Origin of the sequence: Actinoplanes rectilineatus, assembly GCF_000962825.1 — a bacterium.
GTDB lineage: Bacteria > Actinomycetota > Actinomycetes > Mycobacteriales > Micromonosporaceae > Actinoplanes > Actinoplanes rectilineatus.
Genome location: NZ_JZKF01000069.1, coordinates 1 through 48,148 on the forward strand (window position 1 = coordinate 1; position 48,148 = coordinate 48,148).

At 71.9% G+C, this 48,148-nt stretch carries 35 protein-coding genes; 18 read left to right on the forward strand and 17 right to left on the reverse strand.

Annotated elements, in window-relative coordinates; translation table 11 throughout:
* Nucleotides 1–449: 449 nt before the first annotated feature.
* The 5 genes from mmsB to WH85_RS34750 form a co-directional block, all read right to left on the reverse strand.
* Complete coding sequence (mmsB, locus tag WH85_RS34730) at nt 450–1,697, reverse strand: multiple monosaccharide ABC transporter permease (protein WP_045746342.1); 1,248 nt, start codon at nt 1,695–1,697, stop codon at nt 450–452.
* Nucleotides 1,694–3,229, reverse strand: a complete 1,536-nt coding sequence (gene mmsA, locus WH85_RS34735; protein WP_045746343.1) for a multiple monosaccharide ABC transporter ATP-binding protein — start codon at nt 3,227–3,229, stop codon at nt 1,694–1,696. The genes mmsB and mmsA overlap by 4 nt, the downstream gene beginning before the upstream one ends.
* A 72-nt stretch (nt 3,230–3,301) precedes the next feature.
* Nucleotides 3,302–4,426, reverse strand: coding sequence for a multiple monosaccharide ABC transporter substrate-binding protein (gene chvE, locus WH85_RS34740; protein WP_045746344.1), 1,125 nt, complete (start codon nt 4,424–4,426; stop codon nt 3,302–3,304).
* Nucleotides 4,427–4,452: 26 nt separating this feature from the next.
* Nucleotides 4,453–5,937, reverse strand: coding sequence for an L-arabinose isomerase (gene araA, locus WH85_RS34745; protein WP_045746345.1), 1,485 nt, complete (start codon nt 5,935–5,937; stop codon nt 4,453–4,455).
* Between the two features lie 436 nt (nt 5,938–6,373).
* Nucleotides 6,374–7,357 carry a LacI family DNA-binding transcriptional regulator gene (locus tag WH85_RS34750; protein ID WP_045746346.1) on the reverse strand — a complete coding sequence of 328 codons (984 nt, stop codon included), beginning with the start codon at nt 7,355–7,357 and terminating at the stop codon, nt 6,374–6,376.
* Between the two features lie 169 nt (nt 7,358–7,526).
* On the opposite strand from WH85_RS34750, the gene WH85_RS34755 reads away from it, so the two are divergent.
* The 4 genes from WH85_RS34755 to WH85_RS52480 all read left to right on the forward strand — a co-directional run bounded on the left by WH85_RS34755 (nt 7,527) and on the right by WH85_RS52480 (nt 16,686).
* Nucleotides 7,527–8,948 carry a DUF2252 domain-containing protein gene (locus WH85_RS34755; RefSeq protein WP_045746347.1) on the forward strand — a complete coding sequence of 474 codons (1,422 nt, stop codon included), beginning with the start codon at nt 7,527–7,529 and terminating at the stop codon, nt 8,946–8,948.
* Nucleotides 8,945–9,349: a pyridoxamine 5'-phosphate oxidase family protein gene (locus WH85_RS34760; RefSeq protein WP_045746348.1), complete on the forward strand. Its 405-nt coding sequence runs from the start codon at nt 8,945–8,947 to the stop codon at nt 9,347–9,349. Before WH85_RS34755 ends, WH85_RS34760 begins: the two co-directional genes overlap by 4 nt.
* 42 nt (nt 9,350–9,391) lie before the next feature.
* Nucleotides 9,392–9,919, forward strand: coding sequence for a hypothetical protein (locus WH85_RS34765; RefSeq protein WP_045746349.1), 528 nt, complete (start codon nt 9,392–9,394; stop codon nt 9,917–9,919).
* Nucleotides 9,920–10,647: 728 nt separating this feature from the next.
* Nucleotides 10,648–16,686 (forward strand): hypothetical protein, encoded by a 6,039-nt coding sequence (locus tag WH85_RS52480; RefSeq protein ID WP_157411393.1) that lies wholly within the window; start codon nt 10,648–10,650, stop codon nt 16,684–16,686.
* On the opposite strand, the gene WH85_RS34795 is transcribed toward WH85_RS52480, so the two are convergent.
* The 6 genes from WH85_RS34795 to WH85_RS48270 all read right to left on the reverse strand — a co-directional run bounded on the left by WH85_RS34795 (nt 16,649) and on the right by WH85_RS48270 (nt 22,624).
* Nucleotides 16,649–17,734 (reverse strand): GGDEF domain-containing protein, encoded by a 1,086-nt coding sequence (locus WH85_RS34795; protein WP_045746372.1) that lies wholly within the window; start codon nt 17,732–17,734, stop codon nt 16,649–16,651. The two genes, WH85_RS52480 and WH85_RS34795, sit on opposite strands and share 38 nt — an antisense overlap.
* Before the next feature lie 68 nt (nt 17,735–17,802).
* Nucleotides 17,803–18,987 carry an ABC transporter permease gene (locus WH85_RS34800; protein ID WP_045746355.1) on the reverse strand — a complete coding sequence of 395 codons (1,185 nt, stop codon included), beginning with the start codon at nt 18,985–18,987 and terminating at the stop codon, nt 17,803–17,805.
* Nucleotides 18,984–19,661: an ABC transporter ATP-binding protein gene (locus WH85_RS34805; protein WP_045746356.1), complete on the reverse strand. Its 678-nt coding sequence runs from the start codon at nt 19,659–19,661 to the stop codon at nt 18,984–18,986. Before WH85_RS34805 ends, WH85_RS34800 begins: the two co-directional genes overlap by 4 nt.
* Nucleotides 19,658–20,983 carry an efflux RND transporter periplasmic adaptor subunit gene (locus WH85_RS34810; protein WP_045746357.1) on the reverse strand — a complete coding sequence of 442 codons (1,326 nt, stop codon included), beginning with the start codon at nt 20,981–20,983 and terminating at the stop codon, nt 19,658–19,660. The genes WH85_RS34805 and WH85_RS34810 overlap by 4 nt, the downstream gene beginning before the upstream one ends.
* A 64-nt stretch (nt 20,984–21,047) precedes the next feature.
* Entirely contained in the window at nt 21,048–21,761 is a 714-nt protein-coding gene (locus WH85_RS34815) for a L,D-transpeptidase family protein (RefSeq protein WP_045746373.1), read from the reverse strand.
* Between the two features lie 173 nt (nt 21,762–21,934).
* Nucleotides 21,935–22,624, reverse strand: coding sequence for a CAP domain-containing protein (locus WH85_RS48270; protein WP_063775576.1), 690 nt, complete (start codon nt 22,622–22,624; stop codon nt 21,935–21,937).
* A 300-nt stretch (nt 22,625–22,924) separates the two neighbouring features.
* Here WH85_RS48270 and WH85_RS34825 point away from each other — a divergent pair, with 300 nt between their 5' ends.
* The 8 genes from WH85_RS34825 (at nt 22,925) to WH85_RS34860 (ending at nt 33,498) form a co-directional block, all read left to right on the forward strand.
* Nucleotides 22,925–24,304 (forward strand): acyltransferase family protein, encoded by a 1,380-nt coding sequence (locus tag WH85_RS34825; protein ID WP_083449481.1) that lies wholly within the window; start codon nt 22,925–22,927, stop codon nt 24,302–24,304.
* Between the two features lie 151 nt (nt 24,305–24,455).
* Complete coding sequence (locus WH85_RS34830; RefSeq protein WP_245674220.1) at nt 24,456–24,950, forward strand: chemotaxis protein CheW; 495 nt, start codon at nt 24,456–24,458, stop codon at nt 24,948–24,950.
* On the forward strand, nt 24,947–26,320 hold the full coding sequence (locus WH85_RS34835) for a CheR family methyltransferase (RefSeq protein WP_045746358.1): 1,374 nt from the start codon (nt 24,947–24,949) through the stop codon (nt 26,318–26,320). Before WH85_RS34830 ends, WH85_RS34835 begins: the two co-directional genes overlap by 4 nt.
* Nucleotides 26,317–26,871 (forward strand): chemotaxis protein CheW, encoded by a 555-nt coding sequence (locus tag WH85_RS34840; protein WP_045746359.1) that lies wholly within the window; start codon nt 26,317–26,319, stop codon nt 26,869–26,871. Before WH85_RS34835 ends, WH85_RS34840 begins: the two co-directional genes overlap by 4 nt.
* Nucleotides 26,871–28,340 (forward strand): methyl-accepting chemotaxis protein, encoded by a 1,470-nt coding sequence (locus tag WH85_RS34845; RefSeq protein ID WP_045746360.1) that lies wholly within the window; start codon nt 26,871–26,873, stop codon nt 28,338–28,340. Before WH85_RS34840 ends, WH85_RS34845 begins: the two co-directional genes overlap by 1 nt.
* Nucleotides 28,341–28,352: 12 nt before the next feature.
* On the forward strand, nt 28,353–30,461 hold the full coding sequence (locus WH85_RS34850) for a hybrid sensor histidine kinase/response regulator (protein WP_045746361.1): 2,109 nt from the start codon (nt 28,353–28,355) through the stop codon (nt 30,459–30,461).
* Complete coding sequence (gene cheB / locus WH85_RS34855) at nt 30,458–31,516, forward strand: chemotaxis-specific protein-glutamate methyltransferase CheB (protein ID WP_052721016.1); 1,059 nt, start codon at nt 30,458–30,460, stop codon at nt 31,514–31,516. Before WH85_RS34850 ends, cheB begins: the two co-directional genes overlap by 4 nt.
* Entirely contained in the window at nt 31,513–33,498 is a 1,986-nt protein-coding gene (locus tag WH85_RS34860; RefSeq protein WP_045746362.1) for a response regulator, read from the forward strand. The genes cheB and WH85_RS34860 overlap by 4 nt, the downstream gene beginning before the upstream one ends.
* Before the next feature lie 34 nt (nt 33,499–33,532).
* Here WH85_RS34860 and WH85_RS34865 read toward each other — a convergent pair whose 3' ends face one another.
* From WH85_RS34865 to WH85_RS34875, 3 genes are all read right to left on the reverse strand, one after another.
* Nucleotides 33,533–35,668 (reverse strand): N-acetylmuramoyl-L-alanine amidase, encoded by a 2,136-nt coding sequence (locus tag WH85_RS34865; protein WP_045746363.1) that lies wholly within the window; start codon nt 35,666–35,668, stop codon nt 33,533–33,535.
* A gap of 69 nt (nt 35,669–35,737) precedes the next feature.
* A complete protein-coding gene (locus WH85_RS34870; protein WP_045746364.1) occupies nt 35,738–38,233 on the reverse strand; it encodes an FtsX-like permease family protein in 2,496 nt (831 codons plus the stop codon).
* Nucleotides 38,230–39,003, reverse strand: a complete 774-nt coding sequence (locus WH85_RS34875; protein ID WP_045746378.1) for an ABC transporter ATP-binding protein — start codon at nt 39,001–39,003, stop codon at nt 38,230–38,232. The genes WH85_RS34870 and WH85_RS34875 overlap by 4 nt, the downstream gene beginning before the upstream one ends.
* Before the next feature lie 121 nt (nt 39,004–39,124).
* On the opposite strand from WH85_RS34875, the gene WH85_RS34880 reads away from it, so the two are divergent.
* Nucleotides 39,125–40,273: a sensor histidine kinase gene (locus WH85_RS34880; protein WP_052721017.1), complete on the forward strand. Its 1,149-nt coding sequence runs from the start codon at nt 39,125–39,127 to the stop codon at nt 40,271–40,273.
* A 3-nt stretch (nt 40,274–40,276) separates the two neighbouring features.
* Nucleotides 40,277–40,915 carry a response regulator gene (locus WH85_RS34885; protein ID WP_045746365.1) on the forward strand — a complete coding sequence of 213 codons (639 nt, stop codon included), beginning with the start codon at nt 40,277–40,279 and terminating at the stop codon, nt 40,913–40,915.
* A 36-nt stretch (nt 40,916–40,951) separates the two neighbouring features.
* On the opposite strand, the gene WH85_RS34890 is transcribed toward WH85_RS34885, so the two are convergent.
* Entirely contained in the window at nt 40,952–41,947 is a 996-nt protein-coding gene (locus WH85_RS34890; RefSeq protein ID WP_045746366.1) for a sulfotransferase family protein, read from the reverse strand.
* Between the two features lie 246 nt (nt 41,948–42,193).
* Nucleotides 42,194–43,063 (reverse strand): DMT family transporter, encoded by an 870-nt coding sequence (locus WH85_RS34895; RefSeq protein WP_045746367.1) that lies wholly within the window; start codon nt 43,061–43,063, stop codon nt 42,194–42,196.
* 70 nt (nt 43,064–43,133) lie between these two features.
* Between WH85_RS34895 and WH85_RS34900 the strand changes: the two genes are divergently transcribed.
* From WH85_RS34900 to ahpF, 3 genes are all read left to right on the forward strand, one after another.
* Nucleotides 43,134–44,051 carry a LysR family transcriptional regulator gene (locus tag WH85_RS34900; protein ID WP_045746368.1) on the forward strand — a complete coding sequence of 306 codons (918 nt, stop codon included), beginning with the start codon at nt 43,134–43,136 and terminating at the stop codon, nt 44,049–44,051.
* Between the two features lie 99 nt (nt 44,052–44,150).
* Nucleotides 44,151–44,714: an alkyl hydroperoxide reductase subunit C gene (gene ahpC / locus WH85_RS34905; protein ID WP_045746369.1), complete on the forward strand. Its 564-nt coding sequence runs from the start codon at nt 44,151–44,153 to the stop codon at nt 44,712–44,714.
* Complete coding sequence (gene ahpF / locus WH85_RS34910; protein WP_045746370.1) at nt 44,714–46,273, forward strand: alkyl hydroperoxide reductase subunit F; 1,560 nt, start codon at nt 44,714–44,716, stop codon at nt 46,271–46,273. The genes ahpC and ahpF overlap by 1 nt, the downstream gene beginning before the upstream one ends.
* A 23-nt stretch (nt 46,274–46,296) precedes the next feature.
* Here ahpF and WH85_RS34915 read toward each other — a convergent pair whose 3' ends face one another.
* A complete protein-coding gene (locus WH85_RS34915) occupies nt 46,297–47,499 on the reverse strand; it encodes an MFS transporter (protein ID WP_045746380.1) in 1,203 nt (400 codons plus the stop codon).
* 92 nt (nt 47,500–47,591) lie between these two features.
* Here WH85_RS34915 and WH85_RS34920 point away from each other — a divergent pair.
* Nucleotides 47,592–48,148: lytic polysaccharide monooxygenase auxiliary activity family 9 protein (locus tag WH85_RS34920; RefSeq protein ID WP_045746371.1), on the forward strand; the 557-nt coding region annotated here is incomplete at its 3' end.

Genomic DNA, 48,148 nt, shown 5'->3' on the forward strand with positions numbered 1-48,148 from the left:
CGCACCCGAGACCCGGACCGGGGGCGGCCACCACCAGCCGCCCCTCGGATCGGGTGTCCCCACCAGCCGCCCCTCAGATCGGGTGCCCCCACCAGCCGACTGAAGCGGATTCGGGGCGGGACGAGGGCGGGTGCGAGGGCGAGGGCGGGTGCGGGGCAAGGGCGAGGGCGGGGCAAGGGCGAGGACGAGGGCGAGGGCGGGTGCGGGGGCGCTCACCACCCACAAGCGGCACCAGGCGAGCGGGCACGAAGGCGGACCGGAGTGGACAGGTCCACGAGCGCGGACGGGCGGCGCGAAGACGGGTCGGAGCGGGTAGCCGGGCCGCCTGAAACGGGCGATGCGAGGCGGGCGGGAACGGGCGTGCTTTGCGGCGTACAAGAAAGAGAGCGGAAGAGCACAACGGCCCGGACCCCTGATGGGGCCGGGCCGTTGCTTCGGGTGGTTGGGGGTCAGCGACCGCCGGCCGTGCGGCGCTTCGACCAGACGTCGAAGGCCACGGCTGCCAGCAGGACGGCGCCCTTGACCAGCATGGTGTCCTGGGGCTCGGCGCCGAGCAGGCCCATGCCGTTGTTGATGACGCCCATGATCAGGCCGCCGGTGATGGCGCCGACCACCTTGCCGACGCCGCCCTGGACCGCCGCGCCGCCGATGAAGGCCGCCGCGATGGCGTCGAGTTCGAAGCTGTTGCCGGCGGTGGGGCCGGCCAGGTTCAGGCGGCCGGCGAAGATCAGGCCCGCCAGGGCGGAGAGGACGCCCATGTTGACGAACAGCCAGAAGACGACCGACTTGACCTTGACGCCGGAGAGCGTCGCGGCCTGCAGGTTGCCGCCGACCGCGTAGATCTGGCGGCCGAAGACGGAGCGGCTGGTGACTACGGTGTAGCCGACCACCAGCAGCGCCAGCATGATCAGCACCCAGGGCAGGTTGCGGAAGCGGGCGAGCTGGATGACCACGAACATGACCAGGATCGCCGGGACGGCGACCTTGAGGCCGAACAGCCAGCCCGGGTCGACGGCCTGCTGGTACTTGACGCGGGCCGCGCGGGCCCGGACCTGTACGAACGCCATGGCGACCACGGCGATCAAGCCGATGATGACGCTCAGCAGGTCGGCGCCGCCGAGCGGGCCGAGGGCGATGTTGTTCAGGGTGCCGGGGGTGAAGCCGTTGGCCAGTGTCCGGATCTCGTCCGGGAACGGGCCGATGCCCTTGCTGCCCAGGATGGTCATGGTGACCGCACGGAACAGCAGCATGCCGGCGAGCGTGACGATGAATGCCGGGATGCCGAAGTAGGCCACCCAGAAGCCCTGCCACGCGCCGATGAGGGCGCCGAAGGCCAGCGTCGCGATGACCGCGATCGGCCAGGCGACATCCCAGTTGACCATCATGACGCCGGCGAGGGCGCCGGTGGCCGCCACGACCGAGCCGACCGACAGGTCGATGTGCCCGGCGACGATGACCATCACCATGCCGATGGCCAGTACGAGGATGTACGAGTACTGGACGATGATGTTGCTGATGTTCTGCGGGGAGAGCAGGTCGCCGCCGGTCAGCACCGCGAACAGCACGATGATCAGAGCAAAGGCGATGTAGATGCCGCTCTGCTTCAGATCAAAGTTGATCTTGTACGGGGCCTTGCCGGTGGAAGCGGCCGGCCCCTTGCCGACGCTCAGGTCGGCGTTGGTAGGTGCGACCGTCACGGCGCGACCTCCTGTTCTTCCTTCGTCATGAGAGTCATCAGGCGCTCTTGCGTCGCCTCGGCCCGGGGCACCTCGCCGGTGATCCGGCCCGCGGAGAGGGTGTAGATGCGGTCGCAGATACCGAGGAGTTCCGGCAGCTCGGAGGAGATGACCAGGACGGCCTTCCCCTCGTCGGCGAGCCGGTTGATGATCGTGTAGATCTCGTACTTCGCGCCGACGTCGATGCCACGGGTGGGCTCGTCCAGGATCAGCACGTCCGGATCCGTGAAGATCCACTTCGAGAGCACGACCTTCTGCTGGTTGCCGCCGGAGAGCTTTCCGGTGATCGACTCCACGCCGGGTGCCTTGATGTTCATGCTGGCCCGGAACTCGTCGGCGACGCGGTGCTCCTCGTTGCCGTCGACCCAGCCGCCCTTGGCGAGCTTCTTCAGCGCGGCCGCCGAGACGTTGCGCTGAATGTCCTCGATCAGGTTCAGGCCGTACCGCTTGCGGTCCTCGGTCGCGTACGCGAGACCGTGCTTGATCGCCTCCCGCACGTTGCGGGCCTGAATCTCCTTGCCGTCCTTGATCAGGCGGCCGGAGATGTTCACCCCGTACGAGCGGCCGAAGACGCTCATCGCCAGTTCGGTGCGGCCGGCGCCCATCAGCCCGGCCAGGCCGACGATCTCGCCACGGCGCAGCGTGATGTTCGCCTTGCGGACCAGCGCGCGGTCCGGCTGGGTGGGGCTGTGCACGGTCCAGTTCTCGATCCGCAGCACCTCCGTGCCGACCTTCGACTCGTGCTCCGGGTACCGGTGCTCGAGGTCGCGGCCGACCATGCCCGAGATGATCTTCTCCTCGGTGAGGTTCTCGATCTCGTCGGTCCAGATCGTCCGGCCGTCACGCAGAATGGTGACGCGGTCCGAGATACTCGTGACCTCGTTGAGCTTGTGCGAGATGATGACACAGGTGATGCCCTGGTCCCGCAGCCCGCGGAGCAGGTTGAGCAGGTGCTCGGAGTCCTGGTCGTTGAGCGCCGCGGTCGGCTCGTCGAGGATCAGGAGCTTGACGTCCTTCGAGAGCGCCTTGGCGATCTCGACCAGCTGCTGCTTGCCCACGCCGAGCTCGATGACCGGGGTGACCGCACTCTCGGCGAGGCCGACCCGGCGCAGCAGCTCGTCCGCCGCGTGGTTCGTCTGGTTCCAGTTGATGAAGCCGCGCTTGCTCTTCTCGTTGCCGAGGAAGATGTTCTCCGCGATGGAGAGGTTGGAGGCGAGCGCCAGCTCCTGGTGGATGATGACGATGCCGCGGTGCTCGCTGTCCCGGATGCCCGAGAAGCTGCACGACTCGCCGTCGAATTCGATCTGTCCGTCGTAACTGCCGTGCGGATAGACGCCGGACAGCACCTTCATCAGGGTCGACTTGCCGGCCCCGTTCTCGCCGCAGATGGAGTGGATCTCGCCTCTGCGGACCTCAAGGTTGACATCCTGCAGCGCCTTGACGCCCGGGAACGTCTTGGTGATGCCGCTCATCCGCAGGATCGTGTCGGTCATGCAGACCCTCCTATGGGCCGATCGAAGGGCCGCGCCCCGCCCGCTGGGATCGGGCGGGGCGCGGCGCTCGGATCACTTCAGGTCGGCCTCGGTGTAGTAACCGGTGTCGACGAGCTGGGCCTTGTAGTTGTCCTTGGTGACGATGACCGACTCGAGGAGCTGGGCCGGAACGACCTTCTTGCCGTTGTCGTAGTCGGTGGTGTTGTTCGTCTTCGGGGTCTGGCCCTTCAGCACGGCGTCCGCCATCTCGACGGTGGTGTCGGCGAGCTGACGGGTGTCCTTGTAGATGGTGGAGTACTGCTCACCAGCGATGATCGACTTGACCGACGGCGCCTCGGCGTCCTGGCCGGTGACGATCGGGTACGTGCCGGTGCTGTAGCCACCGCTCTTCAGCGCGGACAGGATGCCGATCGAGATGCCGTCGTACGGGGAGAGAACGCCGTCGACCTTCGCGCCACCCTTGTAGGTCGCGGTGAGGATGTTCTCCATGCGCTTCTGGGCGGTCTCGGCGTCCCAGCGCAGGGTGGCGACCTTCTCGAACTCGGTCTGGCCGCTCTTGACGACCAGGGTGCCGTCCGCGATGTACGGGTCGAGAACGCTCTTGGCGCCGTTGAAGAAGAACGTCGCGTTGTTGTCGTCGGGCGAACCGGCGAACAGCTCGATGTTCAGGCCCTTCTTGGCCTCCGGGTTCTTGCTGCCGTCCGCGTTGAGCACCTTCAGACCGGTGAGCAGCGAGGTCGCCTGCTGCACGCCGACCTTGAAGTTGTCGAAGGTGGCGTAGTAGTCCACGTTCGCGTTGTCACGGATCAGGCGGTCGTACGCGATCACCGGGATGTTCGCGGCCTTGGCGTTGTCCAGCTGGGTGCTGAGCGCGGTGCCGTCGATGGACGCGATGATCAGGAGCTTGGCGCCCTTGGTGATCTGGTTGTCCAGCTGCTGGGTCTGGGTGGGGATGTCGTCCTCGGCGTACTGGAGGTCGACCTGGTAGCCCAGCTTCTCCAGCGCGGCCTTGACGTTGTCGCCGTCCTTGACCCAGCGCTCCGACTTCTTGGTCGGCATGGTCACGCCGACCAGGGCGCCGGCCGTGTCACCGCTACCGGCCTCGTTGCCACCGGTCTTCTCGGCGGAACCACAGGCCGCCATGGTCGCAACCATCGAGGCGGCGGTCAGGACCGCCGCGAGACGGGGGTATTTCACGATGAATCTCCTCTTTGAGAACGGTGTTACAGGGGGCGGGCCAGGCGGAAGTACGCCTGGTTCCAACGCACACGGTCGGCGAATTCAGCCGGCGTGGTGCGCTCATCGATCAGAAGAAGCTCGGTCTGAGCCATTTCGGCGAAGTCGCGCAGCGTCTCCGCACCCACGGCCTGGGTCAGCACGGTGTGGTGCGGTCCGCCGGCGGTGATCCAGCACTCGGCGGACGTGGACAAGGACGGGGCGGGCTTCCACACGGCCCGGGCCACCGGCAGGTTGGGCAGCGGCTCGTCCGGGGAAATCACCTCGATCTCGTTGGCGACAAGGCGGAACCGGTCGCCCATGTCGGCCATGCCCACGACGACCGCCGGACCCTGCGCGGCGTCGAAGACGAGCCGCACCGGATCCTCCCGGCCACCGATGCCGAGCGGGTGGATTTCCGCACGTGGGGTGCCCGAAGCAATCGACGGACATACCTCCAGCATGTGCGCCCCGAGGATCTTAGGCTCGCCCGGGCCGAAGTGGTAGGTGTAGTCCTCCATGAAAGACGTTCCGCGGCCGGTTCCGGAACCCATGGCCTTCACGGTGGCCACGAGCACCGAGGTCTTCCAGTCGCCCTCGCCGCCGAACCCGTACCCGTCGGCCATCAGCCGCTGCACGGCCAGGCCGGGCAGCTGGCGCAGACCGCCGAGGTCCTCGAAGTTGGTGGTGAAGGCGCCGAAGTCGCCCTCGGTCAGGAACTGGCGCAGGCCGGCCTCGATGCGCGCGGCGTAGCGCAGCGACTCGAGACGGTCGGCGAGCAGCTCCGCGGCGATCTCGTAGGTGTCGCGGTACTCGGCGACCAGCTTGTCGATCTCCGCGTCGGCGACCGCGTCGACCACGTCGACCAGGTCGTTCACGCCGTACGTGTTGACCGAGACGCCGAACCGCAGCTCGGCCTCGACCTTGTCGCCCTCGGTGACGGCGACGTTGCGCATGTTGTCACCGAAGCGGGCGAGCCGCAGGCCGCGCACGTGCTGCAGGCCGATCGCGGCGCGGGCCCAGCCCTCGATCCGGGTCACCACCGACGGGTCCGAGGCGTGCCCGGCGATCACCTTGCGGGGCACGCCGAGGCGGGCCTGGATGTAACCGAACTCCCGGTCGCCGTGGGCGGCCTGGTTCAGGTTCATGAAGTCCATGTCGATGGTCGACCAGGGCAGCGACGCGTTGTGCTGGGTGTGCAGGTGCAGCAGCGGCTTGCGGAGCGCGTCCAGGCCGCCGATCCACATCTTGGCCGGCGAGAAGGTGTGCATCCACGCGATGACGCCGACGCAGGCCGGGTCGGCGTTGGCCGCGAGCATGACCTGCTTGATCGCGGCAGCGTCGGTGAGCACCGGGCGGGTGACGATCTCGGCGACGTCCAGGCCCGCGCCCAGCGTCCGCTGGATCTCGGCCGACTGGTCGGCGACCTGCTGGAGCGTCTCCGGGCCATAGAGGTGCTGGCTGCCGGTCAGAAACCAGATCTGCGGTTTCATCGGTCTTCCTTTGGTTGTGCGAAGGGTGCCGGGGTCGGGTCGCGTCAGGTGAGCGGTGTACGCGTCACCCCGCCGCCGGCCCGGCCGGGACTGCGGCTGTCAGCACCATCGTGCAGGCGATCAGGGGCGCATCGACGCGGACGCGGGAAACCGGTACCGTCGACGGACGCGCAACCCCGGAGGGTGTCGTGTCCGACACCGATCACAGAGCTCGCGGACGTGTCAACGGCCATGGGTGTACCTCCGAGGGGTGACCGGAGGTGGTGGTCGCCACACCCCGGCGGGAGCGAGCCTCAGTGTTATCGCTAACAATTCCGCTGTCAACGGCGGACGGCAACAACGAGGTAACGGCCGATTAACCCGGCGCGGGTGTCCCCGAAACACAACCGCCCGCCTGATCGACGATCAGGCGGGCGGCGGTTACACGCAGTAGATGTCAGGCGGGTGGAGCGACGCTGTCCCTTACCACGAGGTGAGGCGGAACCACAATGTGGCGGGCCGTGTCCGGCTCGGTACGCATCTGGCCGAGGAGCAGGCTCAACGCGGCACGGGCCACATCACCGAAGGCCTGCCGGACGGTGGTCAGCGGCGGGATGAAGAAGGCCGCCTCGGGCACGTCGTCGAAACCGACGATGCTCACGTCCTGTGGCACCCGCCGGCCCCGCTCGTGCAGTGCGCGCAGCACCCCGAGCGCGAGGTGGTCGTTGGCCGCGAAGACCGCGGTGACCTCCGGCATCCGGGCCAGCATCTGCCCGGCGCGGTACCCCTCGGCCGCCGACCAGTCCGCGGACAGCAGCGGCGGCACCTCGGCCCCGGCCTCCTGCAACGTCTGCCGCCAGCCCTGGATCCGGCCCGCCGAGTCGAACCAGTCGACCGGGCCGGAGACGTGCCAGACCGTGCTGTGCCCGGCCTCCAGCAGATGCCGGGTGGCCGCGCCCGCACCGGCCTCCTGGTCCACGGTCACCACCGGGCGCCCGCTGCCCGGATCGCCGTCGATGAACACCACCGGCACGTCGCCCGGGATCTCGGCCAGCGCCTCGTTGGCCGTCGCCACCTGGGCGATCACCACCAGGCCGGCCACCCGCTGATCGAGGTGACGGTCCACCACCGACGCTATCGACGACCGGTCCAACTCGCGGACACTGCCGACACTGACCGCGAAACCCGCGTCCGCGGCGGCCTGTTCGAACTCGGTCAGCATCGAGGCCGGACCGTACAACGTGCTGTTACGGGCGACCACGCCGATCAACTGGGAGCGGCCGGTCACCAGGGCGCGGGCCGCGCGGTTCGGCCGGTAGCCCAGTTCGGCGATGGCAGCGCGTACCCGGATCCGGGTCTGTTCCTTGACGTTCGGATGATCGTTGAGAACGCGCGAGACGGTCTGGTGCGAGACTCCGGCCAGTCGGGCGACATCGGTCATCGCCGGGCTACGGGATACCTTGTCCACTTGCGCACCTCGTCCGGTCCGGTTCTGATGGAGCGTAGCGGCAGGCGCGGCAAGCCTGCTCCGCGGGGAATGTTATCGATCACATTCACCGTTTTGCGAGGACCGTACGGGGGATGCCGGTGGGGACGTACCCTCGGCTGCGATGGACCCGTCACCCACGAGCCACAGCCACGTCGTGCACGGCAGCGTAGACGACGAGGGATACACCTCGTTGCGCCGTGCCGCGACCCCGCGCGCCGAACGGTACGAGCTGGGCCGCTCCCTGCGGGACCGCTCGCCCCGCTCCGACATGGCGCACTGGCGCCCCCGCGACGACCGTCCCGACCCGGTGAGCCAGGTGACCGAGTCGCACATGGGACGGCTGGAACGCCTGATCCCGGTGCGGATCGGCCGCATGATCGCGTCGCCGTACGCGTTCCTGCGCGGCACCGCCGGACTGATGGCCGACGACTTCGCCTCCCTGCCGCACACCGGCATCACCCCGGTCATCTGCGGCGACGCGCACCTGGGCAACTTCGGCTTCTACGCCTCGCCGGAACGGGAGCTGGTCTTCGACCTCAACGACTTCGACGAGGCGCACCCCGGCCCGTGGGAGTGGGACCTGCGCCGGCTGGTGGTCAGCGTCTACGTCGCCGGCCGGCAGAACGGTTTCCGGGAGGGCGCGTGCGCCGACGCCGTGCAGCACTGCGTCGAGGAGTACCGGGAGCAACTCGCGTACCTGGCCGAACAGCCGCTGCTGGCCCGCTCGTTCGACCAGCTCGACGTGGAGACGATGCGCCGGCAGGCCAGCAAGGCCGGCTTCCGGGACGAGATCGAACGCGCGGCGCGGCGGGCCCGGCGGCGGACCAGCGACCGGGCGCTGCCCCGTTTCACCGAACGGCACGACGGCACCGCCCGGCTGGTCGAGGAACCGCCGCTGATCACCCGGCTGCCGCACGAGGAACGTGAGCAGCTCGCCGCCGCACTGGACGGATACCTCAACACGCTGAAACCGCACTGGGCGCGGATCCTCGGCGGGTACCGGATCGTCGACATCGCGCACAAGGTGGTCGGTGTCGGCTCGGTGGGGCTGCGGGCGTACGTCGCGCTCTGCGAGGGCAGCGGCACCGACGACGTGCTGTTCCTTCAGCTCAAGCAGGCCCGCCGGTCGGTGATCGGGCGCTACCAGCACGGCGAGCTCGCCTGGCACCGGCACCAGGGACAGCGCGTCGTGGAGTACCAGCAGGCACTGCAGACGGTCAGCGACCCGCTGCTCGGCTGGACCACCGTCGGCGACCTGCAGTACTACGTCCGCCAGTTCCGGGACATGAAAGGTGCGATCCTGGTCGAGGACATCAACGCCTCCGCGCTCGCCGACTACGCCGGGATCTGCGGCTTCCTGCTGGCCAAGTCGCACGCCCGGACCAGCGGCGCCTCGGTGATCGCCGGCTATGTGGGCAGCGGGGACAAGCTGGACGAGTCGTTGTGCCGGTTCGCTCGCGCGTACGCTGATCAAGTGGAACGTGATCACGCAGCCCTGGTCGCCGCCGTCCGCCGTGGTGAACTGCCGGCGGAGACGGCGTGAGCGGGGCCGTCCCGCTGGACGCCCCCGGGCTCGCCGAGTTCTGGGCCGAGCGGCATCTCTGCACGCTGACCACGCTGCGTGCCGACGGGTCGCCGCACGTCGTCGCGGTCGGCGCCACCCTGGACCCGTCCGCCGGCCTGGCCCGGGTGATCACCTCCGGGTCGTCGTGGAAGGCCCGGCACGTCCGGCGGGGCCAGCAGCGGGTCGCGATCTGCCAGGTCGACGGGCGCCGCTGGAGCACCCTCGAGGGCCTCGCCGTGGTGCGCGACGACCCGGAGTCGGTGGCCGAGGCGGAACGCCGCTACGCCGACCGATATCGCACACCGCGCCCCAACCCGGCCCGGGTCGTCATCGAGGTCACGATCACCCGGGTTCTCGCCTCGGCGTCCCTGGCGTATTAGTTCCGGCTTCACATTTCCCCTCGGGGCCGTCATGATCGTCCGGTGAATCCGATGCCCGGCGCCGATCGCCTGCTGACGGTGCTGGGCGGCGTGCCCGGCCTGGATCCCCGCGCCGACCAGCGCGTTCCCCCCTTCGTCACCTGGGACGACGGTCCGTGTGGCCGGACCGCCGCGGCCGCCCTGACCGGGGCCGGCTTCGAGGTCAGCGAACAGTTCTGGGCCGGCGGGCTGGTCGACGTGCACGATCTGGAGCCGTACGTCTTCCAGCGCGTGCTGCGCCCCGAGACCGCCGCGCTGCTCTATCTGCACAGCCGGGAGCCCGACTCGCCGGACGGCGATCTCCGGGTCGCCGAGCAGGTGTTCGCCGCCGACCTCCCCGGCGAGGGGTACCTCCCGCAGAACCAGGAGGACACCGTCGCGGTGCATCTGCTGATCGGCGAGGTGAGCGCGATCTTCACCGACTGCGACTTCGGCGGGGACACACTGTTCGCGATGATGGGCGAGGCGACGCGGAAGACCTTCGGTGGGCGCGGGGGGCTCTTCGAGATCGCCCGCCGGGCCGTGATCTGACCGTCATCGTACGGGACGACGACTCCCGGACGGCTACACCTGTTCCTGGCGGACGGCCCGCGGCCGCCCTTGCCCGGTCCTTCTTCGCGCCGCGACCCACGATCCGTGCTCGGCGGTGCCTTCTCGGGGAGGGCAGCCGTCCACTGCCCTGCGGAACCGGCCCGGCACGCAGCGTTTCGAACCGCTACCACCAGGGGAAACGTGGATATCACGGTGGGTAGCCGCGGCGCGCCCCGCGTCGCGACACGCCCGGGCGTCACACGATCGGGGTCGCCCGGAAGTCTGTAGCCGGCCTGAAGAGAACCTTAAAAAGACCTTAAGTCGACACATGCCGCAGGCCCGGTCCGCAACGACTGTCGTTGATGGAGAGGGCCTGCCGGCGAGCCGTGGGAGCGTTGTCGATTTCCTGACATCTTCACAGCGCACAGCGTTGAACCGCGGGGGCCGCACGGACGTATACCCCCGTGTTCGGCCACTCCCGGTGAACTGCGGCACCGGGACAGCCGACGCCCGTGGGTGCACCACGGGACCGACGACAGGGAGCCGCGGTGCGGTGGCGCCCTACCCGAATCCGTGATTAACCTTCCCCATCCACCACGCGTGGCAGGAAGACGATCCGGGGCGCGAGGGGCGGGCACCGGAGTGCGGAGGTGGGACAGGGTGAGGACGGTGGCGCGGATGCGGCGTCGGGGCAGCGGGTCAACCCCCAGCCGAATCGGAGCCTCGTCATGAGCTTCGAGGACGACGAATACTGGGAGGACGAGTACAGCGAGTACTCGTTCATGCCGAGTTCCGCGGTGATCCAGGAGAAGCACTACACCCGCCGGACCTCGCCGGACCCGGTGATGCCGACCCGGCGCCGTGACGAGGACTCCGCCGAGGGCGTGGCGGAGCAGCGGTCGCCGCGGCCGCTGTTCGACGCGCAGCGCCCCAGCTGGCTCGACGAACCCGACTTCGTGCCGGTCGACACCTCGGTCGACAACCTGGTCGGCGACGAGTTCGACGACATCGACTTCAACCGCCCCGAACTGGGTGTCGACTTCGACAAACCGGACTTTCCGATCGTGGACCCGGCGGCTCGGCCGGATCTGCGCCGAGGCGCTCCCGGAGACAAACGGGAATCCGGCCGGTACGGCGGGGAGTCGCCCCGCGGGGACTTCGGTTCGTCCCGCTCCTCTCGTGGGGGTTCGTCCCGCAACGGCTCCTCTCCTTCCCCTCGCGAATCCCGCGACGATTTCCGGCGGGACGCGGACCCGCGTCGCTCCGACCGGCAGCGGCCCGACGACCGTTACGACAGTCCCCGGTACCGCGACGACATCGCCGGCCGTCCCGACGACCGTCGTGACGCCGACCCGCGCCGTGGCGCTGACGCCGACCCGCGTCGTGGCACCGACCCGCGCCGTGACGCCGACGTCGACGCCCGCCGTGAGGCTGTCGATCCGCGCCGTGACGCCGATCCGCGTCGTGAGGCTGTCGATCCGCGTCGTGAGGCTGTCGATCCGCGCCGTGAGGCTGTCGACCCGCGCCGTGACGCCGATGGCCGCCGTGACGCGGAGCCGCGTCGTGACAACCGCCGCGACCAGGCCGCCCGTGGTGGGCGTCGCGAGGACGAGCGCTGGGACGAGACTCCCGCCGCACGCCGCAACGACGACCGTGGCCGTCGCACCGTCGAGATCCGGCCCGACGAACTCTGGGACGACGAGCCGTTGGTCGCCCGCGGCCGCCGCGACGAGCAGCCGGACCGCCGGCGCCCCGCCGACGCCCGCACCACCGACCCCCGTGGCGTCGACCCCCGTGGCGTCGACCCGCGTGCCGGCGATCCCCGCGTCACCGACCCGCGCGGCACCGGCCCCCGGACTGGTGACCCTCGCGTCACCGACCCTCGTGGCACCGACCCGCGGGGCGCCGACCCCCGGACCGGAGACCCTCGCGTCACCGACCCGCGTGGCGTCGACCCCCGGGCCGGAGACCCTCGTGTGGCCGGGCAGCGTCCGGGTCCCGTCGAGCAGCCTCGTGCGGCCGGGCAGCCCCGTCCGGCGGAGGCTGCACGCTGGGAGGAGCCCGAACCGCCCCGCGACGACGAACGCAACCAGCCGCGCACCATCGAACTGGGCGCCGACGAGTTCTGGGAGGAGAAGCCCAGCCGTTCCGACGACCGGCGGGCTGCTCCCCGTACCCGTGACGGCGACCGTCAGGCCCCGGACCCGCGTGCCGGACGTCCCCGCGAGGCATCCTGGGACGACGAGGACTTCGGCCCGATCCGTCCCCCGGGCGGCCGTCGCCCCCGCCGCGACGAAGCCGTCCCGACGAGCGGCCGCGCCCCGATCCCGGCGTCGGAACGTCCCGCCGGGCCGCCGCAGGACCCGTACCGCACAGACCAGGACGGTTACGCCGCGGACCAGGGCACGTACCGCCCGGATCAGGACGGCTACCGGACGGAAGCCGACCGGGACCGTCGTGCCGCCGCATGGGAGGACGAGCGCCGCGACGACAGCCGCCGACGCCCAGGCTCCGGCTCCGGCTCCGGCTCCGGCTCCGACGAACAGCGCACGTCTCCGGCCGTACCCGGCAAGGGCCGTCCCGTCGAGCCGATCGCGGCTGCCGGGGACGAACGCCGCCCGCAGCCCCGCGACGAGCGCACCCCGGCCGTCCCGGAGGGTCGCGCCCAGGTCCCGTCCGACGGCCGCACTCCGGTAGTCGACGGCCGCACCCCGGTACCGGCGGACGGCCGCGGCCAGGAGGTTGACGGCCGTGCCCAGCAGCCGGCTGACAACCGTGGCCAGGGTGCCGACGGTCGCGCCCCGATTCCGGCAGACAGTCGTGGTCAGGCGGCGGACGGTCGCGCTCAGGTTCCGGCAGACAGTCGTGGTCAGGGTGCCGACGGCCGCGCCTACGTGCCGGTCGACGGACGAGAGCGATCCCCGCAGGACGACCGGGCGAGGTCCACTCAGGGCGACCAGGTTCAGCCCGTGCAGGACCGGCCGGCCCCGAACCCGGCAGCCCAGCCCGGACACCCTCAGGACACACGTTCCCAGGACGGGCGTTCCCAGGACGCACGTTCGCAAGACCCGCGCTCTCAGGACCCGCGTTCGCAAGACCCGCGCTCTCAGGGCGAATGGCCGGAGAGCGGTGGCGCGGATTCGATGGAGCGGACCCGGCCGATCAGTGGCGCGGGCCCCGGCCGGACCAACGGTCCCGGGAGTGCCGTACCGGGTGGTTCCGGCACGGGCGTTCCGCAGGGTCCGGACGCCGCGGGAGGTTCGCAGCACAATTCGGGTGTGGACCCGGCGAACGCGGGCACTTCGGGCCGGGCCGCCGAGGACGGGCCTCGAGTGGTGCGACGGGCCGAGCCGCCCACCGCCCCGAAGGTCGTGAGCCGCTCCACCGCTCCGGCCGCCCCGCGTGTACTCAAGGCAGACCCGCCGGTCGCGCCGCGGATCGTCGCGGCCCCCTCGCCGGTACCGCCGGCCCGGGTGATCGGGCCGAACGGTCCGGAGGCTCCGCAGCCCGCCACAACCGGCGACGGACGGCCTGAGCCGGGTACCCGTGGGACCGGTCCGATCGACACTGCCGCGATCCGGAACGGTGACCGTTCCGGTGGCGACACCACTATCGACGACGAACCCACTGCGCTGCTCGGGGTTCGTGCCCCTCAGCGCCGTGACACTCCCCCGCAGCACGGCACGCCTCAGCACCACGACACGCCTCAGCACCGCGATGCGCATCAGCGCCGCGACGTCGAGGACGCTCGTTCGGCCGCGGGGGCGGATCCGCGGATGTCGGGTTCGTTCACGACGGACCCGCGTCAGCGTGGCGCCGCCGCCGAGAACTGGCAGGCCGGTGCGGTTCCCCAGGCGTCCGCGGCCCAGGATCGGGCCGGGATGCCGGCGGCGCGGCCGACTACGCCGATGCCACGTCCGTCGAGCACGGGCAGCATCCCCATGCCGCATCCGTCCAACACGGGCAACATCCCCATGCCGCATCCTGCGAGCACCGGCGGCATCCCGGTTCCGCCGGGTCAGGGAGCACGCCCGTCAGGTCCGAGTCCGTCCAGCACCGGCAGCATCCCGATGCCGCACCCGGCCAGCACGGGCAGCATCCCCATGCCGCACCCGTCCAACACGGGCAACATCCCGATGCCGGCTCCTTCGAGCACCGGCAGTATTCCGATGCCGCACCCCTCGAGCACGGGCAGCATTCCGGTGCCGGGTTCGTACCAGGCAGGGGCGGACGTGCCGCAGCAGCGGTCGCGGCGGTCGCCGCGGACTGCGCACGTCGTGGCGTCCAGCAGTGACGGGCCGTGGGCGATCGTTCCGGACGACATGCAGCAGCAGGCGGAGGGGTCCCGTCCGACCTCCCCCGGCCGTGGATATCCGGGACAGCCCGGCGGATACCCGGCCGGTGGATATCCGGCCCAGCCTCACCCGGGCGGATATCAGGGTCAGCCCCAGCCGGGTTACCCGGCGCAGCCGCAACCCAGTGGCTACCAGGGACAGCCCCAACCCGGTGGTTACCCGGCACAGCCCCAACCCGGTGGCTACCCGACACAGCCCCAACCCGGTGGCTACCCAGCACAGCCCCAACCCGGTGGCTACCAGGGACAGCCTCAGCCGGGTGGTCATCCGGCTCAGCCTGTGGGGCCCTTCCCCCCGCAGGGTCCTGGCGGACATCCGTCGCCGGCGGCCGCCTGGCCTCCTCCGGTTCGTCCGCAGCCCGATGCGCCAGCCGTGCCCGGTCAGCCGGCCGCGGCGAACGCCTGGCCGCCCGCTGTCCGTCCCACGTCGGATGCCGCGGCGGCCGGGAACGCCTGGGCGCGGACGCCCGGGCCGGAGCAGGCCGCGGGTGCGCAGTCCGCCTGGCCGGCCGCGCAGGCGGGTATCCCGCAGCAGCCCGGTCCGGACCAGCAGAACTCCTCGCCGTGGTCCCGTCCGCCGCAGCACGGCGCCGAGCAGCCGGCCGCCCGGCACGCCGCCGCGCCGGGCGACCAGTGGGCGGACGCCACCGCGGAGCAGCCGCAGGCCGCCGTACGTCCCGGTACCGCCCAGCCCGTTTCCGGCGGCACCCACGCCACCGGTCCGTCGCCGAGCGCCTGGTCCACGCCGCCCACCCCGGCCGGCACCGGCAGCATCCCGGCACCGCACCCGTCGAGCACCGGCAACATCCCGATGCCCAGCCCGTCGAGCACCGGCAACATCCCGATGCCGCACCCGTCGAGCACCGGCAGCATCCAGGTCCCGGCCGGACAGCAGCCCTGGCAGGCCGGTCCGAGTCCGTCCAGCACGGGCAGCATTCAGGTTCCGCCGGGTGCACGGCAGGGTTCGGCTCCTACCGGCGCCCCGGAGGTGCCGTGGCCGCGGGCCGGACGGCCTACCCTGGACCGGCCCGCGGGCGACACCGGACCCGCCCCGGTCTCCGGGCAGCCCGCCGAACAGGCCCACCCCCAGGTCCCCGGACGAACCGGGCCTCAGGCACAGCCGCACATCCCTGCGCAGCCTCAGGGCACGGCACAGCCTCAGGGCTCGACGGCGGCGGCACCCCAGGTACCGGCGCAGGCGGGACCGCGCGACGGCGTACCCCCGCATGGCGAGACCGACAAGCCTGCGCGGCCCCTCACCATGGGCGATCTGCCGGCGAAGCCGGTGTCGCCGAGCATTTCGCAGCGGATCACCGTTCCGGCGGCGCGGCCGCCGTCGCACGACGAGACCCCGGGCGCACCGGCTTCGACGGCGGCTCCGGCGAGTGCACCGCCGGCGAGCCCGAGCACACCGCCCGCACCCGGGCCGGCCACGCCCACGCCGGGCACGCCCACGCCGGCCGCACCCACGTCGGCCGCACCCACGCCGGCCGGCGAGACCGGGCCGATCGGCACAGGACCCACGGGGACGAAAGCCCAGGATCCGGACGCGCCCTACATGGACCCGGACGGCACCCTGCACAACCTGAAGCCGATCGCGCGCCTCGCCGTCTCCGGACCGGACCAGGAGCCGCGCCGGTACACCGACACGGCCATCGGCAAGGGCTGGTTCGCCGCCAAGATCGATCCGGCGACGGGGGACGCGGCGAAGGACGTGAAGCCCAAGGACACCGCCGAGGCGGAGGGGCCCGCCGGCCCCGAGCACACCGGTCCCGAGCTGGCGCCGCATCTGCCGATGACCGCCGAGGAGCTGTCCGCGATCCGGTGGCGGCTGGACGGCGGCACGCTGCGGGAGGTCGTCGACGACCGGGACGCGCTGCGGGAACTCGGTGAGCGCCTGGACGAGCCGCTCGCCGACGAGACCGACGCGATCGTCAAGGCCGGGCTGCTCAGTGTCCGCGCGGAGGTCTACCGGCTGCTCGGTGAGCTGGGCATGGCCGCCGCCGCGAGCCGGCTGGCCCTGGCACACGCCGAGTCGGCGCAGGACCTGCAGGCGCAGGTGATCGCGCAGGCCGAGCTGGCGCACGTGCTGCGGCTGCGGGGCGATTCGATGGAGGCCGACCGGCTGTTCCAGCGGGCGGTCGACGCCGAGGTGTCGCCCGCGGTCCGCAGCGTGGTGCACGAGAACTTCGGCCGCAGCTGCTTCGACCAGGGGCGGCACATGGAGGCGCTGGACCACTTCGCGCGGGCCGTACGGCTCGGTTCGCCGGAGGACACCGATCTGGTGGAGCGGGTCGGGGTGTGTCTGGAGGCGGTCTACATCCACGTGTTGCGCGACGGGTGGGGGCCGTACCCGCGCAAACCCGAAGACGTGCTCAAGCCGCTGGACCCGAAGAAGAACGCGCCGGCGTAGGGCGGGGCATCCGGTCCACGTTCTGCCGGGGCGCCGGGCCGCCGCGGGCCAGCCGGCTGCGGCCCCGCCCGGCGGCTTTCGCCTCGTACAGGGCGGCGTCGGCGGCGCGCTGCAGTTCGTCGGCGGTGGCCGCGTGATCGGGCAGGACGGCGATGCCGATGCTGAGGCGGGGCGGCCCGGACGGCAGCCCGGTGCCGGCGGCCAGGTCGGCGCGGGCCTGTTCGGCGTACCGGAGGGCGGCGGCCGGCCCGGCGCGCAGCAGGACCGCGAACTCGTCGCCGCCGAGCCGGGCCACCAGGTGCTCGTGGCCGGCGGCGGCACTGGTCAGGGTGTCGGCGACCTGTTGCAGGGCCTGGTCGCCGACGGCGTGACCCCAGGTGTCGTTGACCTCCTTGAAGTGGTCGACGTCCACCGTCACGAGCGCGACCGGGTCTCCCCCGGCGGCGGCCTCGGCGACCACCCGGGCGAGTTCGGCGTCGTACGCCCGCCGGTTCGCGGCGCCGGTGAGCGCGTCCGAGGTGGCCTGCTGTTCCAGGACGTCGCGGAGCCGGTCGTTGCGTTCCCGCAGGCTCGCCACCACGATCGCGGTCATCGCCATGGCTACCGTGATCGCGAGCCAGTCGTTCATCGCGCGGGTGCCGTCGAGGTACTGGAAGGCGACCGAGGCGTGCCCGGCGGAGATCATCGCGATGGTGACGGCGATGACGCGGCGGCTGAGGAAGGACGCGGCGTACAGCAGGGGCCAGAGGTAGAACAGCTGGGCGCCGGTGGTGGCGTCGCGGGTGGCCAGGTTGAGGCCGGTCACCACGCAGGACGAGACGAACGGGACGGACAGCCAGAAGGCGTCCGGCATCTTCTCCGGGTGGCGCAGGCAGGCCAGTCCGACGACCAGCATGGCGGTGGAGGTGATGCCGAGCGCGACCAGTTCGGCGACCGGGTCGCCGAACTTCATCAGGACACCGGTGATGATGTTGTACACGCCGGCGGCCAGCATCAGGTAGGCGACGGCGCGGGCGGCCCCGTGCTGGTCGCGCATCTGATAGGGCAAGGCGGTCTCCTCGGGTTCCGCATCAAGTTCGGTCCGCCGGTGGGTGATCTGAGTGGTTGTCCCGTGCGTCACTCGGCGCGGAGCGCGACCACCGGGTCGAGGCGGCCGGCCCGCTGCGCCGGGACCACGCCGAAGATGATGCCGACGGCCGCCGAGACGCCGAACGCCAGCGCCGTCGACCACCAGGTGAGCGCGGCCGGGACCGGGCTGAGCCGGTCGACGAGCAGGGCGGTGCCGGCGCCGAGGAGCAGGCCGATGATCCCGCCGGTGGTGGTCAGCAGCACCGCTTCGAGCAGGAACTGGACGCCGATGTCGCGGGGGCGGGCGCCGACCGCCTTGCGCAGGCCGATCTCCCGGGTCCGTTCACGGACCGAGACGAGCATGATGTTGGAGACGCCGACGCCGCCGACCAGCAGGCTGATGCCGGCGATGGCGGCGAGGACCCCGGTCAGCACGCCCAGGATGTCGCCGAGCACGCCGAGGATCTGCTCCTGGGTGACCGCGCTGAAGTCGGTGTCCGGGTGGCGTTCGGCGAGGGTGGCGACGACCGCGGCGCTGAGCTCGGCGATCCGTTCCCGGTCCGGGGCCCGGATGGCCAGGCCGTCGATGCGGGCGGTGCCGAGCAGGCGCTGCGCGGCGGTGACCGGTACGTGCACCTCGCTGTCGCGGTCCACGCCGAGGCTCTGGCCCAGCGCCTCGAAGGTGCCGATCACCCGGAACCGGACGCCGCCGATGGTGATCTGCCGGCCGATCGGGTCGCGGTCGCCGAACAGGTCGTGGGACACGCCGGCGCCGAGCACGGCGACCCGGCGGCCGGTGCTGACGTCGGTGCGGGTCAGGTAGGCGCCGCGGTCCAGACGGCGGACGAAGACGGTGGGGGTGGTCTCGACGACGCCCTGCATGCTGGCGAACCCGGTGCGGGAGCCGGCCCGGACGGTCTCCCCGGAGCTGATCGTGACGGCCACCCGGGTGGGGTCGCCGACGATCCGGTTCACGGCGTCGACGTCGTCCAGGGTGAGGGGCGAGGAGGTGGGTGCGGCGCCGGCTTCCAGCCTTCCGGGTACGACGATGAGCAGGTTGGAGCCGAGTCCCTCGACCTGGCGCTCGATCTGTTGCCGGGTTCCGGTGCCGATGGCGACGAGGGCGACGACCGCGGCGACGCCGATCACCACGCCGAGCATGGTCAGCAGGCTGCGCAGCCGGTTGGCGCGCAGCGCGTCGAGGGCGACCCGCCAGGCTTCGGCGATCCTCATGCCGCGTCGACGATCAGTCCGTCGCGCATCACGATCTGCCGCCGGGCGCGCGCGGCCACCTCGCGGTCGTGGGTGACCAGGACGACCGCGACCCCCTCGGCGTTCAGCGATTCGAGCAGTTCCAGGACCTGGCCGCCGGTGGTGGAGTCGAGGTTGCCGGTGGGTTCGTCGGCGAGCAGCACCGACGGCCCGGTGACCAGGGCCCGGGCGATGGCCACCCGCTGCTGTTCGCCGCCGGAGAGTTGGTTGGGCCGGTGTCCGGTGCGGTGGGCGAGGCCGACCCGTTCGAGCATCGCGGCGGCGCGGGCGCGGCGTTCGCGACGGCCGATGCCGCGGTAGACCAGGGGCAGGCCGACGTTGTCCTGGGCGGTGGTGCGGGCCAGCAGGTGGAACGACTGGAAGACGAAGCCGATCGTGGTGTTGCGCAGGGCGGCGAGTTCGTCGGGGCTGAGCGTGGCGACGTCCCGGCCGCCGATCAGCAGGGTGCCGCCGGTGGGCCGGTCCAAGCCGCCGAGCAGGTGCATCAGCGTGGATTTGCCGGAGCCGGAGGTGCCGACGACGGCCACGTAGTCGCCGGCCGCCACGGTGAGCGAGACGCCGCGCAGGGCGGGCACGTCGAGGCCGTCCAGGTGGTAGGTCCGGCTGACTCCGGTCGCCACGATGGCCGGGGTCACCGGGCCTCCGCGCCCGCCTCGACGCGGTCGGCGCCGGCGATCACCACCCGTTGGCCGGCTTCCACCCCGGAGACGATCTGCACGGTGTCCTCGCCCTGGACGCCGAGGCGTACCGGCGCCGCCTGGTAGCGCCCGTCGCGGACCGTCCAGACCGTCTCGCGGCCGCTCTCGGTGACCACCGCCGAGGCCGGGACGGTCACCGCCTCGTCGGCCTGGCGCACCGTCAGCCGGATGATCGCGCTCATCCCGGGGCGCGGGGCGGGGGCCGCCTCGCCGCTGTCCGGGTAGGTTCCCTCGTCGAGGGTCAGGCGTACCTGGTAGGACACTCCGCCCCGGGCCGAGGTGGTGGGCAGCAGGTCGGCGGTGCGGACCCGGGCCGGGTAGGTCGCGCCCGGTGCCGCGTCCAGTTCGACCTCGGCGGGTACGCCCGGCGTGACGAGCAGCACGTCGGTCTCGTCCACGTCGGCGGTCAGTCCCAGTTGCCCGGTGTCGATCACGGTCACGACGGGGGTGCCCGCGGCGACGTACGACCCTTCGGAGACGGCGGAGTCCACCCCGGCGGCGCCCGCGGTGCCGCCGGCGCCCAGTAGTCCGGCGACGCCGGTGGGGCTGGGCTGCGCCGGGCCGCCCCACTGGACCGTCCCGGCGACGGGGGCGCGCAGGGTCAGTGCCTCGACGGCCGCGTCGGCCAGGTCGTACGCCTGCTGGGCCTGAAGGTGTTGTGCCGCGGTGAGGGCACCCATCGCCCGGCTCAGCGACGCCACTCCCCGCTCGACCGATCGCAGGGCGGCCGCCGCGGCGGCGGACGCGGTCTCGTACTGTTCGCCGGCCGCGTCGATCTGGTGCTGGAGTGCCGCGCGAACCACCGGGTCGGCGATCTTGTCAGCGGCCTCGCGCGCGTGGTCGAAGGCCTGCGCGGCCTGGGTGTCGGTGCGGTGCCGGACGGCGGCGAACTCGGCGGTCCCGCCGTCGCCGGAGGAACCGCCGCCGGAGGAGCCGTCGGACAGTGCGGAGAGCGCCTCCTCGGCGGAGTCCCGCCGCCGGACGAGTTCCGGGGCGTCGACGACGGCCAGCACGTCACCGCGCTCGACCCGGTCGCCGGCCTCGACGAGCAGGTCGGACACCGTGCCGGCGGCCGGGGCGGTGAGGGTCGCCGCGGTCCGGGCGATGACCGTGCCGGGCGCTTCGACGATCTCGTCGACGGTGCCGAGGGCCGCCGATCCCAGGCGGATGCCGGTGTCCTCCTCGTCGCAGGAGGCCGCGGTGAGGAGCAGGAGCACCCCGGCGGCGATGATCACGGTCCGTGAGCGGTCGTGAGACACAGACGCCACTCTATGACCATGGGCCGCCTCCCGAGAAGAGACGGCCCACGATGGAGACCGCGGATCAGGTGCCGGGACGGCGCCCGATCGTCTTCACCGTCATGCCGATCTTGCCGATGCTGTAGTACTTCTTGGCGTCGGCCTGCAGCAGGTTCACGCAGCCGTGCGAGCCCCGCCACTTGTCGTGGATGTAGGTGGTGGTCTGGTGGAAGCCCATGCCGCCGATGAACCGCTGCCAGTAGGGCAGCCACACCTCGTACGGGTCCGACCATTCCTTCTTGGTCCGCTTGTTGATCTTGTAGGTGCCGGCCGGCGTCCGGTAGCCCTTCATGCCGGTGCGCACCACGGTCGGCTTCAGGTGCACCTTGCCGTTCTTCATGACCCAGCTGGTCTGGTGGGTCAGGTCGACGCAGAAGGTGATGCCCTTCTTCTTGGCCTTGCACTTCGACGTCTTCGTCGAAGCCAGCCGCTTGGCCACGTCATAGGTGGTCGGCCCGGCCAGGCCCTTGGCCGGCTGGATCCCGAACCGCTTCTGGAACTTCACGATCGCGGCGCAGTCGGCGGTGGACTGCTTGCCGTCGACCGTAACCGTGCCGTATCCGCCCAGTTGTTTGAGGTAGCCCTCGACCTGCTTCTGGTACTTGCCGGTCGCGCATGACGCCGCGGCCGCCTTCGTCACCACGGTCGTCGCCACGGCAGCGGTGACCGGTGCGGACGCACCGGCCCCGGCCGGAGCCAGGGCGACCGCACCGAGACCGCCACCCACCAGCATCGCCATCGCGGCACCGGCGAGGCGGGCGGTAACCCGTCGCACTGCCAACTTCGTCCTCCCCAGGAGTGATGTCCGCACATAGAAGCACAGGCACGCACCTGGTGAGGTATACGAAGGGCGCCGTGACATGAAACCGGTATGTCATCGATGCCCACAAGTCCAGCTTGCAGGGATTTGCCCTATCGGGGAGTGGCGAAATCCTGCACCCAGTAGGGGGTCCGGTTCTTCCCGAGGGCCAGCCCGACGCCCATTTGCCGCAATTGGCAGTCCAGGATGTTGTGCCGGTGCGACGGGCTCTCCATCCAGTCCCGCATGACCTGGAACGGGCTCCGCTGGCCCCGGGCGATGTTCTCGCCGTACCGCTGCCAGGGATATCCGGCGCCGGTCACCCGCCGACCGGCGTCCGACCCACCGGCCCCCTCGTGCGAGAAGTAGCCGCGCCGGGCCATGTCGGCGGCATGCCGGTTCGCCGCGGCGATCAGCCGCCGGTCCACGGTCAACGGATGGCAGCCGGCCTGCCGCCGGTTCCGGTTGACCAGCGCGAGCACCTGCTGCTGCACCGGTGCCCCCGGGCGGGCGGAGACCGAGGCGCCGGTGACCGCCCGGCGCGAGGCCGCCACCAGAGCGTCCACCGGGTCCGGCAGTCCGGGGCCCCGCCCGGACGGCTCTTCCGGAAGGCCCGGCTCCTCCGGAAGGCCCGGCTCCTCCGGAAGATCCGGCGGCGCCGGGGATTCGATCAGGTCGATCAGCTGCTTGACGCCCGGGCCCACCACGGGCTCCGGGGGCTCCTGCGCCAGCGCCTTCGCCGTGACGCCGCCCGCGACCAGCGTCACGGCGGCCATCCCGAGCACCAGCAAGGGTTTCCGCATGGTCGGTCGATCCCGTCGTCCGCGCGCCCCGGCCGTCCGGGGCGTCCTCCGCCGGGTGACCAACGGGCCGGGCCGGGGGCGGTCACTGCGGTGGTCTCCCGGCCGCCGGGCGACCGGTTCTTCGACGACCGTCATGGTGTACGCCGTGAGCAGCGTGAACACCGCCCCCGCCTGAGCACGTCCGTCGCACACTCGCACAGGGTTCCGGCGTTCTTCCCTCGTTCGGGGTAGCCCACTGAGGCGTTCTTGCCGACTGCTCGGCTGTCCCTGCGCCGCCCCGCCCGTCGCTACGGTTTCGCGGTGCGTAACCGCTACCTGGACATGCTCCGTGCCGTCGCGATCGTCCGGGTGATCGTCTATCACCACTTCGGATGGCCCTGGCTGTCCATCGTGATCCCCGCGATGGGCGTCATGTTCGCCGTGGCCGGCTCGCTGACCGCCGCCTCCCTGCAGAACCGCCCGCCCGGCCGGGTCCTCACCTCCCGGATGCGCCGCCTGCTGCCCCCGGTGTGGCTGCTCGGGCTGGTGTCGGTGCCGGTGATGCTGTACTTCGGCTGGGCCTCCGAGACGGACGGCGAGCACCCGTTCGAGCCGTGGCGCCTGGTGTTCTGGCTGTTGCCGCTCGGCGACCCACCCGGCAGCGACGAGGGCGCGTTCGTCTGGGACGCGCTCTGGTACGTGCGGACCTATCTGTGGCTGGTGCTGCTCTCCCCGCTGCTGTTCCCGGTGTTCCGCAAGGTCGGCTGGCCGCTCGTCGCCCTGCCGCTGCTGGGCATGACGATGCTGGAGAAGGGCTCGTGGGGCATGCCGGCCGAGGTCGAGTCGGCGCTCTGGGACCTCGTCACGTACGGCGCGTGCTGGATCGCCGGGTTCGCCCACCGGGACGGCCGGCTGGCCCGGATGCATCCGGCCGCGGTGCTGCTGGCCGCCGGGGCACTGGCCGGCCTGGGTCTGAAGTGGCTGGTGCAGAGCAGCGACGAACTGGGCTGGGACCTCAACGAGGTGTCCGAGGCGCAGGCGGTCTACTCGCTGGCGTTCGTGCTGATCGCGCTCCGCTGGCAGCCGCCGATCGAGAAGCTGGCCCGGACACCAGCCGTCGACCGCGCGGTGAACCTTCTGAACGCCCGGGCCGTGACGGTCTACCTCTGGCACGGGGCCGCCATCGCCGCGGTCTGGCCGATCCTGGCCTTCACCAACATGGAGGATCTGGGCTCGCTGGAGGGTCCGGTCACCCTGTCCATCACGTTCGCGGTGACGGCGGCCGCGGTGGTCGCGTTCGGCTGGGTGGAGGATCTGGCCGCCAAGCGCCGGCCGCGGCTGTGGCCGGCGGTGCTCACCCCGCCACCGCCCGCACCGCCGGAGAAGCCGCTCGCCGAGCGGATCGGGCCGATCCCGGCCGGATGGCCCGAGGGGGACCCCGCCCCCTCACCGGGCGGTCCCGCATCCGGCGCACCGGCGCCGGAGACGGAGCGGATCGAGATGCCGGTGGCCGGGCGGCCGGCGGCGGGCTACTACGGGCATCCCGTCGTCGACCAGGAGACCACCGCTCCGGGCGGCCCCGAGGAGCCGTCGGGGCGGCACGCGTACCGGCTGGCCGGGCCGGCCGGGTACCACAACCCGCCGTCCGGCCCGGGTGAGGGCGCCGGGCCGGGGTACCGCGGGACGCCCGAGCTCCCCTAGACACCGGTCCCGGCGCGTGGAGGGCGGCTGCGCGCCGGGACCGGTCACGAGCGGTCACGCGTACCCCCGGAGAAGGGCGACCGGGCCGCGCGGCCGGGCCAAGTCGAGAGAAGCTCACAAAATCCGTTTAAATGGTGATTAGCCTGAGCGCGTGGCAGGGCAACGAAGCGATCTTCTGACTCCGGCACGCGGCGTCGCGGTGGTCGCCCTCGTGTTCCGGGCCGGTCCGCTCTACTGCGCGCTCCCCCTCGACGAGGTCGTCGAGACGATGCGCCCGCTGGTCACCCGGCCGCTGGCCGGGACCGCGCCGTACGTCCTCGGGCTGGCCATCCTGCGCGGCGCGCCGTCCCCGGTGATCGACGTGACCCGGCTGCTGACCGGGGCCGAGGGCGAGATCGAACGTTATGTAACGGTTCGTGCCGGGCGTGGCACCATCGCGCTGGGCACCGGGCCGGTCCTCGGCGTCCAGGAGATCGAGGTGGAACCGCCGGAGGGACCGTCCGCGCTGTTCAGCGGCGTCTCCAAGTCCCTGATCGCGGCCGTCGGCACGGTCGGCGACGAACCGCTGCTCCTGCTGCACAGCATCAGCGCGGTGCCCGACGAGGTCTGGGAGGCGGTCGGCGACGACGGCGAGGCCGGGTCGTGACCAGCTTCCCGGCCGGGCTGACCCGGTTCCGTGACCTGCTTCAGCAGCGGCTGGGCTGGACCTTCGCGGACGCCGACGTGGGCCAGATGGAGAAGGTGCTGCGCGACCGGGCCGCCGCGCACGAGCTGTCCGAACGGGACTACCTGGACCGGCTGACCGGGCGGCGCTGGGACGCCGAACTGGCGGTACTCGCCGAGGAACTGAGCATCACCGAGACCTACTTCTTCCGGCACAGCGAACAGTTCCGGGTGGTCGCCGCACGGGTGCTGCCGGAACGGATCCTGGCCCGCAGCGCGCAGCGGGTGCTGCGCCTGCTGTCGGTCGGCTGCTCGTCCGGCGAGGAGGCGTACACGCTGGCCATCCTGGCGACCGAGGCCCGCCCGCACCGGGACTGGATCGTCTCGGTGGTCGGCCTGGACGCCAACCGGCGGCAGCTGCGCAAGGCGAACGCCGCGACGTACTCCGCGTGGTCGCTGCGGGAGACCCCGGACCGGGCCCGGGAGAAGTGGTTCCGGCAGTCGCCCGAGGGTTACCACGTCTCCCCGGAGATCACCGCTGCGGCGCACTTCATGGAGTACAACGTCGCCGACGACGACCCGCAGCTGTGGCAGCCCGGCCGGTACGACGTGATCTTCTGCCGGAACCTGCTGATGTACCTGACCCCGGACGTGGTGACGGCCGTGGTCGGGCGGATGACCCGGTCGCTGGACACCGGCGGTTACCTGTTCCTCGGGCACACCGACTCGCTGGGCAGCCGCCCCGAGGGCCTGGAGGTCCTGCACGAGGCCGGCACGGTGTTCTACCGGCGGCCGGGCGCCGGGCACCAGCACCCGCCGACGGCGTCCCGGCCGGCCCGCCCCGCCCCGGTGGCGAATCCGGCGGAACACTACTCGCGGGCGTTCGCGCTGATGCGTGACGACCGGTTCGCCGACGCCTTGGCGGCGATCTCCGAACCGCCCCCGGCCGGCGTCCGCGAGGTGCTGCTGTACGGCGTCCTGCTGGCCCAGATGGGGCGGCTGGACGAGGCCCGCGCCGCCGCGCACCGGCTGATCGACACCGGCGGCCCGCACCCGGACGGGCACCATCTGCTCGGCGTCTGCCACGAGCTGGACTGCGCGGACCAGGCGGTCGGGCAGTACCGGCTGGCGGCGTACCTGGATCCGGCGTTCGCCATGCCGCAGCTGCGGATGGGTCTGCTGGCCCGGCGACGCGGCGACGACCGGGGTGCCGCCGCGCTGCTGCGCACCGCCCAGGATCTGATGCTGCGGGAGAGCGACGACCGGATCGTGCTGTTCGGCGGCGGGTTCAGCCGGATCGCGCTGGTCTCGCTGTGCCGGACCGAGTTGGAGAGCTGCGGGGTGCCCCGGTGAGCGGGGCGACCGTCGGCGACCGGGTCGGGCAGGTCCGCGCCGACTTCAACAGGTCCTTCGCGGAGCCGCTGCGGGTCCTCGACGGCGGGATCGTCGAACTCCTCGCCATCGGGGTGGGCGACCGGCCGTACGTGATCCGCCTGGCCCAGACCGCCGGGGTGCACCCGGACCGCAAGATCACCCCGTTGCCGAGCACCGTCCGCGGGCTGCTCGGCGTGGCGGGCTTCGCCGGCTCGATCGTCCCGGTGTACGACCTGGCCGCGCTGCTCGGCCACCCGAAGCCGGAACGGCCCCGCTGGCTGGTCCTGGCGGCCGGCACCCCGATGCTCGCGCTCGCCTTCCACCAGCTGGACCGGCATGTCCGGGTGCAGTCCGGCGACATGTTGGAGAGCGCCGACGAGGAGAGCGGACAGGGCTGCCTGCAGGGCATGGTCCGGCTGCCCGACGGCAACCGGCCGATCGTGGACGTGCCCGCCACCCGGGCCCTGGTGCACCGGCTCGCGGGACACCAGTTCGACGCAGAACCGCACGCCGTCGCCGAGGAGACCTGATGTTGAACCGCCGTACTTTTGGCAGCAAGCTGGCGATCGGGGTCTCCGTGACCATCGTCCTCACCCTGATCTCGGTGATCACCGCGGTGACAGCACTGTCCCTGGTGGTCAAGGCGAAGGACAGGGTGATCGCTGCCGCGACCGGCAATCTGGCCGGCGCCGAGACGCTGAACCGGATGATGGAGACCCGTCTCTCCGACTACCGCGGTTACCTGCTGTACGGCACCGACGAGTACAAGCAGCTCACCGAGCAGGACCGCACCTCCTTCCTGAACCAGTTGGAGGAGTTGCGCAACTCCCTCACCGACGGCACCTCGCTGTCCCTGCTGGAACGGGTCGCGACGGCGGAGACCGCACACGCCGCCGGTGTCGCCCTGGTGATGGCCAAACGCGCCGAGGTCAACGACGCGCAGGCGGCGGCCCAGCTCAACGCCGACCAGGTGATACCCCTGCGCAAGACGTTGCAGAGCACGCTCACCGATCTGGTGGCCCGCATCCGGGTGGACGTGGACAACGACCGCGTCGACTCGACCGAACAGGCGGCCATCGCGATCTGGGTGATCATCCTGCTGGGGGCGGTCACCACCGGCAGCGCGATCGTGGTGGCCTGGCGGGTGAGCCGGGACCTGCGCCGGGAGTTGGGAGCGGCGGTCGGGCACATCCAGAGCTCGTCGACCCAGCTGGAGGCCGCCGCGGCACAGCAGGTCAACGGCGGCCGGGACCAGGCCAGCGCGATGAACGAGATCACCACGACGATCAGCGAACTGCTGATCACCTCCCGGCAGATCTCCGAGTCCGCCCAGCGCGTCTCGAAGATCGCCGAGGAGACCGAGGCCGCGGCCCGCACCGGGGACGCCACCATCGACCAGACCCGGGCCTCGATGGGTGCGATCCGTACCCAGGTCGACCAGATCGTGCAGCACATGCTCGCGCTCGGTGAGAAGTCCCAGCAGATCGGCTCGGTCGTCGACCTGGTGTCCGAGCTGGCCGAGCAGACCAACATCCTGGCCATCAACGCCACCATCGAGGCCAGCGGCGCCGGCGAATGGGGGCGGCGGTTCGCCGTGGTGGCCGAGGAGATCCGCAAACTCGCCGACCGGACCGCGGCCTCGGCCAAGGAGATCCGCGCGCTGATCGAGGACGTCCGCGGCGCGGTCAACACCACCGTGATGGCGACCGAGATCGGCGCCAAGGCGGTCGACACCGGCGCCCGTCAGTTCGACGACGCCACCAACAGCTTCCGGGAGATCGTGCAGCTGGTCTCCACCACCAACGACGCCACACGGGAGATCGAGCTCTCCACGAAACAGCAGACCACGGCGGTCGAACAGGTCAACATCGCGGCCTCCGACACCGCCCGGGTGTCCCGCGAGACCGAGTCCAGCGCGGTGCAGACCAAACAGACCGCCGCGCACCTGTCCACCCTCTCCGGCGACCTGCTGGAGCTGGTCGGCACGGCCAAGCGCTGACGGGCCGCCACGATGGCTGACAGCCGGGACCCGCTGCGCTACTTCCGGATCGAGGCCCGGGAGCTGGTCGACCAGATCACCGCCGGAGTCCTCGACCTGGACCAGCGTCCGGGGCCGGAACCGGTCGCCCGGCTGCTGCGGGTGGCGCACACCCTCAAGGGTGCCGCCCGGGTGGTCAAGCAGAAGGACATCGCCGACCGGGCCCACGAGTTCGAGGAGATCCTGGTCCCGCACCGGACCGGTGACCAGCCGCTGGCCGCCGAGGAGATGCGGGAGCTGCTGCGGCTCAACGACGAGATCACCCGGCAGGTGACCGTCCTCGAACAACCCGCGCCGCCGGAGCCGCCCGCGGCCCCCGCCGCCACCCGGCCACCGGAATCCCCGGCCACCCCCGCGGAGTCCACCCGGACCGCAGCCCCGCCGCCGGTCCCCGAGGTGATCACGGTGGCGCCGCGGGCCGCCTCGGCCGACCTGGACGAACTGCTCGACGCGATCGGTGAGGCCAACTCCCGGATGGCGCCGCTGCGCGCCGGCTGCAACACCATCGAACGCCTGCACCGGTCCGCCGAGACCCTCGCCGACCAGCTGCGCGCCGGCCGGGGCAGCGCCCCCGGCGTGGCGCGCGCCTCGGCGGAACGGCTCGCCGGGGAGCTGGGCTCGGCCGGCCGGCGGTTCACCGACTCGGTCGACCAGATCGAACGCGAGCTCGACGACGTCCGCGCCAAGGCCGAGGGCCTGCGCCTGGTCCCGGTGGCCAGCGTGATCACCGCGTTGCGGCGGGCGGTCCGCGACGCCGCCGACGCGGAGGGCAAACACGTGCGGTTCGTCGCCCGGGGCGCCGAGATCCGGCTGGGTGCGCACCTGGTCGGGCCGGTCACCGGGGCGTTCCTGCACGTGGTGCGCAACTCGGTGGCGCACGGCATCGAACCCGAGGCGCAGCGGATCGCAGCCGGCAAACCACCCGAGGGCCAGGTCAGCGTGGACGTCGAGCGGCGCGGGCGCAAGGTGGTGTTCCGGTGCACCGACGACGGGCGGGGTTTCGACCTGGACGCGGTCCGGCGGACCGCCCAGGAGCGGGGCCTGCTCGATCCGGGGGCGCCGCCGCCGGACAAGCAGGAGCTGCTGGGCATGGTGCTGCGCGGCGGGATCAGCACGTCGGCCTCGGTGACCGAGGTCGCCGGCCGGGGCATCGGCATGGACGCGGTCCGCGAGGTGGCCGCCCAGCTGCACGGTGAGGTGGACGTCCGCAGCGAACCCGGGATCGGGGCGACGGTCGAGCTGACCGTGCCGCTCACCCTGCTGAGCATGACCGGCCTGGTGGTCGAGGCGGGCGGCACGCTCGCGGTGGTGCCCCTGGACGCGGTACGCGGCTGCGTCCGGCTCAGCCCCGACGAGGCGACCACGGCCTCCGCCACCGGGCGGATCGTCTACGACGACACGGCCACGCCGTTCCTGCCCCTGGCCCAGGCGCTGTACACCGGGGACACCGTGCCGGACTCCCCCGGTGCCGGCGCCGCCGTGGTGATCAAGTCGGACGACGGTCTGGTCGCCATCGGGGTGGACCGGCTCACCGGCACGTCGTCGCTGGTCGCCCGCCCGCTTCCGGAACTCGCGCCGTCCACGGCGGTGATCTCCAGCGTCTCGATCGACGCCGACGGCAACCCGCGGCTGGTCCTCGACCCGCAGGGCCTGGCCGCCGAGATCCGCGGGCACCAGGCCGGCGGTCACCAGCCCGCCGCCGCGGCGCCGCCGCTGCCCATCCTGGTCGTCGACGACTCGCTGACCACGCGAATGCTGGAACGCAGCATCCTGGAGTCGGCCGGCTACGAGGTGGACCTGGCCGCCTCCGGCGAGGAGGGTCTGGAGAAGGCGCGGACCCGCCGGTACGGCCTGTTCCTCACCGACATCGACATGCCCGGCATCGACGGCTTCACCTTCGTCGAACGGACCCGGGCCGAACCGGAGCTGGCGGCCGTGCCGGCCATCCTGGTCAGCTCCCGGTCCAGCGCCGCCGACCGGGAACGCGGGCGGGCCGCCGGGGCCAGCGCGTACGTGGTCAAGGGCGAGTTCGACCAGGAGAAGCTGCTCGCCCACATCCGCCGCCTGGTGGTCCGGTCGTGACCCGGGTGCTGATCGTGGAGGACTCCGCGACGATGCGGCACCACCTGCGGGAGGCGCTCGCCACCGACCCGCAGCTCGAGGTGGTCGGCGAGGCGGTCAGCGGCGAACGGGCCGTGGAGATGACCGCCCGGCTGCGCCCCGACGTGATCACCATGGACATGATGCTGCCCGGGATCAGCGGGCTGGCCGCCACCGAGCAGATCATGGCGGAGTACCCGACACCGATCCTGGTCGTCTCGTCCGCGGACCGGCAGGAGCTGTTCAGCACGTACAACGCCCTGGCGGCGGGCGCGGTGGACGTGCTGGAGAAGCCGCGCGGCGACGACTCCGACAACGACTGGCCGCAGCGGCTGCGCAACACGGTCCGGATGGTCGCGCGGATCCGGGTGATCACCCATCCGCGGGCCCGGCTGGGCCGCGGCACCGCCACCCCGGCCGCCCCGCCGCCGGTGCCCACCCCGGCCCCGAACGGGCTCAGCGTGGTCGCGGTCGGCTCGTCCACCGGCGGGCCGGCCGCCCTGACCGAGCTGCTCCGGGCGCTGCCGCCCACCTTCCACACGCCGATCCTGATCGTGCAGCACATCGCCGCCAGCGAGCAGTTCGCGGTGGCGTTCTCCGACTGGCTCGCCGGGCAGACCGCCCGCAACGTGCGGTACGCCGTCGACGGCACCCCGGTCGGCCGGGTCGCCGGTCAGGTGCTGCTCGCTCCCCCGGACCGGCACCTGTACGTCCGTGACCAGCTCCTGCGGCTCAGCGACGGCCCGGCCCGGCACTCCTGCCGGCCCTCGGTGGACGTGCTGTTCGAGTCGGTGGCGTCCGAGTTCGGCGGCAGCGCGGCCGGGTGCCTGCTGACCGGGATGGGCCGGGACGGGGCGGCCGGCCTGCTGCAGATGCGCAACCGGGGGGCTGTCACGTTCGCCCAGGACGAGGGCAGCTGCACGGTGTACGGGATGCCCCGCGAGGCGGCGCTGATCGGCGCGGCGGCCCACGTGCTGCCGCCGGCCCGGATGTCGGCCCGGATCTGCGAGCTGCATCCGTCGGGGGCCCGGCGATGACGCCCACCGTGCTGATCGTCGACGACAGCCTGACCGTACGGATGGACCTGCACGAGGCGTTCTCCGACGACGGGTTCGCGACCATCCTGTGCGCCACCGGGGCGGAGGCCCGGGACGCGTTCACCGCCGGCACGTTCGACGCCGCCGTGCTGGACGTGCTGCTGCCCGACGCGGACGGCCTGGAACTGCTCACCGAGCTGCGCGGCACGCACGGCGAGGTGGTCACCATGCTGCTGTCCAGCGAGAGCGAGGTCTCCGACCGGCTCGCCGGGCTGCGCATCGGCGCCGACGAGTACGTGGGCAAGCCGTACGACTCGGGTTATGTGGTGGCCCGGACCCGTCAGCTGCTCGGGGAGAGCCGTGACAGCGGCGGCGACGCCACCACGATCCTGGTCATCGACGACAGCATGACCTTCCGGGAGCAGCTGCGGGAACTCCTCGAATCCGAGGGGTACGCGGTGCTGACCGCCCCCAGCGGCGAGGACGGCCTGCGGATGGCCGCCGACCGCCGGCCCCAGGCGGTGATCGTCGACGGGGTGATGCCCGGCATCGACGGTGCCACGGTGATCCGCCGGATCCGCCTCGACCCGGCGCTGCGCGACACCCCGTGCCTGCTGATGACCGCCGCCGACGACTACGCCACCGAGATGCAGATGCTCGACGCCGGCGCCGACGCGTTCGTCCGCAAGCAGCAGGACCTGGCGGTGGTGCTGGCCAAACTGGCCGCGGTGCTGCGGCAGAGCGCCGAACAGCTGCCGATCGAGGCGATCGGCAGCCTGCACGGTCCCGGCAAGGTGCTCACCGTCAGCCCGGACCGCGCCGAACTCACCGTCTGGGCCGACGCGCTGCGCGCCGAGGGGTACGACATCGTCGCCGCCACCGGCATCGTCGACGCCCTCGACCTGCTCGCCGCCCAGCCGGTCGACTGCATCGTGATCGGTCTCGACGACGACCTGGACCGGGCCCGCGAGGCCTGCCGCCGGATCCGCGAGGTGCCCCGGGTCGGTGAGCTGCCGGTGGTGATGACCGGCGACGAGACGCAGATGCTGGACTGCCTGGCCGCCGGGGCCGACGACTACGTCCGCCTGATCGACGTGCCGGAGGGTCTGCTGGTGCACGTCCGCGCGCAGATCCGCCGCAAACAGTCGCACGACGAGTCCCGCCGGATCCGCGAGGAACTGATGCGCCGTGAACTGGACGCCACCGAGGAACGCGCGGCCCGGCAGCTGGCCGAGACGCGGGCCGCCCTGGTCGAGGAGCTGGAGTGGCGCAACCGGGAGCTGGAGGCGTTCTCCGGCTCGGTCTCCCACGACCTGCGCGGTCCGCTCCAGGTGATCAGCAGTTTCGCCGAGCACATGCTCGACGAGGAGGACAACGAGAAGCTGGGCGAGCGGACCCGGCACCGCCTGACCCGCATCCACGCGGCGGCGATGCGGATGGCCGACCTGGTCGAGTCGCTGCTGATCCTGGCCCGGGCCAGCCGGGGTGAGCTGCGCCGGGCCGAGTTCGACATGACGACCACCGCCCATCAGGTGTTCGCCGACGTGGCGGCCCGCGACCCGGACCGCCGGGTGGGCCTGCGGGTGCATCCGGGGATGACCGCGGACGCCGACGAGGGTCTGGTCCGGGTGGTCCTCGAGAACCTGATCAACAACGCCTGGAAGTTCAGCCGCAAGGTGTCCGACCCGGAGATCACGGTCGGGGCCGAGGACGGCAAGTTCTTCGTCCGCGACAACGGGGCCGGGTTCCCCAGCGATCAGGCCGGTGAGCTGTTCCGCCCGTTCGCCCGGCTGCACGACGCCCGCGACTTCCCCGGCACCGGCATCGGCCTGACCACGGTGCACCGGGCGGTCGAACGGCACGGCGGCGAGATCTGGGCCGAGTCGGCCGAGGGCGAGGGAGCCACCTTCTGGTTCACCCTGCCCCCGACCGCCGACTTCGCGGGTCAGGACCGCCGCACCGCCCCGCGGCGCACCGCCTGACCCTCCCTCGTGGTGACGCACACCTTGCGAAGGGTCATCTGATGTAGGCCAGGCCGTCGGAGATCACCGTGGGGCGACCGGCGGTGGCCTGGACGACGACGGCCACGGTGTGTTTGCCCGGCTTGAGGTCGCGGGTCCAGACGGCCTGGCGATAGCTCGTCTTGGACGCCTTCAGGTCGACCGTGGTGATCTTCTTGCCGTCGACGTAGATCGCCGCCTTGCCGGACTTGGCGGTCCTCGAGAAGAGCAGCGCGGCGCTGCGGCCGGTGAACGTCCAGGTCAGTTTCCGGTTCTTCACCTTGGCGGAGAGGGCCTTGCCGCCCAGGTGCGACTTTCCGGTGACCTTGGTCCAGGCGCCGGTCCTCTTGGCGGCGGTCTCGGCCGAGAGGACCACCGTGCGTGACGCCGACGACGCCCGGGTGTTGCCGGAGAGGTCCCGCGCGGTGACCGTGTAGGTGACCGCACCGGTCTTCACGCTCGGCGACCAGGACGTGGCGGTGACACCGAGCGTGGCGGCCTTGGGCTTGCTGACGGTGAGGCCGGTCAGTTTCAGGTTGTCCTTGGCGGTGAAGCTCGCCTTCACCGGGACCGCCGCGGCGCTGTACGTGCCGGTCCGCAGGCCGACCTCGACCGCCTTGCCGAACACCGGGGCGGTGACGTCGCCGTGGACCGTGGCGTTCACCGTCGCCGAGCCGGTCGTGGCGCTCACACCCCGGACCGCGACGGTGTGCCTGCCGGGCGGCACGGCGACCGACGCGCTGCGGACGGTGTTCGCCACCGTCCCGGCGACCGTGCCGTCGACCAGGATGTCGAAGCGGGCCAGGTCGGCCGAGGGGGTGATCAGCTTCCAGGCGAGGGTGGCCCGGTTCTTGACGTAGTACGCCCCGCCGGCGCTGCCGCCACCGGTCACCGAGGTGAGCGCCAGGCCGAGGACGGTCTGCTGGGTGAGGACCCGGATCGCCGGCAGCCGGGAGTACAGGTTGGCGCCGGGACAGAGCGTGGCGTCGGCGTCGCGGTGCCCGGCCAGGCGCTCCACGGTCAGCTGGTCGGTGGTCTGGTACTTGTCGTTGGCGACACCGGGACTGATCGTGACGGTGCTCGTCGGGTCGTAACCGTAGGTGCCGAGCCGGTTCGCCGCGAGCTGGGCGATCTTCGCCTCGACGGCACTGTTCGACGTCGCGGTCTCGTAGTCGCCGATCACCGACACGGCGGCGTAACCGGTGTTGAAGCCGACGGTGTGCGCGCCGACCACGGCGTTCTGCACCCCGCCCTTGCGGCCCTCGAACAGCGTGCCGCACTTGTCGACCAGGTAGTTGTAGCCGATGTCGGAGAGCTTCTTGCTGGTCACGTCGTAGGTCTGGATGCTGCGCACGATCGCCGCCGACTCGGCGCAGGTGTAATCGTTGGTGGTCGCGGTGTGGTGCACCCAGAACACCTTGACCTCGGTGCCGATCGTGACGTCGCCGGTGATCTTCTCGTCGGCGCCCCACGCGGTCCGGCTGACATAGGCGGGAAACGGCGGCGTGACGACGTTGCTGGTGCCGATCTCCGCCTCCCCACCGCCCTGACCGCCGGTGGACGTGCCCGGGTCGATCAGGTCGAGACGCAGGCCGGACGGCAGCTCGCCGCCGTCGGCGAACCGGGCCGCGACGCCGTCCGACGGCCCCACCCAGAGCGGTTCGGTGGCGCCCCGGCGGCCCGGGTTGGCGGCCTCGGCGGCGTCCGGGCCGGTGTCGGCGGCCTCGAGGGGCTGCCAGCCGGTCCACTCTCCGGTCGCGACGCTGCGGGTGTGGACCTCGATGTCGCCGGTGGGCGCGTCGTCCGGATCGGACCAGGTGACACCGAGCAGGCTGAACCGCTCGGTGGCACGCTGCGCCAGGTCCTTCTTCGCGGTCCGCTCGGGGACGGCCAGGGTGCGCAGCCGGCTCTTCGCCGCGGGCGGTGCGGTCGTCGCCGACGTTCCCGCCGGTGTCCTCGCCGTCGCTGTCGTCGTTGTCGCCGGCGCCGCGGCGGTCGTCGCGGCCACCGGCACGACGGCCGGCTGCGTCCTCTCGACCGCCGGTGCCGGTGCCGCCGCCGGCGGGGCCGCCGTGGGCCACATGGCCACCCCGCCACCCGCTGCCAGCACGGCCACCGCCGTACCCAGACCGATCGTCACCCGTTTGTGCATTGGCCCGGTTCCCCCGCGAAGATCGTCGATGTTGCGGGCGTGAACGCTACCGGACCGTCGTGTTCGCCACTAGTCCGTGGTGAGAGCTGTTACCGGACTGACCCGGGCCGCGCGCCGGGCGGGCATCACCCCGGCCAGCGCGGTCAGTGCCACCAGGGCGGCGAAGACCGCGGCCAGCTGCCACCCGGGCACCGTCAGCGGCGCGTTCAGGCCGGTCGCACGGACCGCCAGCCAGGCGTACGGGACACCGAGCGCGATCCCGAGTGCCGCGCCGACCACGCCGTACAGCGCCGACTCGGTGGTCAACATGGTGCGCAGTCCACCGCGGGACATGCCGACCGCCCGGAGCAGGCCGGACTCCCGGACCCGTTCGACGACCGACAGCGCGGTGGTGGCGCCCACCCCGACCACGGCGATCAGCACGGTCAGCCCGATCAGGGCGATCGCGATCGCCAGCACCACGGTCAGGTTGCCGCGGAGCTGGTCGCGCTGGTCGGCGAGGACCGCAACGCCGTACCTCGGGTCGCCGGCGGTGAGGTCACGCAGGGCGTGCAGGCCGGCGGTACGGGCCTGCTCCCCGTCCGCGGACGCGTCGGCGAGCAGCCCGGTGGGCGCCGCCTTCGCCCCGAGACCGGTCAGGTCGCTGCCGTCCACCACCAGACCGCTGTGCAGCGGACCCATGTCGGAGAGGATCCCGGAGACGGTCAGGCGTACCGTCCGGCCACCGGCGGTGACGGCCGTCGTGTCGCCGACCCTCAAGTTCGCCAGGTCCGCCACGTAACGGGCGATCACCGTCCGGCCGGGGCCGAAGCCGTCGGTGGTTCCGGCGGCCAGGTCCAGGTCGGCCAGGCGGGGCAGCGCGGTCAGTGCCAGGTCGGTGGCCGCGGTCTCCACCCCACCGACCGTCGTGTCGATCCGCCGGTACGGGGTGACCCGGGTCAGCGCGCCACTGGCGGCGGCCCTCCCGGCGTACCCGGGCGGCAGTCCCGTGCCGTCCGAGGCGGACAGCTCGAAGTCGGCGGGCGCCGACGCGGCCAGTTCCCGTTCGGCGAGCACCTGGACCGACGCACCGCCGACGAGCGTCCCGGCGATCAGGGTGACACCGAGCGCGACCACCACCGAGACCGCGGCGGCCCGGCGGGCGCTGCCGCCCACCCCGCCGACGGCGAGCCGGCCGACCGGTCCGAGGCGGCGCAGCGGCCAGCCGGCCACCACGAGCACCGGGCGGACCAGCACCGGACCGAGAGCGATCAGGGCGATGTACGCGCAGGCGCCGGACGCGACGATGCCGAGCAGCAGCGGCGACGGGTCGAAGTCCTGCGCGTCCGGTTCGGGCAGGGCGGCCAGCACGACGGCGACCCCGCCGAGCGCGGCCGCGGTGAACAGCAGGCCGAACAGCCGGCGTCCCCCGCCGATGCCGGTACGGGCGCCGGTGGTGGCCGCGGTCCGCAGCGCCTCCAGGGGCGAGACCCGGGCGGCCGAGAACGCCGGGGCGAGCACGGCCAGGACCGTGATCAGCACGGCGAGCGCCACGGTCGCGGCAGCCGCGGCGAGCGGGAAGCCCGGCGATGCCACGTCCACGCCGAGGGCCCCCGCGGCCGGGCGGACCGTGTGACCGACGGCGAGCGCGGCGAGCACCCCGGTCAGGCCGGCGACCACTCCGGTCAGCAGGCCCTCCACGACCAGGGCGCGGACCAGCGCGGACCGGCCGGCGCCGACCGCGCGGAGCAGGGCGAGCTGCCGCATCCGCTGGGCGAACACGATCCGGAAGGTGGACGCGGCGATCAGCCCGGCGGCGGCCACCGCCACCGCGACGAACATGCCGACCACCGCGAACATCTGGTTGATCTCACCGACCATGGCCTGGGCCTCCTCGAGGCGGACGTCCGCCCCCGTGGCGACCTCCGGCGCCTCCGGCCCGGCCACCACGGCCGCGATGCCCTCCCGGACGGCGGTGGCGTCGGCGCCGGCGTCCAGCCGGATCTCGACCCGCTGCAGGACGTCCTCGGTGACCAGGGCGGACACCGTGCCGAGCGGCGCGTACGCGGTGTCGCCGTAGTCCGACGGCGGCTCGACCACGCCGACGATCCGGGCCGTGACCGGCGGTGTCTCGTCACCGGCCCGCAACTCGACCTCGGAGCCCGTGGTCAGCCCCAGCCGTTGCACGGTCCGTGGGGTCACCGCGAGTTCCCCGGCCGCCGCCGGGTACCGCCCGGACACCGGCGCGACCATGCTGAGCGGCCCGGTTCCCGGGTCCGCGGCCACGGTCAGGTACTCGGCGCCGGCCTGCACGCCGACCTCCAGCCGGCCGGCCGCCTCGGCCACCCCGGGCACCGCGGCGATCCTCGCGAGCTGGGCGCCGGTGACCGTGCCCTCGCGGACCACCAGATCGGTCGCCTCCGGGGTGCCGCTGAGCCCGTTGAGCAGGCTCCGCTCGGTGATCTGCTGTGCCAGCACGGTGGCGTACACGACGAACGACGCGACCAGCACCGCCAGTCCGGTGAGCAGCAGCCGGGCCGGCCGCCGGGACACCCCGGAGAGCTGGGTACGCAGCACCGGGTTCATCGGCCGGCCGCCAGGGCCTGCAGCGCCTCGGTGACCGCGGCGATGTCCGGCTGGTGGATCTCCCCGGCGAGACGGCCGTCGGCGAGCAGCACGACGCGGTCCGCGTACGCCGCCGCCCCCGCGTCGTGGGTGACCATCACCACCGTCTGCCCCAGGTCGCGGGTCGCTTCCCGGAGCAGGGTCAGCACCTCGGCGCCGGACCGGGAGTCCAGGTTGCCGGTCGGCTCGTCGGCGAAGAGCACCTCGGGACGCGACACCAGCGCCCGGGCCAGCGCGACCCGCTGCTGCTGCCCGCCGGAGAGTTCGCTGGGCCGGTGGGTCAGCCGACCGGCCAGGCCGAGCGTGGTGACCAGCCGGTCGAACAGCGCCGGGTCGGCCTTGCGCCCGGCCAGGTCGAGCGGCAGCGTGATGTTGTCCGCCGCGGTGAGCTGCGGCAGCAGGTTGAACGACTGGAAGACGAAGCCGATCCGTTCCCGGCGGGCCTTGGTCAGCACCCGGTCCGGCTGGGCGGTCAGGTCGGTGCCGCCGAGCATGACCCGGCCGGAGGTGGCGGTGTCCAGGCCGGCCAGGCAGTGCATCAGGGTGGACTTGCCGGAACCGGACGGCCCCATGATCGCGGTGAACCGGCCCCGGTCGAACCCGACGGTCACGCCGTCGAGTGCCCGGACCGCGGTGTCGCCGGCGCCGTACACCTTCACCAGGTCGACGGCCGCGACCGCGGCGAGCCCGTCACGGTCCGGGGCGGTAGTGGATGCGGGTCGGATATGCATGACGGGGATGCTGGTCGATCCGTTCGGCTGCGGCATCCGCCCCGCGGCGGGGATCGGCGCCGGCCCGGCTCTGCCTTTCGGCCGATGGGGAGCCGCCCCGGTGGTCCTACGCTGGGTGACGATGAACCGATACCTGCTGCGTGCCGGGCAGATCGCCGTGCTCCTCACCCTGGCGGTGATCGGCGCGGTCGACGTGGCCTCCGGCATGCGTTCCTCGTTCGGGCCGGTGCAGGTCCTGACCGCGGTGGCGGTGACCACGGTGTGGCTGCCGCACCGCCCGGTGGGCTCGCGGATCCTGCCCGGCGCGGCGATCGGGGTATCGCTCTGGTCGATCCTGCTGACCCTGACCATGGCCGCGTCGTCCGACTACACCGGCGGCCTGTGGGGTCTGGCCGAAACGGTGTCCCTTCTCGGGATGCTCGTCCTGGTGGCCCGCAACGCCCCGCTCCGCTGGGCGGTGCCCGCCCTGGTCATCGGCGGCCTCGCGGTGAGTGCCATGCCGCTGCGGGTCGGCGGCTCCTCCGTCTACGTGACGTTCTGCCTGATCCAGGCGCTCGGCGCGGCCGCAGCGGTCGGCGGCGGGTCGATCCTGCGGTCGGCGGAGAACAGCCGGCGGCGGGCCCTGGACACGGTCCGCGCCGAGCAGCGCGCCGAGTTCGCCCGCGACCTGCACGACTTCATCGCCCACCACGTCACCGGGATCGTGGTGCAGGCCCAGGGTGCCCGGTTCATCGCCGAGCAGGACCCGCAGCGGGTACTGCTCGCCCTGGAACAGATCGAGAAGGCCGGCGCCGAGACGATGGCGTCGATGCGGCGCATGGTCGGCGTGCTGCGCGACTCGCAGAGCCGCCCGGACGCGCCGCTCGCGCCGATCGCCGGGGTCCCCGAACTGGCCGTCCTGATCGAGCAGTTCGGGGCGGCCGGTGCCGTGACGGCGCGACTGCACGTGGACGGCCCGGTGGACGGTCTGCCGGTGGAGGTGTCGACGTCGGCGTACCGGGTGGTGATGGAGGCGCTCACCAACGTGCGGCAACACGCGCCCGCCGCGACGGTGGTGGACGTGTGGTTACGGCGTACCCCGCAGAATCTGCTGTTGAGAGTGGCCGACGACGGCCCGGCGCCGAAGCAGCAGGTCCCCCGCGACCGTCCGGGGTACGGTCTCGTCGGCCTCACCGAACGGGTCCGCGCGGTGGGCGGGCACATCACGGCGGGGCCGGGCGTGGGCGGCGGCTGGGTCGTCGACGCCGTGCTACCCCTGACTCTGGAGTGACTAGTGATCCGCGTTCTCATCGCCGACGACCAGGCCATGGTCCGCACCGGCTTCGGCATGATCATCGGCGCGCAGCCGGACATGGAGGTGGTCGGCGAGGCGTCCGACGGGGTGGAGGCGGTCGCGGCGGCCCGCCGGCTGCGGCCGGACGTGGCGCTGATGGACATCCGGATGCCCAGGATGGACGGTCTGGAGGCGTTGCGGCTGCTGGCCGGGCCGGGCGTGCCGGATCCGCTCAAGGTCGTGGTGGTGACCACCTTCGACCTGGACGAATATGTGCATCAGGCGCTGCGCAACGGGGCGGCGGGGTTCCTGCTCAAGGATTCCGGTCCGGCGCTGCTGATCGAGGCGGTGCGGGCGGCGGTCTCCGGCGACGCGCTGATCAGCCCGTCGATCACGGTCCGGCTGCTCGAACATCTGACCACACCGGCCGGTCCGTCCGACGACGGCGGGCTGTCCCCGCGGGAGCTGGACGTGGTCCGGCTGACCGCGCGGGGACGCACCAATGCGGAGATCGCCACCGAGTTGTTCATCTCGATCGGCACGGTCAAGACGCACCTGGGCAGCATCCACGGCAAGCTCGGCACCCGGAACCGGGTGGAGATCGCCGCGTGGGCCTGGGAGCGGCGGTTGCTCGGCTGATCTCCTCGGCGGGCTCGCACCCGCCGAGGACGGTGATCAGCGCGCGAGCTGACCGCTGGTCAGTTTCGCCGCCACCGGGGGCTCCGGCGGAGCCGGGTTGCGCGACAGCAACTGCTTCGCGGCCTGGCGTGCCGGTCCGAGGCGGTGCCGCGCGATCAGCTTCGCGCCGGCCCGCATCTGCACGGTACGCGGAACCGGCACCGTCGGCCGGTAACCGAACCGCGCGAGCCGGTCACCGAACGAGGCCTCACACTGCCGGATCTCCTCGTCGGAGAGCCGTCCCCGCCAGCTCTCCACCCGTTCGGTGGTCGGCGCCTGGTGGGTCAGCGTGTGCCAGGTCTTGTACTCCGGCACGGCGACCGAGGCGAGTTCGTTCGGCTTGGTCATCGCCGGGTCGTACTCCTCCTCGAGGAAGGAGCAGATCGCCCGCAGGTGCGGCTCCGGGTCGGCGACCAGGTCCTCGTAGCGCACCTGGTGGTACACGTCCTTCGGGTACCGCCGGGCGGCCAGCAGCGACGCGTCGGCCGAGTCGCGCCAGTAGCCGAGCAGGGTGTCGAACTCGGCCGGCTTCCACGGGGTCTCCTTGAGGGAGGCCACACAGTCCCGGCCGTCACGCATGATGTTGATGATCTGCGCGTCCGGGAACAGCCGGAGGATCGTCGGCAGGTACCGCAGGTACATCGGCCGTTTGTCGCCCCAGCGCGGCTTGCCGAACCGTTCCGAGTACATCCGGAAGACGATGCCGAACGCCGAGCCCAGGGTTGGCGGGCCGGCGACGATCGCCTCCTCGGCTTTCTCGTTGTCCAGCCCCAGGTCGTCGAACTGCGACGTCCCGATGATCCATTTCGCCAGCGCGCGGCGTTTCTCCGGGTCGTTCAGGTCGCCGAACTGTGCCCGCTTCTTGTAGCCGTCGAGCAGGAACCTGGTCTCCGGCGGCAGTGCGATCCGGGGGTGCGCGTGCAACATCAGTTGCAGCATCGTCGTTCCGGAGCGCGGGCAGCCGACGACGAAGATCGGGCGGTCAGTGGGCATGGTGGCCCACCCTCACTGGGTGCGTCGTCCCCAGCGTCGTCATGTTGCTCCCCTCCAGGTCATCCCTTCGATCTTGATGACTTCGCAAACATTCCGCAAAAAGTCTGTGCCGTCGAGATGGGGGAGCTATCGACTAGCTGTGAGTTACCTGGCAATCTCGACGTCCATCGCTGTTTCGGTGAGGAAAAACCCCAGGTCACGGCCGGTACGGCCGCACCTGGGGAAGAGCGTCGCTTGTGGATCCGGTCAGGCGGCGACCGGATCGGGGATGCGGGTCTTGACAGACCGCGTGCTGAGCCAGCATCCGGCCACCACAAGCGTGAAACCGGCGACCGTGCCCACCCCGACCGGCTCGTCCAGCAGCGTCACACCGAGCAGCACCGCCACCACCGGGTTGACGTAGGTGACCAGACCGGCCCTCGTGGAACCCACCAGGCCGATGAGCCGGTAGAACGCCAGAAAGGCCACCGCGGTACACAGGACACCGAGAGCCGCCAGAGCGGCCCACGAGTCCAGGCCGACCGGCCCGGCGGGCAGGACCGTCAGGCTGAGCGGCACCAGCACCAGCGCGCTGATCCCGGTGGTGCCGACGCTCAGCGCCTCCGGCGGGACGTCCGCGGCACGCCGCTGCACGACGATGGTCGCGACCGCGTAACTGACCGCCGCCAGCAGCACCATCACCGCACCCAGCACGTCACCGGACAGATCCACGCCGAGCAGCACGACCACCCCGGCGAACCCCAGCGCCAGGCCCACCCAGCGTCCCGGGGTCAGCGGTTCGGCCCGCATCATCAGCAGGGCGATCACCGCGGGTTCGACGGCGATCAGGATGCCGGTCAGCGACGAGGTGATGTGCTGCTCGCCGTACGTGATGAGCAGGAACGGCACCACCACGTGCACCATCGCCAGCAGCGTCACCAGCGGGAGCCGGCCGCGCAGGGCACCGAGCGTGCCCCGCATCGCGGCCACCGGGATCAGCACCGCCGCGGCGACGGCCGCCCGGCCGGCCACCACCAGCAACGGCGACAGGTCCTCGATGGCCACCTTGATCAGCAGATACGGGATGCCCCAGAGCACGGACACCAGGGCGAAGAGGAGCCAGGCACGACGATTCACACCGTCAGCCTCGCCGCGTACCGTCGTAAGCGGTAGTGGCCACTTCTTAACCAGGTCGTAAGGAATTCTGATGATCGATCCGCGACGGCTGCAGATCCTCGCCGAGGTGGCCCGGCAGGGCAGCTTCAACCGTGCGGCGGCGCGGCTGCGGCTCACCCCGTCAGCGGTGTCCCAGCAGATCAGCGCCCTCGAACAGTCCCTCGGCACCGCCGTCTTCGTGCGCAGCACCCGCGGCGTCACGCTGACCCCGGCCGGGCAGGTCCTCGCCGACACGGCCACCGCCGTCGCGGCCGAACTGCTCGCCGCCGAACGCGAGCTGACCCGGCTCGCCGACGGGTCCCGCACGCTGACCGTGGTCACCTTCACCACCGGCGGCCAGCGTCTCCTGCCACCGGCTCTGATCCGGTTCAACGCCGCCCACCCCGGCGTCGAGCTGACCGTGATCGAGAGCGAGCCGGCCGCCAGCCTGCCGTTGATCCGCAGCGGCGAGGCCGATCTGGCGCTGGTCTACCACCTGGACGACCGCCCGCCGGTGCCGCCCGGCCTGACCTGGACACCACTGATGGACGATCCGATGTGGATCGTGCTGCCGGCCGGCCATCCGCTGGGCGGACGGGGTTCGCTGAGCATCGCGGAGCTGGGTGACGAGCGCTGGGTGCACGGCTGCCTGGTGGTCGGCGATCTGGTCGAGCAGTACGCGACGGCGGCCGGCCTGACACTGCGGACCGCGTGCCGGGGAACCGACTACCACTTCGCGCAGCAACTGGTCCGGGCCGGTGTGGGGATCAGCATGATCCCGGAGGTGGCGCTGACCGCCGACCAGACCGGCCTGACCGCGGTCCGCCTGGAACCGCCGGGCCCGTGCCGCTACGTGGCGGCGGTGACCGCGCGGCGGGCCGGCCGATCACCGCTGGTGGGGGCACTGCTGGAGGAGTTGCGGTGCACGGTGACGGCGTTGCCCCCGGCGCCGGCCGCGACCCGCGCCTGAACGTGGCGAGGGTCTCCACATCCATCCCAGATTGGAATAGATCAAGAGAAGAAGTTGATCTTAAACTCGGACGCTCAAGCTCCGAGGAAAGGCTCCACCGTGTCTCTCATCAACTCCGTCGTGAAGCCCTTCAAGGTCAACGCATACCAGCAGGGCAAGTTTCTCCAGGTGACCGACGAGGACCTGTTGGGCAAGTGGAGCGTCATCGTCTTCTACCCCGGCGACTTCACCTTCGTCTGCCCGACCGAGCTGGCCGACCTCGCCGACCTGTACTCCGAGTTCCAGGCGATCGGCGTCGAGGTGTACGGCGCCTCCACCGACAGCCACTTCGCGCACAAGGCGTGGCACGAGACGTCCGAGGCCGTCGGCAAGGTGCAGTACCCGCTGCTCGCCGACCCGACCCTGCAGCTCTCCCGCAACTTCGAGGTGCTGATCGAGGAGGACGGCCAGGCCCTGCGCGGCTCCTTCGTGATCGACCCCGAGGGCAGGATCCGGACCATCGAGGTCAACGACACCGGCATCGGCCGCAGCGCCTCCGAGCTGCTGCGCCGGGTCAAGGCCGCGCAGTACATCACCGCCCACCCGGGTGAGGTCTGCCCGGCCAAGTGGGAAGAGGGCGCCGAGACCCTCACCCCGTCGCTCGAGCTCGTGGGCAAGATCTGATGCTCGACGCCGCCCTCAAGGCGCAGCTGAGCGCGTACCTGCAGAATCTGCGCACACCCATCGAGCTGGTCGCGACCCTGGACGACAGCAAGGCCGGCCGGCAGACCCGCGAACTGCTCGAGGACGTCCGCTCGGCCGGCGACAAGGTCACCGTCCGCGAGGACCCGGACGCCGACGTCCGCACGCCGTCGTTCCTGATCACCACGCCCGGTCAGGACTCCGGGGTACGGTTCGCGGGCGTGCCACTCGGCCACGAGTTCACTTCGCTCGTGCTGGCGCTCCTGCACGTCGGCGGGCACCCGCCCCGGCACGACGCGGCCCTGCTCGACGCGGTCCGGGCCCTGCCCGGTCCGCTGCACTTCGAGACGTACTTCTCGCTGACCTGCCAGAACTGCCCCGACGTGGTGCAGGCCCTCAACACGATGGCCGCACTCAACCCGCAGATCACGCACACCGCGATCGAGGGCGGCGCGTACGCCGCCGAGGTCGCCGAGCGCGAGGTGATGAGCGTCCCCGCCGTCTACCTCAACGGCGAACTGTTCGGCCAGGGCCGGATGGAGCTGGCCGACATCGTCGCCCGGCTCGACTCCGGCAGCGCCGAACGCGACGCCGCGCAGCTCACCGAGAAGGAACCGTTCGACGTCCTGGTGATCGGTGGCGGCCCGGCCGGCTCGACCGCGGCCATGTACGCCGCCCGCAAGGGCATCCGCACCGGCCTGGTCGCCGACCGCATCGGCGGCCAGGTGCTCGACACCGCCGGCATCGAGAACTTCCCGTCGGTGCCGCACACCGAGGGCACCCGGTTCGCGGCGGCACTCGAACGGCACGTCCGCGAGTACGACGTCGACGTGATGCCCCGGCAGAAGGCCGCCAAACTGCACCCGGCGGTCGACGCCGGCGGCCTGATCGAGGTCGAGCTGGAGACCGGCGCGGTGCTGCGCTCGCGGACCGTCGTGGTCGCCTCCGGCGCACGGTGGCGCACCATGGACGTACCCGGCGAGCAGGAGTACCGCAACAAGGGCGTCACGTTCTGCCCGCACTGCGACGGCCCCCTGTTCAAGGGCAAGCCGGTCGCCGTCATCGGCGGCGGCAACTCGGGCATCGAGGCCGCCATCGACCTGGCCGGCCTGGCCTCGCACGTCACCGTGCTGGAGTTCGCCGACGGACTGCGCGCCGACGAGGTGCTCCAGCGCAAGCTGAAGAGCCTGCCGAACGTCGACGTCATCACCGAGGCGCTGACCACCGAGGTCACCGGCGACGGCCGCAAGGTGACCGGGCTGAGCTACCGCAACCGGGTGGACGACTCGGTGCACACACTGCCCGTCCAGGGCATCTTCGTGCAGATCGGTCTACTGCCCAACAACGACTGGGTCAGTGGCGTGGTCGAGACGAACAACCGGGGCGAGATCGTGATCGACGCCGCCGGTGCCACGTCGGTGCCGGGCGTGTTCGGCGCCGGGGACTGCACGACGACGCCGTACAAGCAGATCGTCGCCGCAGCCGGTGACGGCGCGAAGGCCGCACTCAGCGCTTTCGACCACCTGATCCGCACCGTTTAGAGCAGACCCGGTGCCGCGGGGTCCTACCCCGCGGCACCGGGCCGGGTCTCTTCTCCCCGCGGCGCCCACCGGAACAGCAGGAACGCCGCGAGAAAGCCCGCCGCGCCCACGGTCAGGGCGGCGGCGGTCAGCGAGCCGACCGCGGTGACCGCACCGATCAGAAGCGGCCCGCCCCCGGCACCGACGTCCGAACACAGCCGCCAGGCGCTGAGGAATTGAGCACGGCCCTCCCTCGGGGACACGTCCGCGCCGATCGTCATCATCAGGCCGGCGCTGAACCCGTTGCCGAGACCCATCAGCATCGCGATCAGGACCAGCCCGGTCAGACCGGAGGAGACCGGCATCAGCAGGTGGGCCAGGCCGAGCAGCGTCATCGCCGGGACCGCGGCCCACCGCCGCCCGAAGCGGTCCATCAGCCAGCCGGCCGGATAGAACAGCAGCATGTCGACGGCGCCGGACAGCCCGTAGATCAGGCCGATCGTGGCGGGTTCGAGCCCGAGACCGGCACCCCAGAGCGGCAGGATCGTCTGCCGGGCGGCGCGCAGGGCCCCAACGAGCAGCACGGCCACCCCGAGGGTACGCAGAGTCCGGCCGTTGTCCCTGAGCACCGTCCACAGCCGGGGCTGCGGTCCGCCGGGTGCGGTGATCCGGTCGTGGGTCACCGGCGGCAGCAGGATAAGCAGCGCCGTGGCCAGGGCCATCCCCACCAGCGCCACCACATATGCCCCGGTGAGCCCGATCAGGTGCATCGCCCCGGCGCCGAGGAACGGCCCGGCGAACACCCCGGCCCGGCTGACCCCGCCCAGGGTGGACATCGCCCGCGCCCGCAACGCCGGGTCGACGGCCTCGGTCAGGTACGCCAGGCGCGCCACCATCCACGCCGCCGACCCGAACCCGATCATCGCGACGGCCAGCCCGAGCAGCAGTACGTTCCCGGCGACCGCACCGATCGCCAGCGCGGGTACGGCCAGCGCGGCCGCCCCGATCATGGTGAGCCGTTCGCCGATCCGGGCGGTCAGCACGCCGGCCGGCAACGAACCGGCGATCTGTCCGATTCCGAGCATGCCGACGACCAGCGCCGCGGTAGCGGTGGAGGCGCCGAGGTCGATGGCGGAGAGCACCACGACGGGGGCGACGGCGCCCAGACCGGTCGAGTACGCCGCGGACGGCAGGTAGACGGTCGTCCCCAACTGGCGCAGCGTGAGCCCCGTGGTGGTGCCGGTCATCAGCATCGATCCCCATGAAAATAAGTAACATCATTTACTGTTAACAACAATAAATTTACGCTCGTGAACATCCCGTCCCCCGAGGAGTGCTCATGAGACGTCGATTCATCCTTCCCCTCCTGACCGTCGCGGCCGTCGCCGGGTCACTGCTCACGGCCGTCTCCCCCGCGTCCGCGCACGGCTACATCTCCTCCCCGCCGAGCCGCCAGGCGAACTGTGCCAGCGGCGCGGTCAGCGGGTGCGGCGACATCGTCTACGAACCGCAGAGCGTCGAGGCACCCAAAGGCTCCACCCTGTGCAACGGCGGCGGCAGCCGGTTCACCGTCCTCAACGACACCGGCAAAGCCTGGCCCGCCACCACGGTCGGAACGAGTGTCACCTTCAACTGGGTGATCACCGCACGCCACGCCACCACGACATGGGAATACTTCATCGGCAACACACTGCTGGCATCGTTCAACGACGGCGGAGCACAACCCGGGGCGACCAAGTCGCACACGGTGAACATGGGCGGTTTCACCGGACGGCAGACGGTGCTGGCCCGGTGGAACATCGCCGACACGGTCAACGCGTTCTACTCCTGCGTCGACCTGACCATCGGAGGAGGCGGATCCCCGACCCCCTCCCCCACACCCACGGTCACGCCGAC

Bases quoted from the DNA above. Each gene is read 5' to 3' on its own strand.
- ahpF (WP_045746370.1), top strand. From the start codon at position 44,714: ATGCTCGACGCCGCCCTCAAGGCGCAGCTGAGCGCGTACCTGCAGAAT.
- WH85_RS34815 (WP_045746373.1), bottom strand. From the start codon at position 21,761: ATGGCGATGCTGGTGGGTGGCGGTCTCGGTGCGGTCGCCCTGGCTCCG.
- WH85_RS34865 (WP_045746363.1), bottom strand. From the start codon at position 35,668: ATGCACAAACGGGTGACGATCGGTCTGGGTACGGCGGTGGCCGTGCTG.
- WH85_RS34915 (WP_045746380.1), bottom strand. From the start codon at position 47,499: ATGACCGGCACCACCACGGGGCTCACGCTGCGCCAGTTGGGGACGACC.
- WH85_RS34900 (WP_045746368.1), top strand. From the start codon at position 43,134: ATGATCGATCCGCGACGGCTGCAGATCCTCGCCGAGGTGGCCCGGCAG.
- WH85_RS34750 (WP_045746346.1), bottom strand. From the start codon at position 7,357: ATGACCGATGTCGCCCGACTGGCCGGAGTCTCGCACCAGACCGTCTCG.
- WH85_RS34850 (WP_045746361.1), top strand. From the start codon at position 28,353: ATGGCTGACAGCCGGGACCCGCTGCGCTACTTCCGGATCGAGGCCCGG.
- araA (WP_045746345.1), bottom strand. From the start codon at position 5,937: ATGAAACCGCAGATCTGGTTTCTGACCGGCAGCCAGCACCTCTATGGC.
- WH85_RS34845 (WP_045746360.1), top strand. From the start codon at position 26,871: ATGTTGAACCGCCGTACTTTTGGCAGCAAGCTGGCGATCGGGGTCTCC.
- WH85_RS34880 (WP_052721017.1), top strand. From the start codon at position 39,125: ATGAACCGATACCTGCTGCGTGCCGGGCAGATCGCCGTGCTCCTCACC.
- WH85_RS48270 (WP_063775576.1), bottom strand. From the start codon at position 22,624: ATGCGGAAACCCTTGCTGGTGCTCGGGATGGCCGCCGTGACGCTGGTC.
- WH85_RS52480 (WP_157411393.1), top strand. From the start codon at position 10,648: ATGAGCTTCGAGGACGACGAATACTGGGAGGACGAGTACAGCGAGTAC.
- WH85_RS34755 (WP_045746347.1), top strand. From the start codon at position 7,527: ATGGACCCGTCACCCACGAGCCACAGCCACGTCGTGCACGGCAGCGTA.
- WH85_RS34860 (WP_045746362.1), top strand. From the start codon at position 31,513: ATGACGCCCACCGTGCTGATCGTCGACGACAGCCTGACCGTACGGATG.
- WH85_RS34890 (WP_045746366.1), bottom strand. From the start codon at position 41,947: ATGCCCACTGACCGCCCGATCTTCGTCGTCGGCTGCCCGCGCTCCGGA.
- WH85_RS34870 (WP_045746364.1), bottom strand. From the start codon at position 38,233: ATGAACCCGGTGCTGCGTACCCAGCTCTCCGGGGTGTCCCGGCGGCCG.
- WH85_RS34875 (WP_045746378.1), bottom strand. From the start codon at position 39,003: ATGCATATCCGACCCGCATCCACTACCGCCCCGGACCGTGACGGGCTC.
- WH85_RS34800 (WP_045746355.1), bottom strand. From the start codon at position 18,987: ATGAGGATCGCCGAAGCCTGGCGGGTCGCCCTCGACGCGCTGCGCGCC.
- mmsA (WP_045746343.1), bottom strand. From the start codon at position 3,229: ATGACCGACACGATCCTGCGGATGAGCGGCATCACCAAGACGTTCCCG.